43 protein-coding genes and 6 pseudogenes are annotated in these 57671 nt (G+C 55.2%); 23 read left to right on the top strand and 26 right to left on the bottom strand.

The window, feature by feature from the left end:
• Positions 1–769: 769 nt before the first annotated feature.
• Positions 770–1669, bottom strand: coding sequence for a LysR family transcriptional regulator (locus ACWIKB_RS27845; protein WP_475270698.1), 900 nt, complete (start codon positions 1667–1669; stop codon positions 770–772).
• 139 nt (positions 1670–1808) lie between these two features.
• Here ACWIKB_RS27845 and ACWIKB_RS27840 point away from each other — a divergent pair, with 139 nt between their 5' ends.
• Complete coding sequence (locus ACWIKB_RS27840) at positions 1809–2423, top strand: FMN-dependent NADH-azoreductase (RefSeq protein ID WP_475270697.1); 615 nt, start codon at positions 1809–1811, stop codon at positions 2421–2423.
• Positions 2424–2545: 122 nt separating this feature from the next.
• Here ACWIKB_RS27840 and ACWIKB_RS27835 read toward each other — a convergent pair whose 3' ends face one another.
• Positions 2546–4072 (bottom strand): MFS transporter, encoded by a 1527-nt coding sequence (locus tag ACWIKB_RS27835; RefSeq protein WP_475270759.1) that lies wholly within the window; start codon positions 4070–4072, stop codon positions 2546–2548.
• A 191-nt stretch (positions 4073–4263) separates the two neighbouring features.
• Between ACWIKB_RS27835 and ACWIKB_RS27830 the strand changes: the two genes are divergently transcribed.
• On the top strand, positions 4264–5118 hold the full coding sequence (locus ACWIKB_RS27830) for a LysR family transcriptional regulator (protein WP_475270696.1): 855 nt from the start codon (positions 4264–4266) through the stop codon (positions 5116–5118).
• A 133-nt stretch (positions 5119–5251) separates the two neighbouring features.
• Here ACWIKB_RS27830 and ACWIKB_RS27825 read toward each other — a convergent pair.
• The 22 genes and pseudogenes from ACWIKB_RS27825 to ACWIKB_RS27720 all read right to left on the bottom strand — a co-directional run.
• Positions 5252–6322, bottom strand: a pseudogene (locus tag ACWIKB_RS27825) (RHS repeat domain-containing protein); the annotation flags it as partial.
• A gap of 135 nt (positions 6323–6457) precedes the next feature.
• A complete protein-coding gene (locus ACWIKB_RS27820; protein WP_475270694.1) occupies positions 6458–7345 on the bottom strand; it encodes a hypothetical protein in 888 nt (295 codons plus the stop codon).
• A gap of 387 nt (positions 7346–7732) precedes the next feature.
• Complete coding sequence (locus ACWIKB_RS27815; RefSeq protein ID WP_475270693.1) at positions 7733–8182, bottom strand: hypothetical protein; 450 nt, start codon at positions 8180–8182, stop codon at positions 7733–7735.
• Positions 8183–8327: 145 nt separating this feature from the next.
• Positions 8328–8633, bottom strand: a complete 306-nt coding sequence (locus ACWIKB_RS27810) for a hypothetical protein (RefSeq protein WP_475270692.1) — start codon at positions 8631–8633, stop codon at positions 8328–8330.
• A 12-nt stretch (positions 8634–8645) separates the two neighbouring features.
• Positions 8646–8945 (bottom strand): HNH endonuclease, encoded by a 300-nt coding sequence (locus ACWIKB_RS27805; protein ID WP_475270758.1) that lies wholly within the window; start codon positions 8943–8945, stop codon positions 8646–8648.
• A 78-nt stretch (positions 8946–9023) separates the two neighbouring features.
• Positions 9024–11060, bottom strand: a pseudogene (locus ACWIKB_RS27800) (RHS repeat-associated core domain-containing protein); the annotation flags it as partial.
• Positions 11061–11220: 160 nt separating this feature from the next.
• Positions 11221–11934: an SMI1/KNR4 family protein gene (locus tag ACWIKB_RS27795; RefSeq protein ID WP_475270691.1), complete on the bottom strand. Its 714-nt coding sequence runs from the start codon at positions 11932–11934 to the stop codon at positions 11221–11223.
• A gap of 11 nt (positions 11935–11945) precedes the next feature.
• On the bottom strand, positions 11946–13175 hold the full coding sequence (locus tag ACWIKB_RS27790; RefSeq protein ID WP_475270690.1) for a PAAR domain-containing protein: 1230 nt from the start codon (positions 13173–13175) through the stop codon (positions 11946–11948).
• Positions 13176–13466: 291 nt separating this feature from the next.
• The gene (locus tag ACWIKB_RS27785; protein WP_475270689.1) at positions 13467–14048 is read right to left on the bottom strand and encodes an Imm5 family immunity protein; all 582 of its coding nucleotides are present in this window, start codon (positions 14046–14048) and stop codon (positions 13467–13469) included.
• 65 nt (positions 14049–14113) lie between these two features.
• Positions 14114–14542: a suppressor of fused domain protein gene (locus ACWIKB_RS27780; RefSeq protein ID WP_475270756.1), complete on the bottom strand. Its 429-nt coding sequence runs from the start codon at positions 14540–14542 to the stop codon at positions 14114–14116.
• 511 nt (positions 14543–15053) lie between these two features.
• Positions 15054–15482, bottom strand: a complete 429-nt coding sequence (locus tag ACWIKB_RS27775; protein ID WP_475270688.1) for an NTF2 fold immunity protein — start codon at positions 15480–15482, stop codon at positions 15054–15056.
• Between the two features lie 2 nt (positions 15483–15484).
• A pseudogene (locus ACWIKB_RS27770) lies at positions 15485–16932 on the bottom strand (RHS repeat domain-containing protein); the annotation flags it as partial.
• A 21-nt stretch (positions 16933–16953) separates the two neighbouring features.
• On the bottom strand, positions 16954–17493 hold the full coding sequence (locus tag ACWIKB_RS27765) for a hypothetical protein (RefSeq protein WP_475270687.1): 540 nt from the start codon (positions 17491–17493) through the stop codon (positions 16954–16956).
• 4 nt (positions 17494–17497) lie between these two features.
• A pseudogene (locus ACWIKB_RS27760) lies at positions 17498–19957 on the bottom strand (RHS repeat-associated core domain-containing protein); the annotation flags it as partial.
• Between the two features lie 185 nt (positions 19958–20142).
• Entirely contained in the window at positions 20143–20736 is a 594-nt protein-coding gene (locus ACWIKB_RS27755) for an SMI1/KNR4 family protein (protein ID WP_475270686.1), read from the bottom strand.
• Positions 20733–21455, bottom strand: a pseudogene (locus ACWIKB_RS27750) (RHS repeat-associated core domain-containing protein); the annotation flags it as partial. The pseudogene ACWIKB_RS27750 and the gene ACWIKB_RS27755, both read right to left, overlap by 4 nt.
• Before the next feature lie 100 nt (positions 21456–21555).
• Positions 21556–21906, bottom strand: a complete 351-nt coding sequence (locus ACWIKB_RS27745; protein ID WP_475270755.1) for a hypothetical protein — start codon at positions 21904–21906, stop codon at positions 21556–21558.
• A 133-nt stretch (positions 21907–22039) separates the two neighbouring features.
• A complete protein-coding gene (locus ACWIKB_RS27740; protein WP_475270685.1) occupies positions 22040–22459 on the bottom strand; it encodes an NTF2 fold immunity protein in 420 nt (139 codons plus the stop codon).
• 11 nt (positions 22460–22470) lie between these two features.
• Positions 22471–26694, bottom strand: coding sequence for an RHS repeat-associated core domain-containing protein (locus tag ACWIKB_RS27735; RefSeq protein ID WP_475270684.1), 4224 nt, complete (start codon positions 26692–26694; stop codon positions 22471–22473).
• A 5-nt stretch (positions 26695–26699) separates the two neighbouring features.
• A complete protein-coding gene (locus ACWIKB_RS27730) occupies positions 26700–27167 on the bottom strand; it encodes a DcrB-related protein (RefSeq protein WP_475270683.1) in 468 nt (155 codons plus the stop codon).
• 34 nt (positions 27168–27201) lie between these two features.
• Entirely contained in the window at positions 27202–27783 is a 582-nt protein-coding gene (locus tag ACWIKB_RS27725) for a hypothetical protein (protein WP_475270682.1), read from the bottom strand.
• A gap of 12 nt (positions 27784–27795) precedes the next feature.
• Positions 27796–29649: a type VI secretion system Vgr family protein gene (locus tag ACWIKB_RS27720; RefSeq protein ID WP_475270681.1), complete on the bottom strand. Its 1854-nt coding sequence runs from the start codon at positions 29647–29649 to the stop codon at positions 27796–27798.
• 701 nt (positions 29650–30350) lie between these two features.
• Here ACWIKB_RS27720 and ACWIKB_RS27715 point away from each other — a divergent pair.
• The 6 genes from ACWIKB_RS27715 (at position 30351) to ACWIKB_RS27690 (ending at position 34303) form a co-directional block, all read left to right on the top strand.
• Complete coding sequence (locus ACWIKB_RS27715; protein ID WP_475270680.1) at positions 30351–31811, top strand: DUF6861 domain-containing protein; 1461 nt, start codon at positions 30351–30353, stop codon at positions 31809–31811.
• Positions 31812–31819: 8 nt separating this feature from the next.
• Positions 31820–32149: a hypothetical protein gene (locus tag ACWIKB_RS27710; RefSeq protein ID WP_475270678.1), complete on the top strand. Its 330-nt coding sequence runs from the start codon at positions 31820–31822 to the stop codon at positions 32147–32149.
• A gap of 90 nt (positions 32150–32239) precedes the next feature.
• Positions 32240–32644, top strand: coding sequence for a hypothetical protein (locus ACWIKB_RS27705; protein ID WP_475270677.1), 405 nt, complete (start codon positions 32240–32242; stop codon positions 32642–32644).
• A gap of 45 nt (positions 32645–32689) precedes the next feature.
• Positions 32690–32953, top strand: a complete 264-nt coding sequence (locus tag ACWIKB_RS27700; protein WP_475270676.1) for a hypothetical protein — start codon at positions 32690–32692, stop codon at positions 32951–32953.
• A gap of 59 nt (positions 32954–33012) precedes the next feature.
• Positions 33013–33915: an immunity protein Tsi6 family protein gene (locus ACWIKB_RS27695; protein WP_475270675.1), complete on the top strand. Its 903-nt coding sequence runs from the start codon at positions 33013–33015 to the stop codon at positions 33913–33915.
• Between the two features lie 37 nt (positions 33916–33952).
• Positions 33953–34303, top strand: coding sequence for a DUF7957 family protein (locus ACWIKB_RS27690; RefSeq protein ID WP_475270674.1), 351 nt, complete (start codon positions 33953–33955; stop codon positions 34301–34303).
• Positions 34304–34409: 106 nt separating this feature from the next.
• On the opposite strand, the gene ACWIKB_RS27685 is transcribed toward ACWIKB_RS27690, so the two are convergent.
• Entirely contained in the window at positions 34410–35105 is a 696-nt protein-coding gene (locus ACWIKB_RS27685; protein WP_475270673.1) for a peptidase M48, Ste24p, read from the bottom strand.
• 456 nt (positions 35106–35561) lie between these two features.
• Between ACWIKB_RS27685 and ACWIKB_RS27680 the strand changes: the two genes are divergently transcribed.
• The 15 genes from ACWIKB_RS27680 to tssA all read left to right on the top strand — a co-directional run bounded on the left by ACWIKB_RS27680 (position 35562) and on the right by tssA (position 56467).
• Positions 35562–36311: a hypothetical protein gene (locus ACWIKB_RS27680; protein ID WP_475270672.1), complete on the top strand. Its 750-nt coding sequence runs from the start codon at positions 35562–35564 to the stop codon at positions 36309–36311.
• Between the two features lie 67 nt (positions 36312–36378).
• On the top strand, positions 36379–36912 hold the full coding sequence (tssB, locus tag ACWIKB_RS27675; protein ID WP_475270671.1) for a type VI secretion system contractile sheath small subunit: 534 nt from the start codon (positions 36379–36381) through the stop codon (positions 36910–36912).
• 10 nt (positions 36913–36922) lie between these two features.
• A complete protein-coding gene (tssC, locus tag ACWIKB_RS27670; protein WP_475270670.1) occupies positions 36923–38425 on the top strand; it encodes a type VI secretion system contractile sheath large subunit in 1503 nt (500 codons plus the stop codon).
• Between the two features lie 25 nt (positions 38426–38450).
• Entirely contained in the window at positions 38451–38933 is a 483-nt protein-coding gene (tssE, locus tag ACWIKB_RS27665) for a type VI secretion system baseplate subunit TssE (protein ID WP_149658793.1), read from the top strand.
• Positions 38933–40765 (top strand): type VI secretion system baseplate subunit TssF, encoded by a 1833-nt coding sequence (gene tssF / locus ACWIKB_RS27660; protein ID WP_149658794.1) that lies wholly within the window; start codon positions 38933–38935, stop codon positions 40763–40765. The genes tssE and tssF overlap by 1 nt, the downstream gene beginning before the upstream one ends.
• Positions 40729–41799 (top strand): type VI secretion system baseplate subunit TssG, encoded by a 1071-nt coding sequence (gene tssG, locus ACWIKB_RS27655; protein ID WP_149658795.1) that lies wholly within the window; start codon positions 40729–40731, stop codon positions 41797–41799. The genes tssF and tssG overlap by 37 nt, the downstream gene beginning before the upstream one ends.
• Positions 41796–44399: a type VI secretion system ATPase TssH gene (gene tssH, locus ACWIKB_RS27650; RefSeq protein WP_475270669.1), complete on the top strand. Its 2604-nt coding sequence runs from the start codon at positions 41796–41798 to the stop codon at positions 44397–44399. Before tssG ends, tssH begins: the two co-directional genes overlap by 4 nt.
• Before the next feature lie 23 nt (positions 44400–44422).
• Positions 44423–45181, top strand: a complete 759-nt coding sequence (gene tssJ / locus ACWIKB_RS27645) for a type VI secretion system lipoprotein TssJ (protein WP_475270668.1) — start codon at positions 44423–44425, stop codon at positions 45179–45181.
• Positions 45174–46517: a type VI secretion system baseplate subunit TssK gene (tssK, locus tag ACWIKB_RS27640; RefSeq protein WP_475270666.1), complete on the top strand. Its 1344-nt coding sequence runs from the start codon at positions 45174–45176 to the stop codon at positions 46515–46517. Before tssJ ends, tssK begins: the two co-directional genes overlap by 8 nt.
• A complete protein-coding gene (icmH, locus tag ACWIKB_RS27635; RefSeq protein ID WP_169374122.1) occupies positions 46514–47227 on the top strand; it encodes a type IVB secretion system protein IcmH/DotU in 714 nt (237 codons plus the stop codon). Before tssK ends, icmH begins: the two co-directional genes overlap by 4 nt.
• A gap of 30 nt (positions 47228–47257) precedes the next feature.
• Positions 47258–51142, top strand: coding sequence for a type VI secretion protein IcmF/TssM N-terminal domain-containing protein (locus ACWIKB_RS27630; RefSeq protein ID WP_475270665.1), 3885 nt, complete (start codon positions 47258–47260; stop codon positions 51140–51142).
• 31 nt (positions 51143–51173) lie between these two features.
• Positions 51174–52100 (top strand): type VI secretion system-associated protein TagF, encoded by a 927-nt coding sequence (gene tagF, locus ACWIKB_RS27625; protein WP_475270664.1) that lies wholly within the window; start codon positions 51174–51176, stop codon positions 52098–52100.
• Positions 52097–54592 (top strand): type VI secretion system membrane subunit TssM, encoded by a 2496-nt coding sequence (gene tssM, locus ACWIKB_RS27620; protein ID WP_475270663.1) that lies wholly within the window; start codon positions 52097–52099, stop codon positions 54590–54592. The genes tagF and tssM overlap by 4 nt, the downstream gene beginning before the upstream one ends.
• A gap of 164 nt (positions 54593–54756) precedes the next feature.
• Positions 54757–55275 (top strand): Hcp family type VI secretion system effector, encoded by a 519-nt coding sequence (locus tag ACWIKB_RS27615; RefSeq protein WP_059404755.1) that lies wholly within the window; start codon positions 54757–54759, stop codon positions 55273–55275.
• A 94-nt stretch (positions 55276–55369) separates the two neighbouring features.
• Positions 55370–56467, top strand: a complete 1098-nt coding sequence (gene tssA / locus ACWIKB_RS27610; protein WP_475270662.1) for a type VI secretion system protein TssA — start codon at positions 55370–55372, stop codon at positions 56465–56467.
• A 60-nt stretch (positions 56468–56527) separates the two neighbouring features.
• Here the strand turns inward: tssA and ACWIKB_RS27605 are convergent.
• Positions 56528–57236, bottom strand: a pseudogene (locus ACWIKB_RS27605) (Mu transposase domain-containing protein); the annotation flags it as partial.
• Positions 57237–57671: the final 435 nt, after the last annotated feature.

Below are 57671 nucleotides of genomic sequence, written 5' to 3'. Positions count from 1 at the left end.
AATCCAACTTATCGGTTTATTCGTATTGCTAGGTCGCCGGAACAAAGCTTAGACGCTTACATTTACAGAATCCCAGGCCATTGGTAGTTACCTTCAATAACACTTACCAATCAGCCAATCCTCCCTGGATTTGACCGGCGGCTATGGGGCCAGGCTATGGGAAAACGTTTTAGAGCGCGCTTGGTGGCCAGAATAGGGCTGAAAATTCCGTTCCTTGCCATGAACTCCAGCCTTTCCAAATATCGGGTGTCAGTGCCAATCCTTTAAGCAGTGCATGCATTGTTGCGCCCGCCAGGTTCTCAGCTGTCCACCGCAGAATGAACAGAAGGCCACCTTTTGCCCGCACCGTGGCCTCATCCGATGATCGAAGTACTCCCACACAATTATGGGATCAATATTTTCCCGTCGTACTATCTCATCTACTACTGCCTGATCACCCGCCTCATGAAAGATTCCGATAGTTGATAGCGTTTCAATCGAAGGGCAATAAGCCGTTATCAAATCGCCGCATCGATCACAGATGCGGTGGGCGTGGTGGGAAATCATAAGGTCAATCCATGCGCGTAGACTCAGAACGGTATCTTGAACGTGCGTCGCTGGAAACAGGAAAAATGGACTTGAGCTGCCTTCCCCTCAGTACCTGCTTTGGCTCCGGACTGTAGGAAAGGCGTCCCAATCGTCTAACCTTCTGATTGTCGAGATCGACTCGGGGAGCTGCCCTTTGGCCAACGGGATAACCAAACCGCTGACGTTAGTCGTCTTCGTATCATCACATGCACAGACGACAGGTCAGATCATTCAGAAGCCATCGGCCTGCTATCCCTAACGAGCGATTTTGCATGTGCGCTGCGTAGATCGTAAGTGTGTCTGGTGTGCGCTGAAGTTCGGCGGTTAACTCAAGCGTCACGAGGCGTCCTGAAGCCAGATGATCCGCAATCAGATGCTCTGGCATTCGACACCAACCGAACCCGGCGAGCAAAAAATCCAGCCGCCGTGCCAAATCTACAAACCGCCACTGGTGACTGCCCGCCACCCCATAACTAGGGCCGTCGGGAGAAACCGGATCGGAAAGTACCAGTTGCACATAAGGCTTGAGGTCGGCACTTGTTGCCCGACGGCCTAACATAGCCAGGGGATGTCCGCTGGCTACCACTGGCCTCAAGTCGACGCTGAGCAGCGGCAGTGCATCGATATCGTCGGGCACTGTCGGAATCAATGTGCAAAGCGCCAGTGCCGCATCGCCGTTGCGCAATCGGCGCTCTGCGCCGCCTAAGCCTTCTGTAGAAAAACTCACTGCCAGATGCGGAAAAGCCTCACGGATAGCGCGCAGGCTTTCGATGAGCGGTGCGCTAGGGACTAGAGGGTCTATGGCGAGAGCCAACTCCGGCTCAACCCCTGCTGCCGTACTTGCGGCCATTGCTTCAAACTGGGCAGCGCTTGCCAGCACTGCGCGCGCTTGAACCACTAGCACTCGGCCTACCTCAGTGAGGGCCGGACGATGGCCGCTGCGATCAAACAGCCTCACACCTTGAACTGACTCAAGCGTGGCAATCGACTGGCTAATGGCAGATTGAGCACGCCTCAGGTGACGGCCCGTTGCCGAGAAACTGCCTGTATCAGCAATGGTTACAAGGATACGCAACTGATCCAGGCTGAGATTTCCGATCATGAACCATCACTTAAACAGATGGACTCAATCATATTTACATCACTCCTGCTTAGAGATCGCATTGGGTAGAGTGTGTCGCACATCGCCTACAGCGACAACGCAAAACATACCGCCGCGTCACCGCGCAGGAGTTACTTTCATGTCCAGGCTTCTCACCATTGAAACCAGCCCCCGTGGGGATACTTCAATCTCCAGGCAGCTCACTCGCCGATTTGTGGCCGCGTGGGAGGCTGCACACCCTACGGGCGCCATCAAAATACGGGATCTATCGGACACTCCGCTTACGTTCGTGACGGCCCCCTGGTTACAGGCTTACTTCACCCCGCAACCCCAACATTCGCCTGAAATGAAAGCCGTGTTACAGCTATCCGATGAACTTACGGCCGAGCTGCTGGAAACCGATCACGTGGTCATTTCAACGCCGGTCTACAACTACAACGTCCCTGCGGCGCTAAAGGCGTGGGTGGATCACGTGGTACGTAAAGGCCTGACCTTGGGCTTTGATGGTAAAGGGCTGGTGACCGGTAAAAAGGCAACGGTGCTGCTTGCCTCGGGAGGTGTATACAGCAACGACTCCCCGATCAGAGACCGTGACATTGCGACCCAATATTTGAAACTGATCCTGAATGTCCTGGGTATCACTGACGTCACCTTTATTGCCGCCGGCGGCGCTAAAGCTGTAGATCTCGGAGAAATCAGCATGCACGATTTTCTAGATACATTTGATCATCAAATTCAAAAGTCGCTAGTTTAGGCAGCAGTTCTCCTGGCTGTTCGGCATGGTTGTTGTCCATGAGCGCGCGCCGTCATTGAGATAGCACTACTGTCGTCCAGCGTTTGACGGCTCTCGGCCAGAAGCAGTCCTTCGGTTTACATTCACTGCGGAGAATGAATGGCTTTGCTCGAACGGAAGACCCAGAAGCTCGCCGCCACCAGCACCCACGCAGCAATTCCGCCATAGAGCATCACCCAGCCAAACCCATGTGCCAAAGCCGCGTTGGCGATATCGATCGGAATCGTAATCCCTTGGCGAGTCTGCCCCAGCACAGCAGAGTTGCCAGCTGAAATATTCTCCGCCAGCAACCTCAACTGCACGTCATCGTGCGAACCCGATAGCTGGCTGTGCAGGGAAGACAGAATGCCTTCCACCAAGATGAACCCCATGAGCGCGATATTGATTGCAAGACTGATCATACGAGCGCTGATATCAATGCCCGATGCCATGCCAGCTCGCTCACTGGGTACCGATCCGGTGGTGGTATTGGTGACTGGCGTGTTGGTCAGTCCCAGTCCGATCCCGGCAATGAGGCAGCCTGGAAGCATCGTCAGCCAACTGGCATGCGTGACACTGCTGCCCCATTTCATCAGCAGAAATCCCAAACCGATGGTGAACAAGCCTGCAGGAATGACTACGTCAGGTCGATAGCGTAGCGCCAGCCGTTCGCCTAACGGAGGGACAACCAGAGTCGGCAGCGTATAGGCCAGTAGTGCCAGGCCGGTGCCGACACTGGCGTAGCCCAGGCCATTTTGAAAGTACAGAGGCAGGTAAATCATGAATGGCCAGAAGCTGAAGTTCATGCCTGCCGACCCTAACAAGGCGCCCGAGAAGCGGCGGATGCGCAATACGGAGAAGTCGAACATGGGATCGACATGGCGGCGCTGCGCGACGACAAAAACAACGAAGCTGACAATTGCCACAACCAGGCTGGCGATGACCGATCCACTGGAGAAACCCACTCCCGCGCCCTGCGTGATGAACCAGGAAAGACCTAACACTGCCAGCGACAGCGAAATAATGCCCAATACATCCAGCCTGCGACGCTGTGGATCGCGTGATTCATCGACTCCGACGATCACCAGCACCATCGCAAGCACGGCAATTGGCGCGTGCACCAGGAACACCCACTCCCAACTCGACAACGCCACGATTGCAGCGCCGATAATCGGACCGAACCCCAAGCCGATGCCAAACACGATCCCCCAAGCGCTGAAAGCTCTGCCACGGGCAGCACCCGACTGGAATCGGTGAGACAACACTGCCACCTGACAGATCAGCATGGCACCACCGGACATCCCTTGCAGGAATCGGCTTGCGATCAATACGCTGGCGCTGTTCGCCAAACCACAGCCCAGTGAGGTAATGCCAAACAGCACCAGGCTAATGGTAAATACGCGCTTGCGCCCATACCTGTCCGCCAGTGTGCCGGTGGCCATCAACACCGTGGTGCAAGCGATTGTGTAGGCGTTCATGATCCACTGCATTTCTTTGAAATCGCTGCGCAGAATCGATTCAAGAGTGGGCAGGATTGCCGGTACGCTTGAGATTTCCAGGCCGAACATCAATGAGGCCAAACAAACGGCGGCTATTGTGAAAACATCTTTTTGCGACGAGGAGAACGGCATTGTGATCTTCCAGATCAAGTTGATGGGCGCTGGCAGGACCGCCCTGAACGCCGTCAGGGAGAGACTCAATAGTTTCGCCAGCATCACCGGGCGCATGTCCAAGTGACCGAGCGCATTCTGGAAGTCATTAATAAATGACAGAAGTGATTTAATTTCGTAAGTTTTATTAATATTCGTCATGAGTGGATCAAATGGACTTCGACCCAGCGCTGTTGCGTGCTTTTGTCGCTATCAACGAGACCGGCAGTTTCACCCGTGCCGCTGAGCGGCTGCACTTGAGTCAGTCGGCGATCAGTCATCAGATCCGCCGCCTGGAGGAACAGGCCGGCACCACGCTACTGGTACGTACCACCCGCCATTTGACGCTAACAGAAGATGGCGAAGATTTTCTACGCCATGCTGAACACGTCCTCACAGCACAAGACGCCCTCTCCCGGCGCTTCGAAACGTCACCGGTATCCGGGGCCGTGCGCTTCGGCACACCGGAAAATTTTATCGGCGATGGCCTGCCGCCGTTACTCTCACGGTTCGCCAGACAATTTCCCGCAGTACGCCTGGATGTGACCGTCGGCACCTACCTCGATCTACGCGCGCTGGTCGATGCCGATGGTCTCGATCTGGCCGTGGTCATGGCATTGCCGGGCAGCCCGGCGGGCGGTATGGTACTGCGCGAAACCCGGTTTGTCTGGGCAGCGGCGCACAGTTTCGACTTTAACGGCGCCGGCCCTTTGCCGTTGGCGTTTGCACCCGCGCCCTGCGTGCACCGCCAGGTAGCCGTCGATGCCTTGAAAAACTCTACCGTGGACTGGCGAGTCGCCTTTACCTCTCCAAGCCAACAAGGCCTGCGAGCAGCGGTATTGGCGGGGCTCGCCGTCACCGCTCTACCGCTGGAAGATCTGGAGCCCGGCATGGTAGTGATTGACGGCCAATATGGCCTGCCCCCGCTAACGGATGCCGATTTCCGACTGGTATGGAGTGTCACCGGAAAAACACCGGCGGCCAGCGCATTTGGGCAGTTGCTGGTGGAAATGCCTAAGTCACCATAAACCCACACAACCTGACGGTCACAGGCAATCCTGGACGAGCGCCCTGTTGATTGAAATGACTGCCAGGAGTCGATTTCGGTCAGTTGTGACAGGTAGCAATCGGCTGACGAACCGTCATTCGAACCGCCTACGAAAGCTCCGGATCGTAATACCGAAACGTGTTGTAGTGCAGCCCCGTCTCGTCGTCGAAATACTGTCCCTGAAACCGCAGGTTTTGCTCAACCTCGTTCACCGTCAGCGTTTCGATGGAACCCCACGCCTTGTACGTCGCCTGCCAGACGATCTGCCCCTCGGGGTCCGTCATCTCCAGCGGCGTACCAATCTGATCGGTGTGAAAGTAGTAAAGCTTCTGCTCCTCGCCTTCCGCCTGATCCACCCGCGCCAACGGCGCATAACTACCCGGCTCGTAAACGTAAAGGCTGCTCTGCCCCGGTGTTTCCTCGCGCAACAGGCGCAAGCCTTGCCACAGAAAATTCTTCTGTTCGGTGACGCCGTTAACCTCTGACACCTTGGCCACGCGACGCCCCAGGCTGTCATAACGATAATCACCGGTACTTTCCAGCTTGCCGTTCACCAACGTCTCGGCCTTAACCAACCGATTTTCACCGTCATAACTGAACGTCTGCAGCCTGCTCATCCCACTGCGTTTTTCAATCAGGTTGCCCCACGCATCGTAGGTATATTCCTGATCCCGCCACTGCTTGATCCGGTTGTCCTTCACGTGATCGAACTGGCTGGTGTTGAAGTTCAACCGGTTCGCCGCCGCGTCGTAGCGGAACTCTTCACTGTCCACCAACTTGCCAGTATCACGGCTGTGCAGTTGGCCGTTGGCTTCGTAGTCGTACTTGATCTCGCCGCGCAACTTGTCGAGGGTGCGGGTGAGTTCGCCGGCGGGGTCGTACTGGTGACGGCGGTGGATCGGGTTGTAGGCGTGCTCCACCAGCAGTTCGGGCTGAATGCCGGGGTTGTGGAGTTGCGAGAGTTTTTCCGCCGGCAGGGTCGAGGCGAACTGCCAGGCTTTGCGGCCCATGGCGTCGTAGCCAAAGCAACTGGTGAGCTGGCCCTGGGTGCGCAGGACTTCGCGGTGCAGGTCATCGCGTTCCATGTCGCTGATGAGCTGGCCGTCGAGGTTGAGTTGGTGCAGGTGACCGCTGCCGTAGCAGAGGTGATTGAGGTGCTGGCCAGTAGGCAGGGTCAGCGTGGTTCGGATCGTCTGATCCAGAACCGCGTCGCCTAAATACATCGCTACACCCACAAAAAACCCAGCCTGATCAGCCGGGTTTTTCTTGGTGTGAACAGTCGTCTTTGACATGACACGCCGGTCGGCGCCTCTAGATCCTCAAGCCAGACTTTGGACAGTCTCACCGCTGCTTGCACGCTGGGCATCCAGCAATACATCCAGAGTCGTGAGGAACAGGTCATGACTCAGGATGCCCGTGCACACTGTTGATAGTATCTGATTCCCTGCCTCATCTTTAATGGTGACCCTCTCACTCCATGTATTTAAATCGATTGAGGATAGGGTCGACATTGGGACTTTACGTCCCTCAACTTCAAGAAACTCACTTGTCACAATGATTGTCTGAGTGGTGACATTGAGGAAGTCCCCCGAGAGCCGTTTGTGCCAGACCTGCCCTGTAGTCACAAACCTGAAAGTCACCGCACCACCAGACACAAGCCTGTCCATCACAACCGGCAGACGCTCGCGAACGTGCAACTCGCGCACTAGTTGCTGAAACTCCTGAAAGCCTTTGAGTGACTCGATCACTCGATGAAATGACTCACTGTCATTACGACGGTACGCCAAATTAGTGATCAGGCCGGTAAATGCAGCTTGCCCTGAGCCGAATAGATAAAGGTCTTCTATTTCAGCAAACGCCATATATTGTTGATCCGCTCCGCTGAAAGCAGCAATGCCGTGCTCGTAAATCTCATAATGGGTCCCGCGTAACTTCTTCTGCCATAAATGAATCCAAATCAGGACTGCCGAAATGATTACCAGCAAGCCACTGACAGAATAGATCAGCAACTTCGGACTCGAGCCATGGTTTGCATTCGTCCCGGGACTACTCACCGGCAGTATGGTACTCAGGTACAACACAAATCCCGCCAGGCACAGCATGACAATTCCGAATAAGAGCGTGAAGACCAGAAAACCTTTGCCATGGCGGAAGGTATTGATCAGCTTCCCTGTCACCATTGGAGCGAGCGTGGGTGATTGCTGCATAAATGATTACTTCCCTAGAAATTGATTTTGATTTTAAACACACGGCAATCGAGACGAGCGTCGCTGATGAAAAGCGTAAAAACGACAACGCATTGCACCTTCAGTATTTGAAAGGATTCCAGCCGTTGTACCCCTTCACTTCTTTTAGAAAGTACGCATAATTGACGCTGATGCCATAGCAAATCGAAACACCGATACCAAGGCCTCTTTCGAGAGAGCCTGGAAATTGCATGCCCAACATCGCGAAGCCCCTGATGAGCGCAGTATACATAAGCATCACCACGCCGAGCATCGCTAGATTGCGCTTCCAGAGCCCTAATACGTCATCACACCGTCAGTGTAGCTGAAGCGGTGTACTGAATCGCTGTTGCGATTGATGGCCAAACTCTACCGATATTTGCCTCCCATTGCTTCATCAAATAATTCTGACTCCCTACAAATTCTTTTCTCGACATCTGGTTCTGAAACACAGTGCGTCGTTGAATGACAGGTAGATTCCCTTACAGCATCTGCGCCTGTTTGGCCGTTATTTACCCTCCCGTATGCACCTCTGCAATAACTCCGTTCAACCTCTCTAAAATCAAGCCCTTTAAGACCCTTTGACTCAACAGCATCCTTGAACACTTGGCTCACATATAATATTTGCGGGCTTTCAGAAATACGGAATATTTCGCCCCTGTAACTTTCTGGAATTTTTAAAACAGCCTTATAAACCACATGCCCGCCCTCCCCTTTATCATAATCGGATTTTTCAAAATCAAATACATTTGGAATCAATTCCGCAATGCATAATGCTACGTCCTCAACACGTGGGCCGGATAAGCGCGGCTGGGTCACTCAGTCAATGCAGCATCATAAAAATTGAACGCAATAAAAGCGTATAGATGAGTGGCTGAGGCAAGCAGCCACTTTAAAAAATTCACATTTTAAAGAGCTCAATTAATTTTCACGAAAGCGATAATTCCACCGACTCAGGGTTCAATTAATCTTTAAAATCATCATTCTCAAGATAGTACAATGCCGCTTCCAAATATGCTTCTAAGTCCGGCTTATCTACTCGCGTGTCAGCGATAGCTTTGATGTCTAGCATAGTCGGACACTCAACAAATGTACGCTTAGATTTTTCAAAAAGAATCTCCTCTGCATCATCTTCCGCAACATAAAAAGCTGCAGAGCTTACAGACTCCTTTGACGCTCTATCTATTGTAGAATCGACGAACAGCCATCCAACATTTGACAAACGATCAATGTTGGCCAACAGATCAGCAAAACCTTTATACACCTTCATAACATCCTCATATTATCGACAGGCAGTACCACCGCCCCACTTATTTCGTCCACCCTTACCATCAGGATGGTATACCTTGTGATATGTCTGATGATCTAATCTGTCAACCATCTGAAGCGATCCAGGTTTATCTCCATGGTGCCAAGTCATACCCGGAGGCGAACTACCACGGAGCGAACCATCCGCTCGCGGCTGTACGTGTTCTACAACGCCAGGATACTTCGACTGCAACGTTTTCTTGAAGTAATAGTCAACTTTCACACGCTCATATACTGATTGATTAGCACGGCTGAAGTGCTCGACGTCCGTCATTTTGTACTCTGAATTCATCAAAGTATGTTCGTGATTAGAGTGATACTTTCCTAAGTCACGTACGCCTTCCCCGTTGTACCAACCAAGAGGGTCAACCCAACGTATCGCGTTAGCCGCATATTGATATAGGTTATCCCCCCCCCATCAAACCAATCGGATCCTGCGTAATAAACCGCCCCACCTCCGGATCATAATACCGAAACGTGTTGTAGTGCAGCCCCGTCTCGTCGTCGAAATACTGCCCCTGAAAGCGCAGATTCTGCTCGACTTCGTTGACGTCTAATCGCTCCAGCGAGCCCCACGCCTTGTACGTCGCCTGCCAGACAATCCGTCCCTCCCGGTCCGTCATCTCCAACGGCGTACCAATCTGATCAGTGTGGAAGTAGTAAAGCGTCTGCTCCCCACCCTCCTGCTGATCCACCCGCGCCAACGGCGCATAACTACCCGGCTCGTAAATGTACAGGCTGCTCTGCCCCGGACTTTCCTCACGCAGCATGCGCAGACCTTGCCACAGGAAATTCTTGTGCTGGGTTTTTCCGGAAACTGTTGAGGTCTTGCCAACTCGTCGACCGAGACTGTCATAACGATAAGCGCCACTACTTTCCAGCTTGCCGTCAACCAACGTCTCGGCCTTAACCAGCCGATTTTCACCGTCATAACTGAACGTCTGCAGCTTGCTCATGCCACTGCGTTTTTCAATCAGGTTGCCCCACGCATCGTAGGCATATTCCTGATCCCGCCACTGCTTGATCCGGTTGTCCTTCACGTGATCGAACTGACTGGTGTTGAAGTTCAACCGGTTCGCCGCCGCGTCGTAGCGGAACTCTTCACTGTCCACCAACTTGCCGGTGTCACGGCTGTGCAACTGGCCGTTGGCTTCGTAGTCGTACTTGATCTCGCCGCGCAACTTGTCGAGGGTGCGGGTCAGTTCGCCGGCCGGGTCGTACTGGTGACGGCGGTGGATCGGGTTGTAGGCGTGCTCCACCAGGAGCTCGGGTTGAATCCCCGGATTGTGGATTTGTGAGAGTTTCTCCGCCGACAGGGTCGAGGCGAACTGCCAGGCCTTGCGGCCCATGGCGTCGTAGCCGAAACAACTGGTGAGCTTGCCTTGAGTGCGTAACACCTCGCGGTGCAGGTCATCGCGTTCCATGTCGCTGATGAGCTGGCCGTCGAGGTTGAGTTGGTGCAGGTGGCCACTGCCGTAGTACAGGTGGTTCAGGTGTTGGCCGGTCGGCAGGGTCAGTGTGGTCAGGTTGCTCAGCGGATCGTAGTCGTAGGACAAGGCGCCTTGCGGCGTGGTCTCTTTGATCAGGCGGCCCAGCAGGTCGTAGGAGAAATCGAGTTTTTCTTCGCTGACGCCGAGTTTTTTGCCGTGGGCGGTAGGCAGGCGCTCGATGCTGAGCAAGCGGTCTGCGTCGTCGTAGGTGTAATCCTGACGCGCATCGGCGTTGAGCTTGGCCAGCAGACGGCCGATTAATCGCGCTCGAATTCGGTGTGGCGCTGTGGCCGTTCGGCGCGTTCGCCGTAGCCAATTTCGTCAACCCGCGTCAGGTGCCCGCCCAGGTTGTAGCTGAACTGGCGGGTCAAGTTGTCGATGCGTTTTTCTTCAACCAACCGGTCGGAAGCGTCATAGGCAAACTGATAAGCCGCGCTGTTCTCGTTGACCAGCGCGGTCAGGCGAATGGCCTGGTCATATTCGTAGCGAATGCGTTGGCCTTTGGCGTCCTGGCGGCTGCTCGGCAGGCCGCGGGCGGTGCGCAGCAGGCGCGTGGTCTGGCCTTTGCCGTCGGTGTGCGTCAGCACCTGACCGAGGGCGTTGTAGGTAAACGACTCGGCGCTGCCGTCCGGGTGCTGGATGCGCAGCACTTCGCCGTCGGGTTTGCGTTCCAGGGTGGTGGTCTGATTCAGGGCATCGGTGACGGCGATCAGGTGATGGCGTTCGTCGAAACGGTAGTGGGTGTTTTTGCCCGAGCAATCCTGGAAGCGTTCGACCTGGGTCAGGGTGGTCTACCACAGTTATTCGGTATTAGTTGTGGCGTCGATGAGGGTGTGAGGCAGGCCGTCGTCGCTGTTGAGTTATTCGGCCCTGTTGCCCAACGCATCGGCTTCGGCGATGGCCCCGCAAGTGATTGTAGACGTGCGAGCCATCATTATACAATTGATGAAATCCTAGTCGGAGCATCTGTAATTCGCACCGGAGGGGGGAAGAACACTTTTATCTACCCCCCAGTTAGTATTCCTGAATACTCAGATTATGTAGGTCGTGTAAAATAACTCAAGTCTTGAGATTTGTTTCGACAATCAATACATCGTTGCGTAACTGAGTGTCTTCGAGAAAAATAGAAATCCATGTATCCATAATTTCAAAAACGTTTACATCTATCTCTGGACCCATGGGCTCCTCATGCCACCAGATAATGCCCTTATCCTGATTCTGACTATTTAGATCTATGGCTAAATAATCACCGCCTCCATTAGAAAAAACCGTCAGCCAACTCTCAGCGAAGCTTGTTTCTTCTTCATCGATTAAATCAGCTACACATGAAAAATCCTCAATTGGTTGAGGCCCCATAGATCGTGCTGGAAAAAAGGTAAATCCATTATGCACATGACTGTAAAACCGTGAAAGCTCACCCTTAACGGGGTTGACTACATCATCGTTCAACGGACAACTATTTATTGGCATACCTGCAATGTAATAATAGAGCTCATTCGCATCATGAAAAACATACGCCAGCTCAATTTTCTCTCCAACCAAGACAATTGTACCAATTAAACAATTTTCTAGTAAGGACAGTACCCAAGGCAGTTTTTCCCTAAAGGAATACCATGCGAATGGAAATTTAGGAGGGTTTACATCAGCCACACCAAACTCCAACCACTCCCCAGGTATAATGATATTGCTTGGCAATTCGCTTGACGAAAAATACACATCCCGATCTGAAAAGCTAGCTCTAGCTTGTTCAGCAACATCATCCAAAGTAATCATATCGACTCCTTTTAGGGCAAAAGGCCATAAATTTTATCCTGCAATTCAATCTCCAGCTTAGCTGCGCGTTCCATCATACTGCTTCTGAAAGTGGGATCAACATCAACATTTCCTTTTTTGTAACGCGTCCACTGCTCGTAGGATTTGGCCCCTCGTGAAGTATTTGCAGTTTCACTCAAAGGGGCGAAATTTGGTTTATGGTTTAAAACTTCAAGCTGATTATTAAATGAAAGCTTATTAAAACCATCCATTTCTGTAATTTGTTTCATTGGAACTACGTGATCAGCGTGCAGGGGCTTCGTAATTTCTAATCCAGGAAGAGCAGGATCTTTCATCGGAAGTACAACATCTTCATTGACCATTTTTTGAATTTCTTTGCTTGGCGTCCTGGCTCTAAGTTTTTGGTAAGCATCTGGTGAGACACCTTTGTGTTCAATCGGAGGAAGTGCCGGCCTTTTTACAATTTTGACATTGCCCAGATTTGCCCCAAATCCCTGAACCTTAATCTCATACCGCGCGTCAAAAGCCTTACCCCCCTTGGTTCCAAGCCCACCCCCCAATAACGCCCCGCCAAACGCCATAAGCTTCTGGCCATCTGAACCTTGACCAAAAAGTTCACCACCAGCCCAGTTCCCCGCCATCCCACCCGCGATCCCACCGGCAAGGCCTGCGATTACGATTACCGGGCTTGCCAACACAAAAGCACTGGCCAAACCGACGATAAGAACTGCTCGTTCTAACCACTCAGGAACTTCTGGATCAATTGCATCCGTAGTCTCAGTCCCGCCGCCAATAAAAACATTCCCAGAGCCTGCACTGATCTTGCCGTCACATACGGTTCTATCTCCAACGCGCGCTGCGGGCTGGCCGTTGATATAAACAGAGTCGCTACCCTGCGCCAGAATTTGAGGAGCGGGGCCATGCTGGTCACACACGGCGGTATCTACGTGAGCTCTAGCGGCAGCTTTACTATTGGTAAAGACATTTCCAGAGCCCGTCTTGATTTGTCCTGCACCATGGCTGGCAAAGGAGAGGCTACCGAGCAATTGCCCTACTCCCGCACCGGTCGCGGCCCCTGCGCCGACCATCGCACACAGTGCTACTGCACCCAAGCCGCCGGTCCCGACGATGGCAATACCTACCAAAACTGCACCAGCGCCAATTGCAAGCCCGGCTAGCAGCCCTCCTAACGCGCTCGAATGCTCAATCGGGTCATCCAGGCGCGCCGCGGCTTCGCTCATGAAGGCAGAACCTCGTCGACGATCTCCTCCTTGTCGATTTCAGGTGGGGAGCGCAACTCAAGCGTCTCAACCAATGCTTCAAACTGACCTCCGGCATGCAGCATGGCACGCACTCAGTGCAGCCCTGACCCAGTTAGCAGGGAGATGAGCAACCTGCCCACCCGTTTGGCCGAGCACTTTATAACTTGAGCCAAGGACGTAATCGGCACTTCCAGATGTAGCTGACCTTGGGCGGTTGTACAAAACAATACTTATTCGGCTCTTGCAACAGCCCATATTACTGATACCGCGCTACGAAACTTGCGAAACTGCATCAATTAGATACCACTGCCAAAATTTTCGACGTAACTCAGCATCACCATCCTCTGCCAAGCCTCCGGCGAACGCCGATGCGACCAAATAACTAGGTTCAAAAGCGGCGGGATCTAGGTCGCGATCACTTCGCCCGTCCGCTGGATCAAAATCATACTTGCTTGCTGCTGTGATCACTGTGTTGGCAGCTGCATGCCCCACAAACATTGCTGGGTATTCATCAAGTTCATAATCTTGATCCTCAACTACCGCCACATAAAATTCATCCCGAACACTCATCGCCTTTTCTTCGGATAACGCTCCTTTTGCCAGAGCAAGAGCCATAGACAATATACTAGCTACTTCTTCAACCCCCCCAAACTTTCGAACCCAAAAAAGTGAACCATGCTCTACACAAAGAGCATCAAGCCTGGTGAGAGTGAAACGTCGTTCCTCTTCAACCTGGCCTTCAGTGATTGTCTCCCACAACAGCTTTCTTAGCGGTAACATTAACTCACCAGATAGAGACCCTCTCACCTCATCTAAAAGAACTTTAATCAAAATCTCAGATTTTTCGTTCATTCCGACCTCAAACGTTCATTCCGACCTCAAAATTGTCTCTTATCACTGACAGCAAAATGACTATCTTACCCCCATAAAAGCGGGCACCTATTACAATCGAGTGTATTTATTTCCTGCTCTGACAACAACTCATCGAAAGCGCCGCCACCAAACTTGTTAATAAAGATACGTTCTTCCTCATGAACAGAAATGCACTGCAGCCAATTAAACTTCAAGCTTGAAAAGCTTAACTCTGAAAAATGAGCATCATTCCAGACAAATGGTACTGCAAGGTAAATATGAGGCATGGGTGGAGCAGGCAAATAATCGTTAAAGAAGTTGGGGACCACAACCCCCAACATCACTACTGATTGTAGTTTTCTTATATGAAAAGCGGCAGATACTAACGCATTCTCCCAATAAACTTCGTTTGCCATGGCAGCCGAACAAAGCTCCACCCTTGTTTCAAACTCTCTTCCACTATCTTCGAATAATAGAGTTTCGTAAAGTCCTATCGTTGAAATCGATTTAACCCCTTATGGATAGAGTCCAGCGTCGTCAACAAACCTATGGAAATGCTTTCTTCATCATCGTAGTAAGCTTGTACTTTTAATTCGCCTCCAAGATATAGAGCGCATGTTTTACAACTGCTTTACATGGCGCGCTTGGAGCCGATACATCTTAGACCCTTAAGACAAACCGATTTCATTTTCATCAGCATGGCTTTAACTAGAAGAGAGAAATTTTAACTTAGAGACACTTGCATTTTTGCTAACATCCAAATACTTCAACGCCGTTTTTTTTGTAAACTATGGCTTCTCTTCAAAAACTGCACAATTAAATAGCACATCGCTAGCTAGAACATTTCGAGTCCTGCCACGAACTTGAGAAAACCAATAACGTAACCCCGTGAAAAAAAACGAGTCACGGGGTATCGCTCCCAGCCGCTTCAACGATCATTTTTTAAAAAACTACAAGCCTAAAACAACCGAACACACTGATATTTTTAACAATACCCCCTATAACTTACAAGGGGGAACGCTTCCACTTATCATCATAACCGAAGCTTTCTTTTTTCTTTATCTTCCAACTTCCCGCCTTATATATAATAGTAATCCTTGATGTAACCTCCACACCTACGGTTTGCTGAACCCCCACAACGATCTCATCAATTCCGGTGGATGTAATCTCTATAACGTCGCTCTGGGGATCATATGTGGGAGGGCTAATACAGCCCAAATCTACTAACCGACCAAAATTACTTTTATCCTTCAGTGCATAGCGACTTAAGATTTCCTCCAACTTATCCCTATATCGGTTTTTTATCGCAGGATCGTCACCTCCGCTCGCTATATTTTTTTTTCGCTCAGCAAAAAATCCCACCTCCCACAAGTTCATCTCAATGAAAAACTCATTAACACACTGTAATGCCTGCAAAGATTTTTTATCAGTCATAATCAATTCCCAAATATCCCTTCTAGTACTTTACTACCCTGACGGTAAACATCATATGTTATCGATGTAGGGCGCGTACCGCCATTGCCGTAAATAAAATTCAGCTCAACATCTACCGGACCTTTCTTTTTAACTGTATTTGCAACAGCCGATTCAAAATCTCTAAACAGACCGCGATTTATCCCTTTCAACTGTGGGAAAACCCCATCTTTCCCACCCGCGCCGCCGAGAAGCTTACCGATTATGTGCCCGGCATCATCATCTGACTTGCCCAACAATCGGGCCCAAGCTCGAGACGAAGCATTTGAGGCAGTGCCCGTGCCTATGTCCTTCGGGGTAATAGTCGCGGTTGCTTTTAAAGGCTGCCCTCTCCCCCCTCTTGTGACACTAGTACTTACGCACCAGCCCAGTGGGTCAATCCAACCGTTGGTATTCGGAGCGTAACCATAGAGATTACTACCACCCAACAACCCAATCGGATCTTGCGTAATAAACCGCCCCACCTCCGGATCGTAATACCGAAACGTGTTGTAGTGCAGCCCCGTCTCATCATCGAAATACTGCCCCTGAAACCTCAGGTTTTGCTCAACCTCGTTCACCGTCAGCGTTTCGATGGAACCCCACGCCTTGTACGTCGCCTGCCAGACGATTTCGCATCTGCGCCCGTCATTTCCAACGGCGTACCAATCTGATCGGTATGGAAGTAGTAAAGCGTCTGCTCCTCACCCTCGGCCTGATCCACCCGCGCCAACGGCGCATAACTACCCGGCTCGTATATATACAGACTGCTCTGCCCCGGCGTTTCCTCACGCAACATGCGCAAGCCTTGCCACAGAAAATTCTTCTGTTCGGTGACGCCGTTGACTTCTGACACCTTGGCGACACGACGCCCCAAGCTGTCATAACGATAATCCCCCATACTTTCCAGCTCGCCGCCGACCAACGTCTCAGCTTTAACCAGCCGATTCTCACAGTCGTAGCTAAACGTCTGCAGCCTGTTCATCCCGCTTCGCTTTTCAATCAGGTTGCTCAGCGGATCGTAGTCGTAGGACAAGGCGCCTCGTGGTGTGGTCTCTTTGATCAGGCGGCCCAGCAAGTCGTAGGAAAATTCGAGTGTCTCTTCGCTGACGCCAAGCTTCTTGCCGTTGGCGGTTGGCAAGCGCTCGTTGGTCAACAAGCGATCGGCGTCGTCGTAGGTGTAATCCTGGCGGGCATCAGCGTTGAGTTTGGCCAGCAGTCGGACTATGGAGTCGCGTTCAAATTCTGTCTGACGTTGTGGCCGTTCGGCGCGTTCGCCGTAGCCGATTTCGTTGACCCGTGTGAGGCGTCCGCCAAAGTCGTAACTTCAATGGCGGCTCAAGTTATCGATTAACTTTCTTCGCTCAAGCAGCCGGAAGCGGAAAGTAGCGCTGTTTTCAATTCGCCCCTGCCTAATAGCAACTGCGGAATCAGGAGTACCGAACCCCCGCTTTCAAGAACTTCGCTCAACCTCTTTAAAACTAAGTCCCTTAAGACCATTTAACTCAACAGCATCTTTGAAAAACTGGCTAACAAATAGTACTTGCGGACTTTCAGGAATACGAAAGATTACGCCCCTGAAGCTTTGGGGAGTTTTTAGTACGGTTTTATAAACCACGTACCCGCTCTCTCCTTTATCGAAATCAGATTTCTCAAAATCAAACAAATCTGGTATCAACTCGACAACATAAAGTGCCACGTCACCCGCTCGGGCCCCAGATATCTTAACGCGCGGAAGCCCCTGTAAAAAACCGAGCTCCTTGTATGCTTTGTTCGAGACGATTAAGACAGGCCTGAAAAAAGTATAGAAATCAGAAAGCGCCGCTTTTTTCTTATCATCGCTATTATATACAACACTGTATTCTCGATCATCAGACTCCGAGCTGACATCACTATACGCTAGTTTTGTTGCAAACTGCTGCAGGCCTTCCACTTCATCCGCATCAACAAGAGTTTTGTATTTGTCATCTTGTGTAATCGAGTAAATCTTCATAAAATCACCCAAATAATCCAGACCACTGCGCACCACAAGGGCTTGTAAGCAACGTATTACGAATTCTATCAATAGTTTTCAATACCATCGGCTTACCACCAGCTTTGTCCGCACTAATAATAAGTTGGTTAACGCTTTCAAAATAAGAATTTGGATGTTTACCATTATGCAATATCCCTAGCATGCCGGAATCAACATTATTACGATTAGGAAGAAATACTCCGTTAATTGCATCATCCACATGAATATCATGCTTTGCCAATACTGCTCTCGCGGGGGCTGCCAGTTTTGCGGTATCCCCAACAACATGATGAGCAGCGGAGTTAGCTGGTCGCGGAGTACCACCTTTAGTCATATTATTACTTAGCGCTTTGGAACAATGCCCCAACGGATCGACCCATCCGATAGCGCTCGGCGCATATTTATAGAGGTTGTTGCCTCCATACAGGCCAATCGGATCCTGCGTAATAAACCGCCCCACCTCCGGATCATAATACCGAAACGTGTTGTAGTGCAGCCCCGTCTCATCATCAAAATACTGCCCTTGGAACCTCAGCTTCTGCTCTACCTCGTTCACCGTCAGCGTTTCGAGGGCGCCCCAGGCTTTGTAAGTCGCCTGCCAGACAATCTGCCCCTCGGGGTCCGTCATCTCCAGCGGCGTACCAATCTGATCGGTGTGAAAGTAGTAAAGCTTCTGCTCCTCGCCTTCCGCCTGATCCACCCGCGCCAACGGCGCATAACTACCCGGCTCGTAAACGTAAAGGCTGCTCTGCCCCGGTGTTTCCTCGCGCAACAGGCGCAAGCCTTGCCACAGAAAGTTCTTCTGTTCGTTGACACCGTTGACCGCTGACACCTTGGCCACACGACGCCCCAGGCTGTCGTAACGATAAGCGCCACTACTTTCCAGCTTGCCGTTCACCAACGTCTCAGCCTTAACCAGCCGATTCTCACCGTCATAACTGAACGTCTGCAGTCGGCTCAAACCACTGCGCTTTTCAATCAGGTTGCCCCACGCATCGTAGGCATATTCCTGATCCCGCCACTGCTTGATCCGGTTGTCCTTCACGTGATCGAACTGACTGGTGTTGAAGTTCAGCCGGTTCGCCGCCGCGTCGTAGCGGAACTCCTCACTGTCCACCAACTTGCCGGTGTCACGGCTGTGCAGTTGACCGTTGGCTTCGTAGTCGTACTTGATCTCGCCGCGCAACTTGTCGAGGGTGCGAATGAGGTCCCCGGCCGGGTCGTATTGATGACGGCGATGGATCGGGTTGTAGGCGTGCTCCACCAGGAGCTCGGGTTGAATCCCCGGATTGTGGATTTGTGAGAGTTTTTCCGCCGGCAGGGTCGAGGCGAACTGCCAGGCCTTGCGGCCCATGGCGTCGTAGCCGAAGCAGCTGGTGAGCTGGCCTTGGGTGCGCAAGACTTCGCGGTGCAGGTCATCGCGTTCCATGTCGCTGATGAGCTGGCCGTCGAGGTTGAGTTGGTGCAGGTGGCCGCTGCCGTAATACAGGTGGTTCAGGTGTTGGCCGGTCGGCAGGGTCAGCGTGGTCAGGTTGCTCAGTGGATCGTAGTCGTAGGACAGAGCGCCTTGCGGCGTGGTCTCTTTGATCAGCCTGCCCAGCAAGTCGTAGGAGAATTCGAGTGTCTCTTCGCTGACGCCGAGCTTCTTGCCGTTGGCGGTGGGCAGGCGTTCGATGGACAGCAAACGGTCCGCGTCGTCGTAGGTGTAATCCTGACGCGCATCGGCGTTGAGCTTGGCCAGCAGGCGGCCGATCGGGTCGCGCTCGAACTCGGTGTGGCGTTGTGGCCGTTCGCCGCGCTCGCCGTAGCCGATTTCGTCAACCCGCGTCAGGTGCCCGCCGATGTTGTAGCTAAATCGACGGGTCAGGTTGTCGATACGTTTTTCTTCGGTCAGGCGATCGGACGCATCGTAGGCAAACTGGTAGGCGGCGTTGTTTTCGTTGACCAGCGCGGTCAGGCGAATGGCCTGGTCGTATTCGTAGCGAATGCGTTGGCCTTTGGCGTCCTGGCGGCTGGCGGGCAGCCCTCTTGCGGTTCTCAACAGACGCGTGGTCTGGCCTTTGCCGTCGGTTTGCGTCAGCACCTGACCGAGGGCGTTGTAGGTAAACGACTCGGCGCTGCCGTCCGGGTGCTGGATACGCAGCACTTCCCCGTCGGGTTTGCGTTCCAGGGTGGTGGTCTGGTTCAGGGCATCGGTGACGGCGATCAGGTGATGGCGTTCGTCGAAACGGTAGTGGGTGTTTTTACCCGAGCAGTCCTGGAAGCGTTCGACCTGGGCCAGGGTGTTCCACCACAGGTATTTGGACTTTTGGGTGGCGTCGATGATGGTGTGCGGCAAGCCGTCATCGCTGTTGAGGTATTCGGTTTTGTGGCCCATCGCGTCGACTTCGGCGATGAGGTTGCCTTTGGCGTCGTAGCGGGCTTTCCAAGTGCTGCCGTGGGGCTAATCGGCAAGGATGGTGAGAGTGGCAGAAAAATACTCACCGCCACTCCCGAACTCGAATTATTAAAGAACAAAATGGCGTAGCACGCACATATGGAAAAAACAGTCCAGCACACAATACTTTAGGCTACAAACTCAACTTCCTCATACTGCAATCAACTTATAAAATCATCAATTCGCGCTCACTATGAGTCAAACCAAATTAGATGGCTGTACGCCATCACTATCGCTTCATATTTAAAAATCTTAACATCCGATAGAATTATCTCATATCTCTTCTCAAGCTTCTCCTTCAGATCTGTTATTGAAAAACTTAATCCCAGCCCTTTTTTGATAGCCAGCATTTCTTGCGGAGTTGGTTTGTCGTTCGCAATAGCCACTATATTAAACGTAGCCGACAGATCAGTTTCCTCGTCAGAAATATTATCAATCAGCTCGTCAATCGAATGAGATATCATGGCATCCTCTAAGAATGGATCACCAGAATCGATTAGATAGAAAACATCTGAAATAGCTTTATCAATTAAAATAAGTCTGCCTCCAGAGTCATCGCCTATCAAAACCTGCTCTGGAAAATTGAGGCCTATTTCATACGTTTGATTGCGTTCAACTATGTCATTTGTTGAGTACATCAAAACTTGATCATTAAGCAATGCACCGTCGTAGCGTGACCAAAATTTTACAATCCAGACGTCGCTATCTACTCCGAGCGTTTGGATAATGTCAGCTATGGATTTCGCTGATGCGGCGTGTTTTGTTTCTGTATATTTTATAGTCATTTAAACGCCCCTAGCGAATCAAAATATTTGTATGACTTGCTTGCAGCTTTTTTAACTGCATCAGGATTAACACCTACATCAAGTAGTTCTTTGTATGCTGTTCCAAACTCCTCCTTGATAGTCCCACCAAATCCAGAAAGCCTACGCCTAGTTCGCTGAAGGGATGAGACAACAGCATGAGGATCTCCCGAGGAACTTTTCAGAAGAACAGCAGGTGCATCATTTCTCTTGTATCCAGTAACGTTTCTTTTTGCCCACTCATCTTGGATAAAGTGGTGCGTCTGCACGAGTTTATCTTCCGAAATATTCTTGTGACCCGACGCTCTGTTAACACCGGGTGACAAGTTACCGTGAGTATCAACATCACCAGCCTTATAACCGCCCGGACGGTTGCAACTCCAGCCCCAAGGGTCGGTCCAGCCGATAGAGTTTGGAGCATATTGGTATAGGTTATCCCCACCCACCAGTGCAATCGGATCCTGCGTAATAAACCGCCCCACCTCCGGATCGTAATACCGAAACGTGTTGCAGTGCAGCCCCGTCTCGTCGTCGAAATACTGCCCCTGAAACCGCAAACTCTGTTCGGCTTCATTGACGTCCAACCGATCCAGCGAGCCCCACGCCTTATACGTCGCCTACCAAACGATCTGCCCTTCCCAGTCCGTCATCTCCAGCGGCGTACCAATCTGGTCGGTGTGCAAGTAGTAAAGCGTCCGCTCCCCACCCAGCAAGTCGTAGGAGATCACAAAACACTTCGTCATTTTGCTTCGTTCAATAACTTTAGATCATCAGGTCGTTCTGACCTCAAAAAAACTACGATCAGCCGTATAAATTATTATCTTGAGCCTTCTCAATAAAGTGATCCATGAGATCGCCGTGAATTTCCTCGCCGTTACATGTAACGATGAAATCACCATCTAAATTATCTGGAAAATGCACTCCATCCAGAGTGCCCAATATTACCGAAGCGCTGTCCGCCATGACTACTTTAAAGAAAGCAAATACATCAGCCTTTTCATCGCTGCTTAACGAAGCTAAGGCGTTTCTTGCTTTGGCGTATAGATCCCTACCAGCATTAACTGGCTTACTTAGAGATTCTTTATACTGCAAAAAGTTTTTCCGATATAACTCATCAAATATCGAAACTGCAAACCGCTTATCCAAATTAATAAATTTGGCCCGCCTTTTCCCATAGTTAAAAAATTACAATGTTCAATTTTCATCAGCTCTTCATCTATATTATCCGTACTACAATTTTACTTCAAATAGTGGACTAGGCAAAATACCAAAACAGGATCAATATCTACAAACTCGACTTTTCCCACTTATTACTTCTTAGCGTATCCTTACGATTGATCTTCCATTCATCATCCACGCAAATCAAACTAAACCGAAATTTCGACTCAAAACCTTCGGCCTGCTGAACTACAACTTGTACTTTTCCTTTGACGAATTCAGGCTGCTGAATATCATCCCTTATTGGGTCATACATTGCAGGTGAACTAACACCAGGCAAATCAAGCCTGGCCAACGTTTTACTATCACCAACTGTAAATTTTGCAAAGATCATTTGAAGTGATTTCTTATATTTTTCATTGCACTGTGATGTGGATTTCCCCTCATCCACAAGCGCCATCTTTTCACTGAGAAAATTATTTTCCCACTTGCACATTTCGCCCATAAAAGACGTTAAAACATCAATAGCACCTGACGAATCGGACATAATAATCTCCACTAGTTTGGAAAACTCTGAAATAGCAATCTTTTACCGCCTTCAGAGACCTCATACAATATTTCAGTCGGACGAGTCAGTGATTTTTCATATAGGAACCTAATATCTACATCGACAGAACCTTTTTTCCGTACCAACTCTGAAATGTCCTTCTCAAAATCTCTGAACAAACCGCGATTTACTTTTGATAACTGAGGAAAAACACCATTTTTACCGCCTGAACCGCCCAGAAGCTTTCCGATTATGTGACCGGCGTCATCCTTAGAGTTACCTAGCGCCCGTGCCCACACTCTCGACGATGCATTCGTTGCCGTCCCTGTTCCTATATCCTTCGCAGTAATAGTCGCCGTTGCTCGAAGAGGCTGCCCTGCTGCGCCACGTGTGACTGCGGTACTGACACACCACCCCAAAGGATCGATCCACACATTGGTATTGGGGGCATATTGATAAAGATTATCCCCCCCAAACAACCCAATCGGATCCTGCGTGATAAACCGCCCAACCTCCGGATCGTAATACCGAAACGTGTTGTAGTGCAGCCCCGTCTCGTCGTCGAAATACTGTCCCTGAAACCTCAGGTTTTGCTCAACCTCGTTCACCGTCAGCGTTTCGATGGAACCCCACGCCTTGTACGTCGCCTGCCAGACGATCTGCCCTTCCCGGTCAGTCATCTCCAGCGGCGTACCGATCTGGTCGGTGTGGAAATAGTAGAGCGTCTGCTCCTCACCCTCGGCCTGATCCACCCGCGCCAACGGCGCATAACTACCCGGCTCGTAAATGTATAGACGACTCTGCCCCGGACTTTCCTCGCGCAACAGGCGCAGACCTTGCCACAGGAAATTCTTCTGTTCGATAACCCCGTTGACCGCTGACACCTTGGCCACGCGACGCCCCAGGCTGTCGTAACGATAAGTGCCGGTACTTTCCAGCTTGCCGTTCACCAACGTCTCGGCCTTAACCAGCCGATTCTCACCGTCATAACTGAACGTCTGCAGCCGGTTCATGCCGCTGCGCTTTTCAATCAGGTTGCCCCACGCATCGTAGGTGTACTCCTGATCCCGCCACTGCTTGATCCGGTTGTCCTTCACGTGATCGAACTGACTGGTGTTGAAGTTCAACCGGTTCGCCGCCGCGTCGTACCTGAACTCCTCACTGTCCACCAACTTGCCAGTGTCACGGCTGTGCAGTTGGCCGTTGGCTTCGTAGTCGTACTTGATCTCGCCGCGCAACTTGTCGAGGGTGCGGGTGAGTTCGCCGGCCGGGTCGTATTGGTGACGGCGGTGGATCGGGTTGTAGGCGTGCTCCACCAGGAGCTCGGGCTGGATGCCGGGGTTGTGGAGTTGCGAGAGTTTTTCCGCCGGCAGGGTCGAGGCGAACTGCCAGGCTTTGCGGCCCATGGCGTCGTAGCCAAAGCAGCTGGTGAGCTGGCCTTGAGTGCGTAACACCTCGCGGTGCAGGTCATCGCGTTCCATGTCGCTGATGAGCTGGCCGTCGAGGTTGAGTTGGTGCAGGTGGCCGCTGCCGTAATACAGGTGGTTCAGGTGCTGGCCGGTGGGCAGGGTCAGCGTGGTCAGGTTGCTCAGCGGATCATAGTCGTAAGACAAGGCGCCTTGCGGCGTGGTCTCTTTGATCAGCCTGCCCAGCAAGTCGTAGGAGAAATCGAGTTTCTCTTCGCTGACGCCGAGCTTCTTGCCGTTGGCGGTGGGCAGGCGTTCGATGGAAAGCAAACGGTCCGCGTCGTCGTAGGTGTAATCCTGACGCGCATCGGCATTGAGCTTGGCCAACAGTCGGCCGATGGGGTCGCGCTCGAATTCGGTGTGGCGCTGTGGCCGTTCGGCGCGTTCGCCGTAGCCGATTTCGTCAACCCGCGTGAGATGCCCGCCCAGGTTGTAGCTGAACTGGCGGGTCAGGTTGTCGATGCGTTTTTCTTCGATCAGGCGATCGGACGCGTCGTAGGCAAACTGGTAAGCCGCATTGTTTTCGTTGACCAGCGCGGTCAGGCGAATGGCCTGGTCGTATTCGTAGCGGATGCGCTGGCCTTTGGCGTCCTGGCGGCTGCTCGGCAAGCCGCGCGCGGTGCGCAGCAGGCGCGTGGTCTGGCCTTTGCCGTCGGTGTGCGTCAGCACTTGGCCGAGGGCGTTGTAGGTAAACAACTCGGCGCTGCCGTCCGGGTGCTGGATGCGCAGCACTTCGCCGTCGGGTTTGCGTTCCAGGGTGGTGGTCTGGTTCAGGGCATCGGTGACGGCGATCAGGTGGTGGCGCTCGTCAAAGCGGTAATGGGTGTTTTTGCCCGAGCAATCCTGAAAACGTTCGACCTGGGCCAGGGTGTTCCACCACAGGTATTTGGATTTTTGCGTGGCGTCGATGAGGGTGTGAGGCAGGCCGTCATCGCTGTTGAGGTATTCGGTTTTGTTGCCCAACGCGTCGACTTCGGCGATGAGGTTGCCCTTGGCGTCGTAACGGGCTTTCCAAGTGCTGCCGTCAGGATAATCAACCTGAGTGACCAGCGTAGTCAGGTGGTGATACTGGTACTTGATCTTGCGCCCGAGCGGATCGGTTTCTTCGACCAATCGCGCGTAGTCGTCGTACTTGAGCGTGACCGTATTGCCGTCTGGCAGCGTCAGACCGGTCATGTTGCCGCTGTCGTCGATGTCGATGACGTAGTGCTCGCCACCGAAGTCGCGACTGGCGATGACGCGATGATCGCCGTTGTAGTGAATTTCAGCTTCGCGCCCGAGCACATCGGTAACCCATGTGGTGCGGGCCGTCACGTCGTAGCGGAAATGGTAATGTTCGCCGTCGCTGGTCCAGTGTTCCACTACGCGGGGCTGCTCACCGATGGTTTCCCAGCGGTAGTTACAGGTCAGGCCCAAGGCGTTGCTGTGGCTGGCCATCACGCCGTCGACGTAGCTGAAGCGGCGGACCGAATCACTGTTGCGATTGATCACCTCGGTAAGCTGGCCATTGTCGTCGTAGCGATATTGCACCAGGGTTTCGATGGCCTGGTTATCGACGATGCGTTTGACGTCGGTCAGGCGCCCCAGCGGGTTGTCGTAATGCAGGTGAACACGAACGCCGCCGGTGGCGCTGATGTCGGTGAGCGTGCCTTCGACCGTGTGGGTGAAGTGCAGGAAATGGCCGAGGGCGTTTTCGATGCGTTGCAGCGGTACGGGGACGTTGTCGTCCGGTACTTCGCCGAAGTAGAAGAAGATGTTGTCGAGGGTTTGCAGCAGGTAGTGACCACCTTCGGTGCAGACGAGATAAACCTGCTCGTGGGGATTGTAGATGCGGTCCCCCGGCGGCACGTCCACAAACGGCACACTGCGACCCTGGTTGTCGGTCAGGTAAACGAAGTTGCCACTGCGACGCAGGCTTTGTTCCCAGGGTAATACCCAGCCCCGGCCGAGCACGCTGTCGACGGTCAGGTCGCTGGCATAGAAACGTGACCATTCGATGGGCATCAGGCCCGGGAGGCTGAAGTCGGTTTCGTCAGGAATGACCTTGCGCCCAGTGGTGGCGTCAACAGGGTTGCCCATCAGACCACCGACCGCACGCTCGATGGCCGGCCCGATCACGTAACGGCTGGCCACCTCACCGGCGACGAAGCCGGCGGTGAATTTCAACACGCAGGGCATGATGGCTTTCATGCCGGCCTGTGTCCCGGCCTTGATCAATTGAGCGATACCGCCCGCCGCACCGGCGACTGCCATGAGGATATCGACCGTAGTTCGTAACCAGCCGGGGATCTCGTCGTCTACCGGCAGATAGCGGTGTGTACCACCGCCAATGTAAACATCGCCCGAGCCGCTGGAAATCTTCGCACCGCAGGTAATCTTGTCGCCCTTGCGCGCCGCCGCCGTGCCATTGATGAAGACGTTGGTCGAGCCCTCCGCGACTTGCACCGGACTGGGATGCTTGTCGCAGGCGCCAAAGCTTTTTTCGACATGGGCGGCCTTGCGGCTATTGATGAATACGTTGTCCGACGCGGTGACGATGGTCCCGGAGGGCGATGAAAACATACTGCCTATCGCCTCCCCTGCGGCAGTCAGCAGGCTACCTCCGACGCCTGCCGCAAGACCCGCCAACAAAGCCACACCAAACCCACAGGTGAACGTCGCGATAGCAACCGTGGCGATCAGCGCAATACCGAGCGCGGCACCGATCAGAAACCCGCCCAGGGCACTGGTGTGAGCGATTTCATCGCCAAACCTTGCGGCTTCAAACATGGCCGTTACTCCTGTGCGCTGGAGTCGGTCTTGGTTGCGCCGGGCTGGCGAGGCTGGAAGCTGGCCAGCAGGTCCATCCAGTTCTGGTTTTGCTCGCTACTGAAATCGGCCTGGGCTGTGGTGGAGAAAATAATCGCGCGGCCGGGCTCAATCAGAAATGCCGCTTGGCGCTGATAGAACGGTCGACCATCGGTCATGTAATACGCATCGATCTGGATGCCGTCGATCGGCGCAGAGGTCGACAGCGCAACCGCCTTTTTGCCTAGCAGGGTGTAGCCGCGCAGCTTGGAGGCAAGCATTTTCACCTGACGATCAACGTAGGCTTTGAGCGCCTCGGCGGGTAGCAGCATGTCCCTGGAGATGGTGATACTCAGCGGTGCAGGAATGCTCGCCCCCAGCACAAACATGTTTACCGTGCGGTCCTGAAAACCCTGCGGCAACGCGATGCTGCCTTCCTGCAATTCATAATCCATGTGATGTAAATTCCTGAAATCGAAAAATTAGGTATCAGCGGGCCGCGAGGCCTTCGAGCATGCTGTCAAAATCAACAAGCCAAAGACTGAGGACAGGCTTGGTTGGATCAATCACGCAAGAAATATTCAGCCACTGCACTTCCTCACTCCCGGCAACAGGAACAATGGCGCCCACAAGACGTCCGTGGCGTTCGGCGTGACCGATCTTGAAGTGGAAATCCAGGCACTTGGCGGCACTGCCCGCCACGCTGTACTCGCGCTGACGGATGATGCGCAACTCGGGATAAATCGTGCGAAACATCTGTACGGATGCTTCGAAAAGCTTTTCCAGGTTCTGGCCCTGCGCCACATCACGACGCTTGATCGTCAAGATGATCGGCTCGCCTTCGTGTTCGATGGTCGTCTGGATATCGCGAAAGTTGAAACCCGCTGGGAATGCCAGATTGAAACCGCCGAAATTGAAGCTGCTGGGCGTGCTTTGCAGGGCAACGACAGGCATGGGTTCCGGCTCGGGCTCTCGCTCAACGACCGGCGCATTTTGCTGCTCAAGGCGCGCGGCTTCTTCCAGGGCAATACGCTTGGCGGAAATGCGATCGTAAATGCTGGTTCTGGTCATAGACACGATTCTCTAGTCATTGACCCGAACCTCGGAGCCCGTGATTTGGGTGGTGCCAGTGCTGGTCGTGACAATCGTCTTGCCTTTGATCTCGATGCCATCCGGCGTGAGGGTGATGCTGCTGTCCCCCACCTGAAGAATGATGTGCTGCTTGGCATTGACCTGAATGAACTGGTTATCGACCTGAATCGTCAACGAGCCTTCCTGGACATTCATCACCGTGTCTTTCTTGATCGTTTCAGTGTGCGTGCCGCCGACCGTGATCGTGCGATTGCTGCCGACGCTGTGGATCTCGTCGACCTCGATCTCGGTGTCCATGTTGCGCTCGGCATGCACGATGACCTGCTCGGCCCCCGCCTTGTCTTCAAAGCGGAAAAAGTTCGCCGTGCCGCCATCGCCCTTCATCGACCGCGTCAAAAACCCGCTCTGCGTCTTGTTCGCCGGTAGCGACCACGGCGGCGTGTTCTGGCTGTTGTAGAGGCTGCCCATGATCAGCGGACGGTCGGGGTTACCGTCCAGAAAGACCACGACAACTTCATCGCCGACACGTGGAATGAGGATGCTGCCGAAGCCGCCGCTGGCTCCGGATTGCGCCACGCGAACCCAGCACGAACTCTTGTCGTTGTGCTCGCCTTTGCGGTCCCAGTGGAATTGCACTTTCACGCGGCCGAGTTCGTCGGTGAAGATTTCCTCGCCCGGCGGGCCGACAACGATGGCGGTCTGCGGGCCGGAAATGGTCGGGCGCGGTGTGGTCAGTTGAGGGCGGAACACGATCTTTTTGCGCACGCAGGAGAAGGTGTTGTAGTAACTCGCCTGGTACCCGTTGAGGTAGTTGTTGTGACCTTCGCTTTCGACGCTCATCAGCAGGAACTGGCGATCGTCGGGTGAGCCTTGATCGTGGTCGTAATGCTGCAGCAGTTCGAAGGTGTAGCCGGGTTTCATCGCGCGGCAGTTGCTGGCGCCTTGAAAGCTTTTGCCTTTCAGCTCCAGCGCTTCAACGCGCAACCGGACCAGCGCCTCGCCTTCGTCATAGGTGCCGTGGGTGTACTGGCCGGGGAAGTCGTAGATCTCGAAATCTTCGACATCGCCCTGTTTGTTCAGGCTCTTCATGGTAACTGGCAAGCGATTGGTCGGCTGGCGGTAATCGAAGGTCTGGACAGCGATCTTGCCGGACTGCAATTGGCGGTTGCCGCTCCATTGGGTAATGGAGTCCGCGGTCTCGGTGACCGAAGCGGTGTGATAGCGAATCTGTGGCTGCTCAGGCAACGGCACCAGCGTGGTGGAGTCGTCGCAGATGATCATGACGTGGCCTTCGGCAGTGTGCTCGAAGTAGTAGAACATCCCCTCTTCTTCCAGCAGGCGCTGGACGAAGTTGAAATCGGTTTCGCGATATTGGGTGATGTAGGTGTACTTTTTGAGCGGCTTGCTCAGGCGGAATTCATGTCGGGAAAACGCGGTGCATAAGGCGAACACCTGAGTCACTACGTCTTCGACGGTGCAGCCCTGGAAGATGCGGGTGTCGAAACGGTTTTTCAGCATCGAGAACCAGGGGTTCAGCGTTGCGGTGTAGCGGGCCATGCCGCCATCACTGCCGATACTGGCGAAGCGTGTCAGGTAACCCGACAGATACCGTGGGCCCGCCTCGGCCAGCTCGATCTCCAGCACCACGTGCTGGCCCATCATCGACTTGAGCTCAACCTCCGAATCCTGGCACACCAGCAGCAATTCGAAGTTATAGGCACGTGACAGACCTTCAGTTCCCTTGAAGGACTCAAGCAATAATTGCTGGTCGGGATTGGCAAGGTTCGTGAATTTGAACAGGCGCCGATTCTGCGGCGAAAGCATCGCGGCAAGGTCCATCAACATGTGTATCTCCTTGAAAGCAGTGGAGAACGCTACCGTCCTCGCCAGCCACTGCGCATAACGAATCTGACAAGAGGGTCAAAACCCGATTGCAACATCATGGATCAGGGAAACAACCCGCCGCCTTGTGAGATGGCGGACCTAAATACCTGAAACTTTGTATGAAACTGCCTACAAACTTTTACCCGTCATACTTTTGAGTCTGTAGAAGATTTCTGAAAACGGGATTCAAAGTCTGGTACTGCGACCGCGGTGCAGTGCGAAAGTGCCACTAACCGCGCAAAATTGAGAGAACGGTCACAATCTCAGCGGTATAACGGCGCTTCGAAAGCAGCAAAGGAAACACCTTCGCCCTGCACCGTGTCAACCCGGAGCCGGCCTTGCACAGCGACCTCCAGACGCGAACTCGTCCATCAGGAAAGTTTGAAAAATATTTATGAGCCCATTCAGCACGGCAGAAACGCCGGTATATCAACGAGGAACGGAAATTAGGTGCTATTAAAAAGCGACTAGTGCCTCAATGACATCATTGCCGAGTGTAACGTGAATAATAAAAATGGGATCCACATTGAATTTTATTACCCGTAGTGCTGTCTAGACTGCGGCTAATGGCCAGTACTGCGGCTCACGCATAGAGTCGAATATCCGACACTTAAAACGTAGCGACAGGGAAGCTTCTTCCACCCAAGGGCAGTGATGTGTAAATGGATCTTTTAGCGAATGTGCCCAGCTGGGCCGACGTCGAACGAAATCTCGATCAGAAATTCAGCGAGCTGAACCAGGGCGTCAATGAGGGCTTGCAAAGCGCTCACGACAACTGGAACGGCTTTACCCGGCGCGTCGGCAATGGGGCGAGCCAGGCCTATGGCTACATGGGCGGGCACCGAATCGATGCGGTGACTCGCGCCATGACGCTCTCCTACCCGATCATCCAAATGGACCTCAAGCGCAAATGGGCCTCGATCGAAATCGAGCAGATCCTCCCTGTGCTGCTGCAGTTGGTCAAAGAAGTTTCGATGATTCTCGGCGGTAGCGTCGCGGTCGGCACCATCGCCGGGGGCGCTGCGGGTGCTTTCGCATTCGGTGTCGGCGCCGCACCCGGAGCTGCCGCCGGGGCCGGTATCGGCCTGCAAGTCGGCAATCTGATTCTCATGGGACTGGGCTTGTCGGCTATTGCTGAATATTTTTACCAGGGTCTACCCGCCTGCCTGTCTACATTGCAAGAAGGCATCGCCACAGCCTGGCATTCGGAAGAAGGCGTCAAACCTGCCGGCCTGGACCCTACTGGTGGTTCTGCCGCATTGGTACAGGAACGTATCGAACGAGCAGCACGACAACTGGCCCGCGGCCAGGAGCAATTGGTGTTGCTGCTACTGACCGCCATCGTCACCTACCTGACACGCGGCCAGGTGAAAGCGGGTGTTGTGGGCAGCATGGAAAGCATCGCGACGCGCAGCGCGAAGCTGCAAGCAGAGATATCGAACAAGCAATTGGCAGGCTGGCTGGCGCGCAATGAGCAGAAGTTGCTGGCTCAGGCGGAGCTGCAGGTGAAGGAGCCGACGCCACTGGCGAAGGCTGAACCGGAGACTATGCGCGAGTACTACGCCAAGCAGGATCCCGATTTCGTGTCCGTGGAAGACCAGATCAAGAAGGTCCAGACCTTCAAGACCAAGGGCTTGTCGAACGAGCAAATCGAAAGCTTCCTGAACACTACGGACGGGGAGAAACTGCTGGGCAAGCTGCAAGCCGCGGCGCCGGATGCCGACGCCACTACCATTTACTCCCGAGCGTTTGACCAGGTGGCATCAGGCTCGACGATTCCAGAAGTCCGGTTGATCAATTCGCCCCTGATCAAGATTGTGCCTGAAGGCCAGAGCGTTTCGCCCTATTCGCCTTTCTTCACAACTCACGAGGAAATGCAGGCAGCCGCCAGCTCCGGACGAACGCTGGCCGACTCGTTCGGCTTGCCTTTGGGCAGCGAGGCACCCCGCTATTCCATCTTCGAGATGGCGCCTTTGCAGCCAACCGAAGTATTTGTCAGTAAAGTCGCCCCTACGACAGAATTGAGCGGCGCGATCCAGCGCACTGGCGAAGCATTCCAATACCTGACACCTAACCGTGCCGAGTGGGGAGTGCCAAAATTGATCGGCACTACCTCCAACTAGAGTCCCGTATGAATATTGAACTACTGAAAGAGAAGACGCTGAAGCTACGGGCAGCCATTGACGCACTGAAAGCAAAAGACCCTGCCGCCGCAAAACTGGCCGTGGAGCTGGAACCGTTGCTGATCCTGGCGGAACGTGGCCAGATTCGGGCTCCAATGGAATGGCGGGATATCCCTGGACGTTACCTGTTCACCGAAGAAGGACTGCAGCAGTACGCCGAGCTCGAGCATGCCTTTGCCGAGTTCAAAATCGAACTAACCGGCGGAGAATCGCCGACGCTGCGCCGACTCAAGGCGCAGATGGAAGAGAAGAAGAACAGCGGTTTGAAGCCTGACTGACAACAGCGCGAACGCGTAACTAAGGATGATCAGTCAGCATGGGCGGCTGTCAATTTTGCAGCCGCAACCACACATCAGGGAGAGATCAGTTTGAAGCCGTCCTATTTCCGCCATGGCCCTTTGGCTTTCATCGCTGCAATGATTTTCACGACGCCCCTGTACGCAGAGGATGCGGAAAAAATACTCGCCGAGGTTGTTAATCAACAGCAGCAACAGTTACCGATCATGCTCGACTTAGCCACACGCATCGACAACATCACGTACGCAGATCGAACCGTCCATTATAAATTGACGCTGTCGGGGTACGAAGGTCGTCCCGGTGAGCAAGCTTATTATCAGAGCTATCTGGCTCAACAAATAAACAAATCCCTGTGCAGCCAAACCGCGTATTTGTTGGTTCTGGCTTTAGGTAACAAAATCACTTACCAATACAATAGCGCTGATTTAAAAAACATCGCCGAAGTCACGTTAGCACCGGACGATTGCAAAAGTTAACGATGAGCACAGCTAAAAACCACGCCTGTACAGTGGGGAACACATTTGAAATGCAAAGACATTTACGTAAATCGCGAAGAACTTTTTTCGCTAGGAATCGAGGAAACCTCCGGTAGGCTCTACGTTTCATTTCCAGTTAGCAACGGCATGATTGACTACGAGGAGTATTACGAAATAGATCACGCAAGCTTCGAATTTTTCCAACAAAACAGTGATGCCGCTGTGGATTTCGTTATGAAATGTCGTCGCAGAGAACTGGACGAGTTGCTCATTGAGAAGCCTGGAAATAACAGAGGGTCGGCTATTTAATATTTAGATGGAAATAGATATCGATAATTAACGTTGATTCGACCGCTGAAGGCTTTCCCATGTCAAAACTACTGCATCAATTAAAAGCTCTTTTCAGGCAAAAAACCGATCTGCCACCCGCCCCCACGGAGCAGGTTGTTGATGAAGTCCCCTTGACCGAAATGGCCAAGGCACCTTCCCAAGTGGAGAGAAACTTGTCCTGGATACCAATCAATCGTGAAACGGAGGTTTTTGTACCGTTACTACCCCCCGCCTGCCCGGACTTGACGCTTGTGGATGCCCTTCTGCTACAACGCTACAGGGTATTCGTCATAGCGAATGAGCCGGTCGGTTTGACACCACAGAACACGATAAACCACGAAAGCGCCGGCCAACTGGCCGCTGATTTGTACAAGCAGGCAGAAAATCTTGGTTTTGGTCGAGGCACCGAATCCTCGTTTGAAATCTATTGGCTCATCCAATGTGCAGCCATTGTTTCCCTACTGACTCATGGGCCACGATCGGAACAGTTCCTTGGCTATAGAACACACGTTGATCGAAATTCTGACCAGACCGGAGAACAGGCTCAAATGTTTGATGATTACGTGGCGTCACGTAGCTATCAAACCGCTGGAGCCGGAAGCGAGCAATCCTTGAAAACACCAATAACAGCCCTGGATTACATCGACAATGCGATAGCAATCACCGCCCTGAGATACAACGGGTGCCCGGAATACCATATCTACTCAAGCTCGTTGATCCAATTGCAATTCATCAAAAACGTGTTGCTGGGAATTGAAAAAGACAAAGCAAGACTGCACCAATTAACTCTCGGTGCCTGGGTCGGCAAAGAGTTTGAACCCAACGACCCTGAACTAGCCAGCGCACTGGGGATTGCCCTCTACATTGGCGATCAAATCGCCCACGGTCTGAAGATTCAACTTCCAAATGGAATGCCGCCAGAAAGTCTTCCTCGCCCATAGCATTTTTGCGACTTCATTGATAACGCTAGAGGCGAAAATGACCACCGAGACCCCGCATAGTGTTCAAAACGGAACCCTGTGGCTAGCGGATCAACCTATCCACCTTCCTCACCCCGTCAAAGCGACCCTTCAACACAACAACAGGCTGTTGATTCTGGTCGAGCCCGCAACCGATGTGATTTTCAACAGAAACGTCTTTGCACTGTCGATACACGGTGAACTGCTCTGGCAAATCGAAGAAAGCCCCCATGGCACGGAAGTCGACAAGCCCTACATGAACCTCTACTGCGACAAAGATGCGGCGGTGATTGCCGGTAACTGGAATGGCCTCAGCTACTCCGTCGATTTGCACAATGGCAATGTCAGCGTTACTGCTTTCGAAAAATAGAACGCCGCTCACTCGATGGCTGACAACCTCAGCGGCTGCCACCGCCCCCTTCGTTACGCCTGCTCAAACCGCTGCTGCAACAAATGCCGCGCGTCCCTGCGTTCAGTTACGTACCAATCAGTTCCGCCAACTCCTTCTCCTTGAGTTTCTTGTCGTCGCGACAAGACTGCATCAGTTGCAACTGGACCCAGCATTTTTTCTTGTCGAGCTTCACATCAGGGGCAAAGAGCGAGCGCGAGGTCAGATCTGGCATGGGCGCGTCGCCTTCGAGCAACAGGTTCAAATGCACTCCCTGCCCCACTCGCAGGCCGAAATCGGCGACGTGATGGATCGGCAGCGGCTGCTTGAGGTTGGCGAAAACGAGGTGATCGGGGGTCAGCAGCAACGCGGTGTTGCTCGCTCGCATGAGCATGCGCAGCGAGAACGGCAGCAGGCACGCCATCAGCAAGAAGAGCGCTGCGCCCGGAACCAGTGTCAATCCCTTATTGCTTGCTGCAGCCTCTGGAAACAGCGGCGGCCACATCAGCAGACCCAGGCCCAGCAACATCAGCAGGATGAAGGAAACAAGAGTGATCCAGCCGCGCCAGCGTGCACCTTCGTGCAGTCGGACGTTTTCTGTGGCCTGGCTGGCATGAGTGTCCGACGGGTGCGGCAGTTGGGTGCCCATTTCCTCCTCAGGGAAGGTCAGCGACACAGCGGCCAGTTCATCGTCGATATTGACCGTGATCGAACGAACGTCCGGTTCCGCGGCCAGCGATTCCTTATTCCAAATACTCTGTATTGCCATCACTTCCAGGCGCAATAAACCTCACCTTTTCTCCGTTCACGTTTTTACTGGCACTCAACGAACCTGAATTTGGTGAACCGGTTCACCTTTTTTCAAATTAATTTTATTTGTAAATTGGATCCATAATCCTTCTCAAACCATTGAACTTGCTAGGTTTCAGAGCCTTCTATCAGACAGATCCATCAACTAATGGCAAGCGGACATCATTGCGGCATGTATCAAAAACGAGAAAAAATCCTTTTCTGTGTGAACTTTTCTATTCGAGATGTTGCCATATACGACGTTGCTGGCCACTCGACATCCATATGCCAGCACCGTGTTCCTGCAAATTCCTGCCAATGTGCATTTCCGATGTAGAAACATCGGCCATCGCACTTTGTGAACAGGTGTTCAATTGAGAAATTCGTAGCTCTTCACGTTTTCCCTGAATAATCGGGAAGCGGTCGTAAAGAGTTCAAGGAAGATACGCCGATGACTCAGACGTTTGACGTTGAAGCACTGATCAAATTGCGAAGCCAGACCCGGGCCATTTCCGATGCGCTCAAGGCGCAGGCTTCGGATTATCTGTCGACCCTCGCATTGCTGATCCGTCCGCAGACGTTTTTCGGTGAATACCTGCAAGGCGCGCAGCGCAGCAGCGGCCGCGAAACCCAGCACCACTTCAAGGAGTTCAAGGAACTCTACGACCGCATCGGGTCGGCAACGCCCTTTCAGTTGGTCAATGAACTGGAAGTGCCTCTCAACCTGATCGGCACGACGCCGGAACTGTTTCCGCTGGAGTACGACAAGGTGCTCTCGCAAAGCGGCCAGACCATCCGCATCACCAGCCCTGTGCGCTGGGTCGTGGGCTTCAACTCGTTCGACCTGGCGCGCTTTCGCACAGTCATCAAAGATCCCAATCGCAGCAGCGCCGAGTTGTACCGCTTCGTCGTGCACTACCTCGTGTTGTTCTACTGCCTGAGTCAGTCACCCGGCTTGGGCCGTTTGTTTGACGGACTGCGATTCCCCCTCAGTTTCGAGCGCCTGAAAGACTTTGGCGACCTGCCCTTTTGCGTCATCGGCTCACCGGTACGCGCCCAACTGCCTGATGAGGCGGTTATCCGCAGCAGCACCCAGATCGCCGGCAATACCAGTTTCGAAGAGCTGGTAGGCCACGACAATATTTTGGAAATGAACGATGAAATCCGTCAGCGCCTTCTGCTGACGATCGAAGGAATGTAACGCGCCCGGCCACCCGTTGGCCGGAACGCAAACGACTTGCAGCGAATTGTTCGCACAGGAGATCACGATGGCGAAGAAGGAAAGTACCCAGCACAAACTCGACCGCGTTCGCGCGCCTCGGGTCCATATCACCTACGACGTGGATATCGGTGACGCTCAGGAAAAGAAAGAGCTGCCCTTTGTCGTCGGTGTGCTGGGCGATTTCTCCGGCAACCCGCTGGAGCCGCTGCCGAAGCTCAAAGACCGCAAGTTCATTTTCATCGACCGCGACAACTTCAACGGCGTGCTCAAGGGCATCAAGCCGCGCCTGAGTTATCGGGTCGACAACACGCTGGTCAGGAACGACACGCAGTTGGGCGTCGAGCTCAACTTCAACGCCCTCGAAGACTTCGAGCCGCAGAACGTGGTGAAGCAGGTCGAGCCGCTGCGCAAGCTGCTGGAAGTGCGCAACAAGCTGGCTGATCTGCGCAACAAGATGGGCGGCAACGACAAGCTCGAAGAGCTGCTCATGGACGTGTTGCAGAACACCGAAAAGTTGAAAGCGCTGGGCAAGGAATTCGGCCGTGAAGCCGCTGTTCCAGCCACCGATGGCAAAGAGTAGGAGCCTGAAGATGAACGATAAGCAAAGCGTGACTCAACAGGATGGCGATCTGGTTGAAGTGGAAAACTTCGCCCCGCAATCCTCGCTGCTCGACAGCATCATTTCGCAAAGCCGTGTGGCGCGCTCCGAGACTGAGCGCACCCGCACACGTGATTTGATCGGCGAACTGGTCAGCCAGGTGCTCGAAGGCGAAATGACGCCGAGCAAGGACCTGATCGCCGTGCTCGACGCGCGCATCGCCGAAATCGACGCGATGCTCTCCGAGCAGATGAACGAAATCATGCATGCTCGCGAATTCCAGCAACTGGAAGCGTCGTGGCGTGGCCTGAAGTATCAGGTGGACCAGACCGAAACCAGCACCACGCTGAAGATTCACCTGCTCAATGCGTCGAAGAAAGACCTGGTGCGCGACCTCAAGTCCGCCTCCGAATTCGACCAGAGCGCGCTGTTCAAAAAGATCTACGAAGAAGAATACGGCACCTTCGGTGGTGCACCGTTCGGCATGTTGCTGGGTGATTACGAGTTCAATCGCAGCCCCGAAGACATGTACCTGCTCGAAGAGATTTCCCATGTCGCCGCCGCGGCCCATGCACCGTTTATCTCGGCGGCTTCGCCTGAGCTGTTCGGCTGGGATTCGTTTACCGACATGTCCGGCCCACGGGACCTGGCGAAGATTTTCGACACCGTCGAATACGCCAAGTGGAAGTCGTTCCGCGCCTCCGAAGACTCGCGTTATGTCGGTCTGACGTTGCCGCACGTGCTGGGTCGCCTGCCTTATGGCCCGGATACCACGCCAGTTGAAGAATTCAACTTCGTGGAAAGCGTCGATGGCCGCGACCACAACAAGTACCTGTGGATGAACGCCGCCTACGCACTGGGCACTCGGGTCACCGACGCGTTCTCGCGTTACGGCTGGTGCGTGGCGATTCGAGGTGTCGAGGGTGGAGGTCTGGTGGAAGGCCTGCCGACGCACACGTTCAAAACCGATGACGGCGAAATTGCCCTCAAGTGCCCGACCGAAATCGCCATCACCGACCGTCGTGAAAAAGAGCTGTCGGACCTTGGCTTCATTCCGCTGGTGCACTGCAAAGGCACCGACTACGCCGCGTTCTTCGGCACTCAGTCGGCGCAGAAACAGAAGCACTACAACACCGACATCGCCAACGCCAACGCCCGGCTTTCCGCGCAGCTGCAATACATCTTCGCCACGTCGCGCATCGCGCACTACATGAAGGCGATCATGCGCGACAAGATCGGCAGCTTCGCGTCCCGCAAGGACGTTGAGATGTTCCTCAACAAATGGCTGTCAAGCTATGTGCTGCTGGATGACACCGCCAGCCAGGAAGCCAAGGCCAAATTCCCGTTGCGCGAAGCGCGGGCTGAAGTGTTCGAGGTTCCCGGCAAACCAGGTGTGTACAAAGCCGTGACATACCTGCGTCCGCATTACCAACTGGACGAGCTGACCGCCTCGTTGCGCCTGGTCGCCGAATTGCCGCAATCGACTCGCGGCTGATCCACACCATTGCCAGGGAGGCTATATGAGTAGTCAACACAAGCTGTTGCCATCGTTGCTGGATCGATTGCTGGACGATCATCCGCATCAATCCATGGAAGCTTCATCGCAACGCTTGTGTTCGCTGGCCGATTACAAGGCCAGCATCGTTCGCGACCTGGAGGTGCTGGTCAACACACGCCAGTCCCTGGTCGCCAACGAGCTGGAGGGTTTCGTCAATCTGGGCGGAACCATCCTCGACTACGGCATGCCGGATTTCACCAGTCGCAGCGTGCTTGATCCACAAGACCGCCTGTTGATTCAACGACAACTGGAGAAAGCGATCACCGTCGGCGATCGACGGTTTCGCAGCGTAAAAGTCCAACTGCTCGCCCAACAAACCGGCCAACGCATGCTGACCTTCCGCGTGGACGCAGTACTGCGCCTGCAAGACATCACCCGTCAGGTTTCCTTCGACGCGGTGCTGCAGGTCAACACCCAGGAATACAAAGTGCAGAACCTCAACTGATGCTCGACGATCTGCTGCCCTATTACGAAAAGGAACTGTCGCACCTGCGCTTTTTAGGCCAGGAGTTCGCGAGCCAGTATCCGAAGATTGCTTCGCGGTTGCTCATCGAGGGCGATAACTGCGAAGACCCGCATACCGAGCGCTTGATCGAAGCGTTCTCGTTCCTGTCCGCTCGCGTGCACAAAAAACTCGACGATGAGCTGCCGGAAATCGTCGAGTCGTTTCTCGAAGTGTTGTACCCGCATTACCTGCGCCCTACCCCGTCGATGTCGATCGTCGAGTTCAACATGGGCAAGCAGGAAAAGGTCACCGAGGCCTTCCGCGTCGCCCGCCACACCGAACTCAGCGCCAACCCGATTGATGGCGTGGTGTGCAAATTCCGCACTTGCTACCCGGTTGAACTGTGGCCGGTGGCAGTGCATCAAGCGTCGTTCATTGAAATGGAACGCTCAGCGTTCAACGGTCATCGTGCGGACTTGGTCGCGCGCCTGCGCATCGGCCTGACGGCCACCTCTGATGTGTTGTTCGGCAAGATGGAACTGGACAGCCTGCGTTTTTTCCTCGACGGCGAAAGCACCCTGATGCTGCAGCTCTATGAGCTGCTGTTCAACAACCTGGCCAAGGCTACGTTGTCGTTCGAGGATGAGGGGCGAACCCGCGAGATCTCGCTGCCAGCGAACGCGCTGAAAGCCGTCGGTTATGGTCGCGATGAAGGCTTGGTGGATTATTCGGAGCGCTCGTTCCTCGGTTATCGCTTGCTGCACGAGTACTTCACCTTCCCGGACAAGTTCATGTTCTTCGACCTGTCGGGTTTTGCGCGGCTGTTAGCGGGCCAGAACCTCGAGAAAATCGAGATCAACTTCTACTTTTCGGACTACGACCTGAGCGATCGCCTGGCGCGCCTGACGCAGAACATCGGGCGCAATAACTTCAAGCTCAACTGCACGCCGATCATCAATCTGTTCCGCCAACAGGCAGAGCCGATCAAGTTGACCCACGCCCAGCACGAGTATGCCGTGACGCCGGATGTGCGCCTGCAAGGCTCGGCGGAAGTGGTGTCGATCGATCGGGTGCGTCGGGTGCGCAAAGTCGGCGGTGTCGATCAGGTCAGCACCTGTCATCCGTTCTTCGAACCGCGTGGCGATCAAGGTCCCGGCCAGAGCTTCTGGATCGCACGACGTCGGCCGGTGCAGTCGCGCCAGCGTGATGGGTCGGATGTGTTTATCCGGGTGGTGGATCGCGAACTGGAGTTGATCAACTCCAGCAACGACACCTTGAGCCTGCGCCTGACCTGTAGCAATCGTGACCTGCCGTTGATGCTGCCGTTCGGTGGCGAGCGCGGAGACTTCAACATCCCGGGCAACTCGGTGATCCAGGACATCCGCTGCTTGCGCAAACCCACCGCAACCGCGCGCGTGCCTCTGGGTAACGGGGTGATCTGGCGGCTGATTTCGCACCTCTCGCTCAACCACATGTCGCTGGTGTCCCAGGGGCGCGAAGTGCTGCTGGAGCTGCTGTCGCTCTACAACTACCGCAACGTGTCGGCGCTGCGCAAACAGATCAACGGCATTGTCTCGGTCAGCAGCGAGCCGGTGGTGGCACGCATCGGCCATCCGCGTCCGAACTTTGTCCGAGGCGTCGGCATCACCCTCAATTTCGATGAAAGCCAATACACCGGCAGCGGTGTGTTTTTGTTCGGCATGGTGCTCGACCACTTCTTTGGCCAGTACTGCACCATGAACAGTTTTACCCAATTAACCCTTCGCACCTTGCAGCGCGAAAAGAGAGTCGTCCAATGGCCACCGCGAACCGGCGATCAACCCCTGGTCTGATCGACCAGGCACGGGCTGAGCCGCACCGATTCGAGTTTTTCCAATTGGTGCGTTTGCTCCGCCTGCATTACAGCAGAACCGGGCGCATGGACCTGGACACTCGACCGCACGAAGACCCTTTGCGTTTTCGCTCGCAGCTGTCGCTGAACTTCCCTGCGAGTGAAGTCAGCGACTTGCAGTTTGAGCGTGAAGGCAAGGTGTCGGCGGCAGGTTTGCCCCTGTCTGAAGTGCAAGTCACGTTCATGGGACTGGTCGGGCCGTCCGGCGTGTTGCCGCGCCCCTACACCGAGTTGCTGATCGAGCGGCATATCCAGCACCGCGATGATGCGGCCCATGCTTTCCTCGATATGTTCTCGCATCGCATGACCACGCTGTTCTACGAGGCCTGGCAGAAATACAAGTTCTACATCGAATACGAACGCAACGGCACCTCGGATTTTGATCGCTACCTGCTCAATCTGGTGGGTTTCGGGCCTGAGGCGCAGAAGCAGAAATTCGACAAGCAAGGCTCACCGCTGCGGCGCGAATTGTTCAGCTATTTCTCCGGCCTGTTTGCCCAGAAGCCACGCAACTCGCTGAACCTTGAAGTGATGCTGTCCTTCTATTTTTCGCTGCCGTTCAAGGTCAAGCCGTTTGCCGGACGCTGGCTGAAACTCGACGCCAGCCAATGCACGCAATTGGGCCGCAAAAACGCCGCGCTCGGGCAAAGCGCAGTCGCCGGTAACCGGGTCTGGGATTACCAATCGTGCGTGCGCATCGAGCTGGGTCCGCTGGACCTGGTCGACTATCAGCGCTTCCAGCCAGGCACCGTCGACTACCAGAAGCTGGTGGAGCTGGTGCGGTTCTACGTCGGCGCCGAACTGGACTTCCAGTTGTCGCCTCGGCTCAAACCCGAAGCAGTCCCCGTGGCCCGTCTCGGTCGCCAGGGCAACGTTGCACTGGGCTGGCAAGGCTGGCTCAAACGTCCTGGTGTCGACGTGGAACCTTCCCGTTGTGCCCTCTTCCACATTCCTTTTGATGGGGTCTCCCTGTGAACCTGAAGTCCCTGTTTGCCAAACTGAACGAAACCAGCCGCACCGCCACCGAAAGTGCTGTGGCCTTGTGCCTGTCGGAACAGCATTACGACGTCGAGATCGAGCACCTGTTATTGCAGTTGCTCGACAGCAACGACAACGACCTGCCGGCCATTCTGCGTCACTACGATGTGGTGCCGGATCGCCTGCAGGCTCAGTTGGTAACCACGCTGGGGACCTTCAAAAAAGGCAACACTCGCACGCCTGCACTGTCGCCGCACATTACGCGAATGATCGAGCAAGCCTGGGTGTTGGCCTCTATCGAGTTCGGGCAAGGGCAGATTCGCACCGGTTATCTGTTGCAAGCATTGCTGGATGACAACGAGCTGCGCCGGGTAGTGATCGCGTCCGCCCACGAGCTGGAAAAAATCAATGCCGACGACCTGCGGGTCAACCTCGGCGCGCTGGTCGAAGGCAGCGCCGAATCGCAGCAAGCCAAGCCGTTGGCGGGTGCGCACGTCGCTGCGCGCAGTACGGTTAAAGGCAACGGCAAGACCCCGGCTCTCGATCAATACACCATCAACCTGACGCAAAGTGCGCGCGAAGGCCGGATTGATCCAGTACTGGGACGTGAGTTCGAGGTTCGGCAGATGGTCGACATCCTCACCCGTCGGCGCCAGAACAACCCGATCCTGACCGGTGAAGCCGGCGTCGGTAAAACTGCCGTGGTTGAAGGCCTGGCGCTGCGCATCATCCAGGGAGATGTGCCGTCGGTGCTTAAAGACGTGGCCATCCACACCCTGGACCTGGGCTTGCTCCAGGCCGGTGCCGGGGTGAAAGGCGAGTTCGAAAGCCGCCTCAAGTCGGTCATCGAAGAAACCAAGCGCAGCCTGCACCCGATCATCCTGTTCATCGACGAAGCCCACACCCTGATCGGCTCCGGTGGCCAGGCCGGGCAAAACGACGCAGCCAACCTGCTCAAGCCAGCCTTGGCCCGAGGCGAATTGCGCACCATCGCGGCGACCACGTGGGCCGAGTACAAGAAGTACTTCGAGAAAGACGCCGCCCTGGCACGTCGCTTCCAGGTGGTGAAGGTCGAAGAGCCGGACGAAGACAAGGCGATCCACATGCTTCGCGGCCTGCTGGCCAAGATGCAGGATCACCACAAAGTCACGGTGATGGACGAAGCGCTGGTGCAAGCCGTGCGTTTGTCCAATCGCTACATCACCGGGCGCCAGTTGCCGGACAAGGCCATCAGCGTATTGGACACCGCCTGCGCGCGGGTTGCCCTCGGTCAATCGTCGCAGCCGGGGCCGCTGGAAGACTGCAAAAGAACCATCGACAACCTTCAGGCTGAAATCTCGGTGCTGCAGCAAGAAGCCGCCAAAGGCAGCGACCATGCCCGGCGCCTGGCGATCCTCGACACCGAGTTACTGGCGCAACAGCAAACCCGCGATGCATTGGAGCAACAGTGGCAACGCGAACTGGAACTGGTGGAAAAACTCGGCGCGCTCAGCCATCCGGACAACCAGACACCCGATACCCGCGAGATTGCAGCGGTACGCGCCGAGCTGACCAGCGTCCAGGGTGAACAACCGCTGGTGCATGCGTTAGTCGACGGCGGGACCATTGGCGAAGTGATCTCCGGTTGGACCGGCATCCCGTTGGGCAAAATGCTCCGTGATGAAATCGACACCGTCCAGCGCCTGCCCGCGCTGCTGGGCGAACGGGTACTCGGACAAGATCACGCCCTGCAGGAAATCGGCAAGCGCATCAAGGTATCCCGCGCACGCATGGAAGACCCGAACAAGCCGATCGGGGTGTTCCTGCTGCTCGGCCCGAGCGGTGTCGGCAAGACCGAAACCGCGCTGGCCCTGGCCGACACCCTGTACGGCGGCGAACGTAACCTGATCACCATCAACATGTCCGAGTACCAGGAAGCCCACACGGTATCGAGCCTTAAGGGTTCGCCACCGGGTTACGTCGGTTATGGCGAAGGCGGCGTGCTGACCGAAGCCGTGCGGCGCAAGCCTTACAGCGTGGTGCTGCTGGATGAAGTGGAAAAAGCCCACCCGGACGTGCTCGAACTGTTTTTCCAGGTGTTCGATAAAGGTGTGCTGGATGACGGTGAAGGCCGGGAGATCAACTTCCGCAACACCGTGATCATCCTCACCTCCAACACCGGCACCGATCGCATCATGCAGTGGTGCCTGAATGCCGAGCAGCAACCGACGCCGGAAGACATCGTCGAAGGCCTGCGCGAGGAGTTGAACCAGGTGTTCAAACCGGCGTTCCTCGGCCGCCTGACCATCGTCCCGTACTACCCGGTCAAGGACGCCATTCTGGAGCGCATCGTCGCGCTCAAACTCGAGCGCATCCGCAAGCGTTTCGAGCGCAACCATCAAGCCGTCCTGAGCTACGACGAAGCACTGGTCAAAGCCATTGCCTCGCGCTGCACCGAAGTCGACAGCGGCGCCCGCAACATCGACAACATCCTGTCGAAAACCCTGATGCCGGAACTGGCGCAACGGGTTCTGGAGCGGATGGCGCAGGACAAGCCGATCCAGAGTTTGAACATCGCGTTGGGCAGCGACGGCGATTTCGCCTACAGCCTGTGCTGAATGAGTATTTAAAGGTAGCCATCATGGATAACAGACATTCAAGGAAGCGCCCTGCGCAGCCGGCATTGGCAAATTGCCTGATCGCAGTGGCATTGATGATGGCGTTGACGGCCTGTGGCGTCACTGACCGTGTCAGCAAGCGGGTCGACGATACGTGGGCCGGCGACATGCTGTTCGACGATAACGAGAAGGTCATCCTGACGTCAGATGGCGGCAATCAGCTCAATCCCGATGAGTCCGGCAAACCGCTGTCCGTAGTGATTCGCGTGTATCAGCTGACGTCGCTTGAGCGCTTTTCGTCGATCGACGCCGACACGCTGTGGGACGACCCGCAAAAAGCCCTCGGCAATACGCTGCTCGAAAACCGTGAAATCACCTTGCTGCCAGGCATGGGGCAGGTCGACAAGTGGCCGTTGAACAAGGCCGCGGGCTACGTCGGCGTTGCCGCATTTTTCCGCTCGGATGAAAACAGCCGCTGGAAGGTTGCGTTTGACGCCAACTCGCTGCGCAAGGATGGCATCTGGTTTTCCGCCGATGGCCTGCGGGTGTTGGTGGACAACAACACCGTTTCCGCCGTGAACGGTGTCGATGTTTTGAACAAACCCAAGACTCAGGAGCAGCTCGCCCAAGCCTCTGCCCTGCCCGACCCGTCAGCGAAGCCAACTCTCACCCAGCGTGTGCAGAACGCGGCCGTGCAACAGGCTGAAGACACGGCGACCAGCTCCGCGCAAAAAGCCACCGAGTCAAAATTAACCTCTCTATTGGAAGGCGTTCATGAGTAAGCAAAGCCGGGTGATGTGGTCGGAAGGTATGTTCCTTTTGCCACAACATTTCCAATATCAGGATGAGTTCCACCAGCATCAGCTGGCAGAGTCGACGCTGCGCAACACGCCTTTCCATTGGGGGGTGCAAATGCTGCAGGTCGATGAAGAAGCGCTCGCAACCGGCTCTTTGCAGCTGAAACGGTTGAAACTGGTGTTTCCCGACGGCAGCCTGTACGACGCGCCGCAGCATGACCCGCTGCCGGCAGCGCGTGACTTGAAGGACTTGCTCAAGGGCAACGACCTGAAGGTCTACGCCGCGCTGAAACTGCCTGAGCCGTTCGGCATGAATTACGTCGAAGACGGCCAGGAACAAAAAAGCGCACGGCGGTTTCGCAAGCAGTTCGACACCTTGCCGGACCTCAACGAAGGTGACCTCGAGAACGAAATCACCAGCCTGCGCCTGAACGTGGTGATGCTGATCGACGGCGATAACCTGGATGGCTACAGCCACTGCCCGATCGCCCGGCTGTCACGCAACAACATCGGCGGCTTCAACCTCGATGCACACTTCGTGCACCCGACCTTGCATGTCGGCACTCACGAAACTCTGACCGGTCTGGGCAAGCGATTGCTCGGCGCTCTGCAATCCAAAAGCAAGGCGCTGTCGGGTCGTCGTCGCGAACGCGCGGACCAGATTGCCGAGTTCGGCTCCAGCGACGTGACGTTGTTCTGGCTGTTGAACACGGTGAACCGTGCGTACCCGGGCCTGGCGCACCTGCTCGCCCACCCGCGCCTGCACCCCGAGCGCTTGTATCTGTTTCTGGCGGAACTCGCGGGCGGCTTGCTGACGTTTTCGCTGGACACGCAACTCAACGACATCCCCGAGTATGACCATCACGACCCGGCGGCTTCGCTGGTCAAGCTCGATGAAATGATTCGTGTACTGCTCGACAACGTCGTGCCTAACCAGTGCGTGATGATCAACCTGACCCAGACCAAGCCTTCGTACTGGCTGGGACAGCTGCTCGATCCGCGACTGGCCGAGGCGGATTTCTATATTTCGGTGCACGCCGACATGCCCGGTTCCAGCCTGCTGGAACTGGTGCCGCGCGCGTTCAAGGTCGGCTCGCCGGAAGACATTGAAGTCGTGGTCAACAGCGCCATGCCCGGCGTCACGCTCAATCACTCGACCCGCTTGCCCAACGCGATTCCGGTGCGACTGGACAATCACTACTTCTCCATCGAGCCGCATGGCCGGGTGTATGAACGCATGATGAGTGCCCAGGCCATCTCTTTTTACGCACCCAGCGCCTTTACCAATCTCAAGCTTGAACTGATGGCGGTACTCAAATGAACGAAGCCGTAATGCAAGGCGCCGTGGCGGCCGCAACTGAAAAACCGGTGCTGAAAGACCTGGTGCAAGACTTCATCAGCATGGCGCTGATCGTGCGAAAAGGCCGTCAAGTGACCTCGGTCACCGCTTTTGAGGCGAGCATCGATGCCTTCTTCTCGACACTGGAACGCGAAGCCCGTAACGCCAACTACAGTGTTGAACAGGTGAAGGACACGCAATACGCCCTGTGTGCGTTCCTCGACGAAAGCGTGTTGCGCTCCGGGGAAAACGACCTGCGTCGTCACTTCGAACTGCAGCCGTTGCAGTTCCGCTATTTCGGCGTGCACCTGGCGGGCGAAGGCTTTTTCGAGAAAATCGATTCGTTGCGCAGTGACGTCAAGCAAAACCTGGATGTGCTTGAGGTCTATCACCTGTGTCTGGCGCTGGGTTTCGAAGGCAAATTCAGCCTCGGCCAAAAAGACCAATTGCGTTATCTGGCCAACACCTTGGGCCAGGACATCGCGCGATACCGCAAGACGCCCAAGGCGCTCTCGCCGGATTGGGCATTGCCCGACCAGGTCTCGCAGATGCTGCGCCATGAAGTTCCCGTTTGGCTCTATCTGGCGCTCATTGCGCTGGTCTGCGTGGGTGTTTACCTGACGCTGGACTGGTTGTTGGCCAAGGACGTAGCCGCATTGTCCGAACAAATTAGCCAGCTGTTCAGTGCCTGAGCACACCTCAGGTAATCGAGTCAGGAAGACATGAAGACATTATTGCGTTTGTTGAAAAGCTTTTGGTTTGTCATCCCCGTGCTGTGGCTGGCGAGCCTGGCGATTGGCTGGTTCGCGGCACCGCACGTGAGCTGGTTGCGTGGTTACACGCTGGAGGCGATGGCGATCATCAGCGCCTTCTATTTGCTGATCATTGTGCTGCGTCAGTACAAGCGGATCCGCGCTGAACACAACCTTGAGAACCTGGTGCAGATCGAGGTCGATCGATCGCTTAAATCCACCGGTGAATTTCGCGACCAGCAAGTGCTGCGCGAACGGCTCAAGCACGCCATCGCGATGCTGCGCACCGACCGCTCGGCCGGTGGCGGCGGCTCGTCGGCGCTGTATGACTTGCCGTGGTACCTGGTCATCGGCATGTCCGGTGCCGGTAAAACCTCATTGCTGACACGTTCCGGCCTGTCCGCGAGCATCGCCAACAGCGCCAATGACACACAAAGCGGTACGCAACATTGCGACTGGTACTTCAGCCCTGAGGCCGTGATGATCGACACGGCCGGTCGCTACCTGCGTGACGACCAGTCGGCCAGCGAATTCGCCGCGTTCCTGCGGATGCTGAAAAAGCAACGCAACAAAGCCGCCGTCAACGGCCTGGTGCTGGTGGTGAGCCTGCCTGAACTGCTGGCCGCCAGCGCCACCGAGCGCAACGAGCTCGCTGCGCAACTGGTGTCACGCATCGAGGAATACACCGACTGCCTGGACGCCAACCCGCCGATCTACCTAATGTTGAGCAAGACCGATCAACTGCCGGGGTTCAGCCAGGCTTTTGAAGGCCTGGACCTGAACGAACGTCAGCAACCGCTGGGCATGACCTTCGGTTTGTCGGAAATCCGCAACCAGGGTTTGCGCCCGGTGCTGGATGCCAAGCTGGCCAACCTGCACAGTCATATTCGCCGTCACGTCGACGCGCAGATGATTGCGTTGGGCGCCGATGCCAACAGCGCGCTGCTGAACTTCCCGAACTATTTTTCCGAACTGTCGGTGGTGCTCGAACAGTTTCTCCAGCACTTCGCCCAGACCGGTCATTCGGGTACGCAACTGTTGTTGCGCGGCCTGTATTTCACCAGTGCTTTGCAGACCGATCAGCAACTGAGCCAGGTCTATGAAGATGATCTCGCCGAGTCGTTTTCACTGCTGCCAGAAGCCGAGCACGACAAGCACACACCCAGCAGCGGCAAGAAAATCAGTGACCGCAGCTATTTCATTACCGATACGTTCCGCCGCGTGATTTTCCCGGACCGCGACCTGACACTTTATCAGTCGCGTTCCGGACACAACAAATCCTTCAGCCCGGCCGTGCTGGGCGTGGCCGTGCTCGCCGCACTGGTGTTCATTGGCTGGCAAACCCTGTCCTTCCAGAACAACCGTCAGTGGCTGGCCGCATTGCGCGAGCAACTCAACGAGCTGCAACAATCACCGGAGCGCGCCGAGTTGCTGGCCTCGGGCCAAGGCCTGGAATTGCTCCGCGATCAACTCGCCGCCATCGAGAAGTACCGTGCCAAAGGCGTACCGCTGCAACTCAGCGCTGGCCTCTATCGGGGAGACGACATTTACCGCGTCGCACAGACTGCTTATTTGCAGCAGTTGCGTACTCAGGCGCTCGAACCGATCACCCTGCAACTTCAATTGCAGATGCGCGCCTTCAATGAGTTCGCAAAAACCATGGACCCGCAGAACAGCTTCGCGGCGACGCCCGCCAAGGCCGGCAGTCCGTCAGCCAAAGCTCGCGCGCAAGGGCTGAAACTGCCGACCCGCTTGAGCAGCGTTCCGCGCAGCGCCGGTGATGTCACCAGTCGTTTGAGCGCTGCGGCCAAGGGTTCCGCGAACAAGGTGCGCGGGGATGCGTTGACCGCACTGCGTAATCCGGCCACGACGAGCGACGCAGCAGAACTGTCGGCGACCACCGGTGGGCTCTCGTTGTCCGAGGAAATGCTCGGTCGACTGGACGAGCGCCAGGTCGCCTCCATCATCGAGTCCTATAACGCGCTGAAGCTCTACTTGATGCTGACGCAACCTGAAACCCATCCTGAGCCAGAGTTCGTCGGCGCGGCGTTGCCGGTTGCCTGGGCCAACACCGCCAATACCGACAACCCGGTCAGCACAGCGGTTATTCAGGACAACTCGCCGGTCTACGTGCAACTGCTGAAAAATGGCCAGGCGCCGTCCCTGCCACGTAACGAGCAATTGATCAGCGAAACCCGCAATAGCCTGAAGTCGTTCATGATTTCCAGCTCACTGGTGGACCGTGAATATCTGCGCCTGCAATTGGAGTCCAGCCGCCAGTTCCCGGCCGTGGGCCTGAGCGATCTGGTGCCGCTGCCAGGGCGTCAGCTGTTGTATGGCAGCGAAGCGGTGCCGGCGATTTTCACCCGTCAGGGTTGGGAACAGTTTGTGAAGCCTGAGCTGATCAAACTGCTGTCGGGCAACCTGCAAAACGAATCGGACTGGGTGCTCGATGGCGAAGGCGGCGACAGCCTTGTGCAGAAAGCCAACTTCATCCGTGAGTTCATGACGCGTTACAAACGCGACTACACCCAAGCCTGGTACACCCTGATCGACAGCGTCGGTGTTCGCCATTTCACTGACATGGCCAACGCGACCCAACAACTGTCGCTGCTCAGCGACGTGCAGAACTCGCCGGTGAAAAACCTGCTGGCAGCGGTCAACGACAACACCCAATGGGATGTGCCTGCACCGCGTGAAACGCAGCAACCGGGAATCAAGCGCAATGACGGTTTCTGGGGCAAGGTCACGGGGATTTTCGATGGGCAGGACACCTCGCCCAATGCGCTGATTTCGCCGTTGCCTGCGGTGGACGACGGCAGCCTGGCCAAGCGCTTCGAGCCGGTGTCGCGGGTCTTCGCCGTGCAAAACGCCGAGGGCGCCGACAGCACGATCATGGATCGCTACCTGGCGGCGTTGCGCAAACTCAAAGTGCGGATGAACAACATCCAGCGCTCCCAAGACGTCGGCAAAAGCAGCAAGCAACTGATCAGCGAAACGCTGGAAGGTCAGCCGAGCGAAGTCACCAGCGTGCGCAACTACGTGGAGACCACCGTCGACACCAGTCAGGGCGGCCTGTCGACTTCGCTACAAGGCCTGTTCAGTTTGCCGATTCAGTTCGCCTGGGAAACCCTGCGCGATCCGGCCGGCGAGCAGATCGCCAAGGCCTGGGCACAACAGATCGCCAAGCCTTGGGAACAAGTCATGGCGCACCGTTACCCGATTGCGGCAGGCAGTCGCAATGAAGCCTCGGTCAAGGACCTGCAGCGTTTCGTCGACCCGGAATCCGGCTTGCTGCCGAACTTCAAGCGCAACGAAATAGGCAATCTGTCCGGGGGCGAAGGCCTCGGCATGAGCAGCGCCAGCAAAGCAACCCCGTTGGTCAATCCGAACATGGTCAACAGCATCGACAAGGCCAGCTCACTGGGCCAGGTCATTGCCAGCCTGTCGGACCGGGAAAACGGTTTTGAGATCATGCTGGAGCCAGCGGCCTGGTTCACCGACATCATCTTCACCTTGGACGGTCAGGTGCAGCACTATCGCAACGGCAAGACCAGCTGGAGCCGCTTCTCCTGGCCGGGCACCACCACCGCACCTGGTGCGCGCATGGACGTGATCACGCTGAGCGGCGAACGCATCACGGTGTTCGATTACCCCGGTCGCTGGGGCCTGTTGCGCATGAATGACAGCGCCCGCGTCAGCGATCTGGATGGTATCCAGCAACGTTTCAGCTGGAACACCACCAGTGGCCAGGTCAGCCTCGCCGTGCGCAACTACGGTGGCGTCAAGCTGACCGACCTGGCGAACGTCAAGGCACTGAGTGCACTCAACGCCAGCGGCGGACGGGTCCAGTGAGCACGCTCGCCTTGAATCAGGGACACGGGCAATGATTGGCTGTTTCGGAAAAGTGCCCGCGAGCCCGGACTTCGTCAGCCTGCACGGTGCAGCCGACGACGTCTGCGAGTTCGATGCCTGGCTGCAAGGCGCATTGGCCGCCCTGCAGCCTCTTGAGGACTGGCGAGAGCTGTTCGACGCGTTACCGGTGTGCTTTTTCAGCTACCGCGCACGCAGTGGCAACTGGTTGGTCGGCGGCTTGATCAGCTCGAGGGATTCCAGCCAGCGGCGCTATCCGTTTTTCATTTTTCAAACGGTCAAAGCCAGCGACTCCGGGACGTTGGTCAATCCTTTCACCCTGAGCGAACTGTTCAGCGGGCAGATCAGGCCGTTGCTGCACATGGCCGCCCAGGGCGCAAGTACGTCCATGCTGTTCGACCGCATCAAGGCCTTGCGCCCGTTGCAAGGTCAGGATTTCGAGTTATTCCGGCGCGTGCATGACAAGTTCCTGGTGAACTTCAACCTGCGCGACATTGCCACCGCGCTGGAAGGCGCCTACCCGGAATTCGTCACCAATGCCGTACTGACCCGGCTGCTGGCGTTCAAAAGCCATCTGCATCAGCCAACGCCGATGGGGATTTCCCTGCCCTTGCCGGCGGAAAGAGGTTTGAAAAATCCGACCGCCGATTTGTGGATCACCTGGTTGGCGCGAATGACCGCCGGCAGCGGCGTGCCGCAGGTCAGTCTGTTGGCGGACGACTTTATGCGCCCCCGGCTGATCTGCTTCCCGTCACGAAACAACAGCGATGCCTATCGTGTGCTGACCGGTAGCGCAAACCGCTTGCAGAGCCATGACGTGCTGGCGTCATTCGATGCATTTGATGAGCACCACCCGAAACACGCCTTTCCCGAAATCGACCGCCCTCTTGATGACGTTATCGACCGTTTTGTCGACGCGCTGGATTTGAAGTCCGTATGAACAAGATCAAGTATTACTTCTTGCGCTTCCAACCCTACATTCTGGGGGTTTGTTTTTTCCTCACCATCTTCGTGGTGTGGAGCATTGGTCGTGCGTTTGACTTCAGCTCGCTGAACAGCCTGCTGACCGGAATCGGCGTGTTCCTGCTGCTCTCGGCTGGTTACGTGCTGCTGCTTTATCGGGGCGTGTCGCGTCACCACAACCTTGAAGGGCTGCTGCGCGACGACGCCGATCAAGCGGTGCTCAACGCCAGCCCGGCGGACCGCGAAGAAGTCAGCCTGTTGCGCGAGCGCCTGTTGCAGAGCATCGAGCGGCTGCACAGCAACAAGCCGCGGGGCAGCAATCCCAAGGATGCGCTGTATGCCCTACCCTGGTACCTGGTGATCGGCCAGCCGGCTGCCGGCAAAAGTACGATGCTCTATCAATCGGGCCTCAACTTCCCGTATGCGGAGCGTGAAGGTGCGCGTGTCGCCGGCCTGGGCGGCACCCGCAACTGCGACTGGTTTTTCAGTTCCGAAGCCGTCCTGCTGGATACCGCCGGTCGCTACATGAACAACCAGGAAGAGGCCGGCAAATGGCGGGCCTTCCTGCAACTGTTGCGTCAGCACCGCCAGCGTCGGCCGCTCAACGGCTTGATCGTTACCGTCAGCATTCATGACATTCTGCAAACGTCGCTCGAAGACCAGGAGCGAATTGCCAAGCGCCTGCGCGAACGCATCCAGGAAACCCATGCGCTGCTGGAAGTGCGCCTGCCGGTCTACCTGGTGTTCACCAAGTGTGACCTGGTGCCAGGTTTTACCCCGTTCTATCGCCAACTGGATGACGTTGCTCGCGGCGAAGTCATGGGCAAGACGTTTTCCCATAAAGGGTACGAACAGGCCGACTGGGGCCGTCAATTCGGCGTGGCGATGGACGAGTTGGTCAGCTATTGGCAGCAGGTGGCGAGTCAACAACTGGTCATGCAGGACATTCAGATCACCCGCCAGGATTCAGCGGTGTATCGCTTTCCGCTGGAACTGGCGGCGCTGAAGCCGAGGCTGCAGTTGTTCGTCGATGCGCTGTTGCGCGCCAACCCGTACCAAAAGGCCGAACTGCTGCGCGGCTTCTATTTCACCAGTGCACTGGACGCCGACCAACCGGAAATGGGTGGGCACACGCGCCAGGTCACCGAGCGTTTCTCACTGGACAGTGATCAAGAGATAGCCAGCGGCGATGCGCAACCGCGTCCGCTGTTCATCAACAGCCTGTTCCGCAAAGTCATCATTCCCGACCAGCATCTGGTGGCGCTGTACACCACCAACCATCGCGAACGTCGGCGCAAGGCGGCGTGGATTGGTGGTGCCGGGCTGGTCGCGGTGCTGCTGTGCAGCTTGCTGGGCTGGTCCTATGTGAACAACAAAAACACCGTGCAGACTATTTCCACGGAACTGGCCCAGGCGGCTGAAGCCGACGCTTCGGCGACGGGGCAATACACCGACTGGCAAACGCTGGATCGCATGCGCTTCTGGACCGCCCATTACTACGCGCAGCACCACGATGAAGGTGTGCCGATGCGAATGCGCCTGGGGCTTTACCAGGGCTACAAGGTCGAGCCGCTGGTGCGCAGTCAGTATTTCAGTCGGCTGGAAAGCGTGATGCTCAAGCCGACCGCCGACAACCTGACCCGCTCGCTGTACCTGTTGACCACCCTCAAGGTGTATCAGCGTAACAGCAAGGAACTGCTGCCCGTGACCGGCGTGGACAGTGTCGAACCCAAGGCGCTGCCTAGCGACAACCGGGCGCAGTCCATCGCGGCGTTCGGCAAGACCACGCTGGACACCTACGTCATGCTCTCGCGTGCCCAGCGCGAAAAGGCTGATCCGGCGATCCTGAAAGCGAAAATGCCAGATTACTGGTACCCGGCGATTACCCGCCAGACCGGTAAAACCATCGGTGCTTCAAATGACGGTTCGGCCTCGAATCAGGATTACGAGTTTGCCAGCCGGCAGATCAATTTCTACAGCGACCAGATCCACGAGGAAGACGTGCCTCGGATCCTCGATAACGCGTTCCTGACCTCCAGTTCGCGTAACTACATCAACAGTTTGCTCACGCAATCGTTGCGCTCGATCGAGACCATCACCCTGGAATCGGACACCTTGTTCGCCTTTGGCCGTGCCGACTTCCAGAGCCTGAAAACCGAAGGTCAGGGCCAGTTGAGCGCCATCGCCGGCAAGCTGTTGAGCACGTCTGACATCGGCAAAATCATCATCTCCGGGCACGCCGATCAACTGGGCGACCCACAGGGCAACCTGCAGGTTTCCCGGCAGCGCGCACAAACCATCAAGACCTACCTGGTGGGCAAAGGTGTGCCGGGTGAATTGGTGGAAGCCGTCGGCGAAGGCAGCACCAAGCCCTTGGTCAAATGCAACATGCAGCAACCAAGAGCCCAACTTATTCAGTGCCTGGAACCTAACCGGCGCGTGGAAATCGAAGTACGGGCGCTCAACTGAGACGGCCGCGCTTCTGAAGGGAAACCGCTGCCTGGGCCCGCTTGAAGTTCGGCCCAGGCCGGTAAGACACCTCTCTTGATCGTTCAAAGAGGTTAAAAACGAAGGGTTGTGATCTGTCCGCAGATTGTTACAGCCCTTTAAATGAAGGTAAGGAGAAATTAGAAATGGCATTTGACGCATACATTCAGATCGAAGGCATTCCAGGTGAAGTGCTCGACGACAAGCACAAGGACTGGATCGAAGTGCTGGGCTACGAGTACGGCGCAACTCAGGCGACTTCCGCGACTGCAAGCTCTTCGGGCGGCGCTTCGTCGGAGCGTGTGTCGTTGAGCGATTTCAGCATCCGTAAAGCCGTTGACAAGGCTTCTGCCAAGCTGTTCGAAGCCTGCTGCAAAGGCACTCACATCGCCAAGATCCAGCTGAACGTCAACCGCGCGGGCGGTGACAAGGTCACTTACCTGACCATCAACCTGGAAGAAGTCGTGGTCTCCTCCGTCAAGGCTGTCGCTGGCGGCAGTCAGGGCGGTGAAGACAAAGCGGTCAGCGATCTGCCGATTGAAGAAATCAGCTTCAACTTCGCGCGCATCAAGACTACCTACACCCAACAAAGCCGTGCCGATGGCCAGGGCGGCGGTAACGTCACCGGTGGTTGGGATCGCACGGCGAACAAAGTTTTCGCTTAAGCCCGTAGCGATAGCGGACCGCGCAAGCGGTCCGCATTCAGCACCGTGCCTGCCAAACAGGCGCGGTGTTCTTTTATTTTGATCAGAGTTGCCTATGTCTGAATTTCTCAACGACCTTTCGCTGGCCGAACTGACAGCGCCCATCAATGAGGGGAGCGGTGAAGACTTGAGCTTTTCCACCTTGTTCGATCAGGTGAAGGAAGCTCGTCGAGCAGACCCCGATTACCTTACCCAGGGTGACTGGCAAACCGATCTGAAGGCTTCCGATTGGGATCTGACCATTACCTTGGCTGCACAAGGCCTGGCTCGACAGAGCAAAGACTTGATGCTGGTCGCCTGGCTCAGTGAAGGCCTGGCGCACAAGTACCATTTTGTTGGTATTACCTTCGGCCTGACGCTGGCCGAGCGCATTCTGCAAACCTTCTGGGCGGATCTGTTTCCATCCTTGGAGGACGGCGTCGATGAACGCGCCGCACGCCTGGCGTGGATGAAAACCTCGCTGGCGGACATCGTCGGCGCATTGCCGATCACCCAGGGGCAATATTACGGTCTGCTTCGCTATGATGAATCCAGGCACATCGAAAACCTGGCGCTGCAAAACCCTCAGGCGATGCGGGCCGCCCTCGACGAAGGCAAGATCAACGCGGAAGTCTTCCAGCGTTCAGTGGTGCTGACCGACTCGGATCATCTGCGCCTCAAGGCCAGCGAGATAGCCGCCTGCCTGAAAGCCTGCCAGCAGCTTCAGAGCACCGCGGACAGGCTCTTTGGCCCTGAAGCGCCGAGCTTTGCTGGGCTCAATGACATTTTGTTCCGCGCAGGACAACTGGCGGAAAAACTGCTCAAGGACCGGGGCATCGAACTGACCCTGGCCCCTGTCGCGCCGGCTCCGGCCATCCCTGAAAGCACTGGCGAACAATCCGCAGGTTCCGCAATGACCCAGCCTGAACAAAGTCTTTCAAGCACACCGCTTCGAACCACCCCGCAAACCCGCGATGAAGCGTTCACCCTGCTGGCGGGCATCGCCCAGTTCTTCAAACAGACCGAGCCCCAAAGCCCCGTCCCTTATCTGATCGAACGCGCGATCAAATGGGGCAACATGCCGCTCGAGGGTTGGCTGAACGATGTGATCAAAGACAGCAATGTGGTGGACAGCATCCGCGATGTGCTGGGGACCAAGGAAGCAAAGTCCTGACATACCGCCTTCACGCCCTGTGGCCTTTCGTCAACACAATGGAAGGCGCTCAAGCTTCCCGACCGCTACCAGCACCGGGTCGAGACCGGCGATGGGCACGGTAGCGAGCACCTGCGTCATGATTCGATCACCGTTGCTGTGACGTCTCAGCCCCGTTGGAGAAGCCGCAACGGATTGGGCAAATCGGCAAACGGTGCGCCATTGCGCAGCGCACCCGGCTTGCGTTCGATGAATGGGATGTAATGCTGCCAGTCAAAACTGACCTGATCTCGATCAAAGAGGCGCTCGTGGCTGGCAATCATCGTTTCATCGGCGATGACCACGATCCGGGATGGGTAAAGACGGCTGCTGACCCACTGGCGACTCGTTCACAAGGCACCGAATAGCGATTTCGCGCCACGTTGATCAGGCAGGTGCTGGAGACCCGTACGGTGCGCTCGACGTAGCCATCAAAGGCCGTCGGCATCGGCATCATTTCGACCCGTTCCAGCTCCAAAACTTCCGCCACCGTCAGTCCGTTGTACTGCGGATGCAGCAGCTCGCTCCAGAGCGCACGACAGCGTTGGCCGAGCCAGGTATTCAGCGCCTGTTCCAGCGTGTCTTGGAAAGGGCTGAGTTTGTTGAAGGTCGCGCACCGCTGGTACGCCGGCTGAGTGGCTTCGGCCGCTCTGACCCATTTTCGGATGGTGTTTCTCGACAGCCCGGTACGCTTGGCTATCTGGTGCAGCGAGAGCTTTTCGCGGAAGTACATCCGCCGGATTTTTCCCAACATTTCCATGCTGATCACCCTGTGTTCTCCTGCTCGGAAAGTGAGCAGAAGCAGTTGAACACCTGGGTCAGTTTTCGGTCAGCGGCAACACACCTACAAAAGAAAGATCCCATATAAACCAAATAGACTTGCAAAACCACCATATCACTCAGTCACTTTACTGACACAGAGAGAGCATCACCTTGCATAATGCAAGGTCGTTATTTGAATATTAAAAAACGGACGGCAAGTCGTGGGACATTGGCCCATAAAAATCTTGCTTCTATCTCCTCCGATAGATGTGAGGATTCCACCGATAGCCAGTCGTTTTGTTGTGAGTTAGCAGCGGATTTGGCACCGACCAGGACCTTGCAAGAGATTCCGAGCTGACCGCTAGAACCCGCGGCCGACGGATCTTTCGAGGGTTCAGCGGCACTCAATCGGTGCCAACTACCT

The organism is Pseudomonas sp. 5Vm1k, assembly GCF_056161485.1.
This window is presented reverse-complemented; position numbering and strand designations above follow the sequence as displayed.

Excerpts from the sequence above, each read along its gene's own strand:
- ACWIKB_RS27615 (WP_059404755.1), top strand. The coding sequence starts at position 54,757 with ATGGCATTTGACGCATACATTCAGATCGAAGGCATTCCAGGTGAAGTG.
- tssA (WP_475270662.1), top strand. The coding sequence starts at position 55,370 with ATGTCTGAATTTCTCAACGACCTTTCGCTGGCCGAACTGACAGCGCCC.
- tssF (WP_149658794.1), top strand. The coding sequence starts at position 38,933 with ATGCTCGACGATCTGCTGCCCTATTACGAAAAGGAACTGTCGCACCTG.
- ACWIKB_RS27835 (WP_475270759.1), bottom strand. The coding sequence starts at position 4,072 with ATGCCGTTCTCCTCGTCGCAAAAAGATGTTTTCACAATAGCCGCCGTT.
- ACWIKB_RS27735 (WP_475270684.1), bottom strand. The coding sequence starts at position 26,694 with ATGTTTGAAGCCGCAAGGTTTGGCGATGAAATCGCTCACACCAGTGCC.
- ACWIKB_RS27680 (WP_475270672.1), top strand. The coding sequence starts at position 35,562 with ATGACTCAGACGTTTGACGTTGAAGCACTGATCAAATTGCGAAGCCAG.
- tagF (WP_475270664.1), top strand. The coding sequence starts at position 51,174 with ATGATTGGCTGTTTCGGAAAAGTGCCCGCGAGCCCGGACTTCGTCAGC.
- ACWIKB_RS27810 (WP_475270692.1), bottom strand. The coding sequence starts at position 8,633 with ATGAAGGTGTATAAAGGTTTTGCTGATCTGTTGGCCAACATTGATCGT.
- ACWIKB_RS27730 (WP_475270683.1), bottom strand. The coding sequence starts at position 27,167 with ATGGATTATGAATTGCAGGAAGGCAGCATCGCGTTGCCGCAGGGTTTT.
- tssK (WP_475270666.1), top strand. The coding sequence starts at position 45,174 with ATGAGTAAGCAAAGCCGGGTGATGTGGTCGGAAGGTATGTTCCTTTTG.
- ACWIKB_RS27775 (WP_475270688.1), bottom strand. The coding sequence starts at position 15,482 with ATGACTGATAAAAAATCTTTGCAGGCATTACAGTGTGTTAATGAGTTT.
- tssB (WP_475270671.1), top strand. The coding sequence starts at position 36,379 with ATGGCGAAGAAGGAAAGTACCCAGCACAAACTCGACCGCGTTCGCGCG.
- ACWIKB_RS27845 (WP_475270698.1), bottom strand. The coding sequence starts at position 1,669 with ATGATCGGAAATCTCAGCCTGGATCAGTTGCGTATCCTTGTAACCATT.
- ACWIKB_RS27725 (WP_475270682.1), bottom strand. The coding sequence starts at position 27,783 with ATGACCAGAACCAGCATTTACGATCGCATTTCCGCCAAGCGTATTGCC.
- ACWIKB_RS27715 (WP_475270680.1), top strand. The coding sequence starts at position 30,351 with ATGGATCTTTTAGCGAATGTGCCCAGCTGGGCCGACGTCGAACGAAAT.
- ACWIKB_RS27785 (WP_475270689.1), bottom strand. The coding sequence starts at position 14,048 with ATGAACGAAAAATCTGAGATTTTGATTAAAGTTCTTTTAGATGAGGTG.
- tssG (WP_149658795.1), top strand. The coding sequence starts at position 40,729 with ATGGCCACCGCGAACCGGCGATCAACCCCTGGTCTGATCGACCAGGCA.
- ACWIKB_RS27765 (WP_475270687.1), bottom strand. The coding sequence starts at position 17,493 with ATGAAGATTTACTCGATTACACAAGATGACAAATACAAAACTCTTGTT.
- ACWIKB_RS27795 (WP_475270691.1), bottom strand. The coding sequence starts at position 11,934 with ATGATTACTTTGGATGATGTTGCTGAACAAGCTAGAGCTAGCTTTTCA.
- icmH (WP_169374122.1), top strand. The coding sequence starts at position 46,514 with ATGAACGAAGCCGTAATGCAAGGCGCCGTGGCGGCCGCAACTGAAAAA.
- ACWIKB_RS27790 (WP_475270690.1), bottom strand. The coding sequence starts at position 13,175 with ATGAGCGAAGCCGCGGCGCGCCTGGATGACCCGATTGAGCATTCGAGC.
- tssM (WP_475270663.1), top strand. The coding sequence starts at position 52,097 with ATGAACAAGATCAAGTATTACTTCTTGCGCTTCCAACCCTACATTCTG.
- ACWIKB_RS27720 (WP_475270681.1), bottom strand. The coding sequence starts at position 29,649 with ATGTTGATGGACCTTGCCGCGATGCTTTCGCCGCAGAATCGGCGCCTG.
- ACWIKB_RS27695 (WP_475270675.1), top strand. The coding sequence starts at position 33,013 with ATGTCAAAACTACTGCATCAATTAAAAGCTCTTTTCAGGCAAAAAACC.
- ACWIKB_RS27820 (WP_475270694.1), bottom strand. The coding sequence starts at position 7,345 with ATGCAGCAATCACCCACGCTCGCTCCAATGGTGACAGGGAAGCTGATC.
- ACWIKB_RS27840 (WP_475270697.1), top strand. The coding sequence starts at position 1,809 with ATGTCCAGGCTTCTCACCATTGAAACCAGCCCCCGTGGGGATACTTCA.
- ACWIKB_RS27830 (WP_475270696.1), top strand. The coding sequence starts at position 4,264 with ATGGACTTCGACCCAGCGCTGTTGCGTGCTTTTGTCGCTATCAACGAG.
- ACWIKB_RS27710 (WP_475270678.1), top strand. The coding sequence starts at position 31,820 with ATGAATATTGAACTACTGAAAGAGAAGACGCTGAAGCTACGGGCAGCC.
- ACWIKB_RS27740 (WP_475270685.1), bottom strand. The coding sequence starts at position 22,459 with ATGTCCGATTCGTCAGGTGCTATTGATGTTTTAACGTCTTTTATGGGC.
- ACWIKB_RS27630 (WP_475270665.1), top strand. The coding sequence starts at position 47,258 with ATGAAGACATTATTGCGTTTGTTGAAAAGCTTTTGGTTTGTCATCCCC.
- tssJ (WP_475270668.1), top strand. The coding sequence starts at position 44,423 with ATGGATAACAGACATTCAAGGAAGCGCCCTGCGCAGCCGGCATTGGCA.
- ACWIKB_RS27755 (WP_475270686.1), bottom strand. The coding sequence starts at position 20,736 with ATGACTATAAAATATACAGAAACAAAACACGCCGCATCAGCGAAATCC.
- ACWIKB_RS27690 (WP_475270674.1), top strand. The coding sequence starts at position 33,953 with ATGACCACCGAGACCCCGCATAGTGTTCAAAACGGAACCCTGTGGCTA.
- tssE (WP_149658793.1), top strand. The coding sequence starts at position 38,451 with ATGAGTAGTCAACACAAGCTGTTGCCATCGTTGCTGGATCGATTGCTG.
- ACWIKB_RS27805 (WP_475270758.1), bottom strand. The coding sequence starts at position 8,945 with ATGACGGACGTCGAGCACTTCAGCCGTGCTAATCAATCAGTATATGAG.
- tssC (WP_475270670.1), top strand. The coding sequence starts at position 36,923 with ATGAACGATAAGCAAAGCGTGACTCAACAGGATGGCGATCTGGTTGAA.